Here is a 42,414-nt window from a genome sequence, read left to right on the forward strand (position 1 = left end):
GGCTGCGGCGGGACGGCCGGCGGCTGCGGCAGCGCCGCCCAGGCGGGCTGCTGCGGCCCGCCCTGCGGCGGCACGTACGGGACCGCGGCCGGGTGCTGCGGCGGCACGTACGGCTGGGGCTGCGGCTGGTAGGGCTGCTGCCCGAACGGCTGCTGCCCGTACTGCTGCTGCCCGCCGTACGGCTGCTGTCCCCCGTACTGCTGCTGCACCGGCTGTCCGCCGCCGGTCCCGCGGTCGCGGGTGAGCCGGTAACCGGCGAGCGCGCCGAGGCCCGCGACCCAGCCGTAGAGCAGGCCGAAGGCGGCGCCCTCGGTGACGTACCCTCCGATCATGTGGTACCTGGCGACATCGGTCACCAGTTCCACGAGCACGCCGGTGACGAGGCCGCCGACACCTGCGGCGACGACGCAGGCCCACCAGCCGGTGACGACCGCGCCCAGGGCTCCGCGGTTCGGGTCGAGGGCGCGCACTCCCGCCGCGGCGAGGCCCGCGAGCAGCGCCAGGGTGAGGATCAGGCCGAAGTCCAGGACGATGAGCTCGACCCAGTCCGTCCCGTTGTCCGAGTAGATGAACCATGCGAGCGTCTGCAGCCGGTAGATCAGCTGCCAGACGCCCTCGAAGCCCGGACCGGCCTCCTCCCTGATCGCCTCGGCCACCCACTGGTTGCCGAAGATCAGGGAGAGCACCGCGACCGGCAGCACCGCGCCCCCGGCCGTCATCACCATCCGCCGCATCGTCATGCCGGGCAGGTTAGTGGCGCCCGGCCCGCCGCGGGTAGGCCCTAGCGGACGAGCGCACCCGGGAAACGGAACGCGGGGTCGACCTGGGCCTCCAGGTCCTCGCCGACAGCCCGGCTCGCCCAGCTCCGCGCGTTCTTCACGTGGAACTCCACGGCCTGCCGCTGGAACTTCTCCCAGTCCTTGACGCGGGAGTCGATCTCGGAGCGCATCCGCGACAGCGCGGCCTCGTTGCCCTCCTCCAGCGCGACGCCGGCCCGGCCCTGCTCCAGCGCGCGGACGGACGCGGACTGGCCGAGCCACGTCAGCAGGTCGTCGCCGACGTGCTCGCGCAGGTAGGCGACGTCGTCGTCGGTCTGCACCTTGTTGCCGACGACGCGGATCGCGACGTCGTAGTCGCGGGCGTACTCGGTGTACTGCCGGTAGACGCCGACGCCCTTGCGGGTGGGTTCGGCGACGAGGAACATCAGGTCGAAGCGGGTGAACAGCCCGGACGCGAACGTGTCGGCCCCGGCCGTCATGTCCACGACGACGTACTCGCCGGGCCCGTCGACGAGGTGGTTGAGGTACAGCTCGACGGCGCCGGTCTTGGAGTGGTAGCAGGCCACGCCGAGGTCGTCGTCGTTGAACGGGCCCGTGGCCAGGAGCGTCACGCCGTCGACGTCCTCGGCCAGCCGGTGGATCGGGTCGTCGCCGCGGAAGGCGAGCAGCCGCGAGCCCTCGCCGGGCGGCGTCGTCTTGACCATGGCGGACGCGGACGAGACGCGCGGGTTCGTCCCGCGCAGGTGCTCCTTGATCTCGGTGAGGTGGTCGCCCATCGCGGGGATCTTGGCGGCGCGGTCCTCGTCGAGGCCGAGCGCCACGCCGAGGTGCTGGTTGATGTCGGCGTCGATGGCGACCACCGGCAGCCCGCGGCCCGCCAGGTGCCGGACGAACAGGGACGACAGCGTGGTCTTGCCGCTGCCGCCCTTGCCCACGAACGCTACTTTCACGGCGAAATGCCCCCGTTTCGGATATGAAAATCATTGCCATTGTCGAGAGCAACGAGTCTGGCGGAGGCGGGCACGCGAAGCAAGCGGAACGCCCCGAACGGCGTCGGCGACGGTCGGTACGTGCGGCGGTCAGCGCATCGCGGCGGCGGGGTCGAAGCCGAACGGCAGTTCGAGCCGGTGCTCGCGGAGCAGGTCGGCGTCGGTGAGCAGGTCCCGGGTGGGGGCGTCGGCGGCGATGACCCCGCCGGACAGGATCACCGAGCGCGGGCACAGCTCGGCCGCGTACGGGAGGTCGTGGGTGACCATCAGGACGGTCACGTCGAGGCTCAGCAGGACCTCGGCCAGCTCCCGGCGGCTCGCCGGGTCGAGGTTGGACGACGGCTCGTCCAGCACCAGGATCTCCGGCTCCATCGCCAGGACGGTCGCGACCGCGACGCGGCGGCGCTGCCCGAACGACAGGTGCTGCGGCGGACGGTCCGCGACGTGCGCCATCCCGACGCGGTCGAGCGCGGACCGGACGCGGGCGTCCAGTTCGGCGCCGCGCAGCCCGAGGTTCGCGGGGCCGAACGCGACGTCCTCGCGGACGGTCGGCATGAACAGCTGGTCGTCGGGGTCCTGGAACACGATGCCGACCCGGCGGCGCACCTCCCGCAGCGCCGCGCGGTCGCCCGGGTCGACGGCGAGCCCGCCGACCCGCACCTCCCCCAGGCCGCCCCGCAGGATGCCGTTGAGGTGCAGGACGAGCGTCGTCTTGCCCGCGCCGTTCGGCCCGAGCAGCGCGACGCGCTCGCCGCGCCCGATCGTCAGGTCGACGCCGAACAGCGCCTGCGTCCCGTCCGGGTAGGCGTAGGCGAGGCCTCGGACGTCCAGTGAAGGGGTCATGCGCCCATCCAAGCGGCCAGCGTCACCAGGGACGCGGCCAGCGGCAGGGCGGCGGCTGCCGACCACTGGACGCGCGTCGCGCCGATGTCGTGCAGCACCGGCATGCGGCCGTCGTACCCGCGGCTCACCATCGCCAGGTGCACCCGCTCGCCGCGTTCGTACGAGCGCAGGAACAGCGCGCCGAGCGACTTGGCGAGGACGCCGGTGGCGCGGACGTCGCGCGCCTCGAACCCGCGGGACGCGCGCGCCACCCGCATCCGGCCGAGTTCGGCGGCGACGACGTCGCCGTACCGCAGCATGAACGAGGCGATCTGCACGATGAGGCGGGGCAGCCGGAGGCGTTCGAGGCCGAGCAGGAGCAGGCGCGGCTCGGTCGTGGCGGCCAGCAGGACGGACGCGAGCACGCCGAGGGTGCCCTTCGCGAGGATGTTCCACGCGCCCCACAGCCCGTTCTCGCTCAGCCGCAGCCCGAGGACCGTGACCTTCTCCCCGTTCGCGACGAACGGCATGAGGAACGCGAACGCGACGAACGGCACCTCGATGGCGACGCGCCGCGCGAGCGTCCCGAACGGGACGCGCGCGGCGGCGGCGACCGCCGCGAGCAGCAGCGCGTAGCCGCCGAACGCCCACATCCGCTCGCGCGGCGTCGCGACGACGAGCAGCGTGAACGCCAGCACCGCGACGAGCTTGCAGTGCGGCGGCAGCCGGTGCACCGGCGAGTTCCCCGGCAGGTAGAGCCGGTGCGCGTGCCCCGCGCCCACTAGTCCGTCCGGGATTCGGCGCGAGGTTCGACCCGGTTCTCGGAGCCGCCGCGCCGCCGGATCGTCCAGAACAGGCCGCCGCCGACCACGAGCACGAGCCCGACGCCGAGCACCCCGGCGAGCCCGCCGGACAGCCGCTCGTCGCCGACGCCCTCGACGCCGTAGTCGCCGAACGGGGAGCCGGAGAGCGCGTGCTCCTTCTCCTCGGCGGCCATGCCCTTGTCGGACGCGACCTTCTCCAGGCCGTCGGGGCTCGAACTCGCGTAGTAGCTGACGATCCCGGCCAGGATCAGCGACACGACCAGGAATCCGGCGAAGAAACGCTTGGTCTGCACGGTTCTCTCCCTCACGCCTGCGACGGCTCGGCCCGGTCGGCGCCGGACGGGCCGGTTCCCCGCGTGCGCAGTTCCGGCGGCCTGCGCAGCTCGCGGGCGCCGTGCACGAGGTCGGGCCGGACGGCGAGGACGCTCGACACCGTCGCGGCCGTGATCAGCGCCTCGCCGATCCCGATCAGGACGTGCACGCCGACCATCGCGCCCGCGACCGTCCCGATCGAGACGTCGGTCGTGCCGCCCAGCGCGTACAGCACGGTGAACGCGACGGCCGAGGCCGGCACCGACAGCAGCGCCGCGGCGAACGACGCCCCGGCGGCGGCCGCGCGGGTCTTCGGCAGGATCCGGACGAGCGCGCGGAACAGCGGGTACGCGACGGCGACCGTGACCAGCGACATCGTGATGACGTTGACGCCGAGCGCGGTGAGGCCGCCGTCGGCGAACAGCAGCGCCTGCAGCAGCAGCACGACCGCCACGCACAGGACGCCCGTCCAGGGGCCCACGAGGATCGCGGCGAGCGCCCCGCCGAGCAGATGCCCGCTGGTCCCGGACGCGACCGGGAAGTTCAGCATCTGCGCGGCGAAGACGAACGCCGCGGTGAGCCCCGCGAGCGGGGCCGTCCGGTCGTCCAGTTCGCGGGTGGCGCCGCGCAGCGCCAGCCCGACCCCGGCGACCGCGACGGCGCCCGCCGCGATCGAGACGGGCGCGTCGATGAATCCGTCCGGCGCGTGCATGCCTCACCGCCCTGAGTCGAGTTGCACCAGGGACAGTGTGCGGCGCGCTCATTGCAGTTGCAATAGCCTCGCAACTACAAAGCCGAGCCGTTACTCGAAGGACGGGTCCTCGGTGCGGGTGCGCTTGAGCTCGAAGAAGCCGGGGGTGCTCGCCACCGCGAGCACGCCGTCGAACAGCTTCACCGCGTCCTCGCCGCGCGGGATCGGGGTCACCACCGGGCCGAAGAACGCGGTGCCCTCGACCTCGATGACCGGGGTGCCGACCTCCTGGCCGACGCGGTCGATGCCGTCCTTGTGGGACGCGCGCAGCGCCTCGTCGTAGGCGGTCGAGTCGGCGGCGTCGGCGAGCGACGGGTCGAGCCCGGCGGCGGTCAGGGCGTCCTTCAGGAACTCGGGGCCGAACTCCCGCTTGTCGTGGTGACGGCGCGTGCCCAGCTCGGTGTAGAGGCGGCCGAGGACCTCGCTCCCGTACTTCTGCTCGGCGGCGATGCAGACGCGCACCGGCCCCCAGGCCGCGCCGAGCATCTTGCGGTATTCCTCGGGGATGTCCTTGTCCTCGTTCAGGACGGCGAGGCTCATCACGTGCCAGCGCACGTCGATCGGGCGCAGCTTCTCGACCTCCAGGATCCAGCGGGAGGTGATCCACGCCCAGGGGCACAGCGGGTCGAACCAGAAGTCAACCGGGGTACGGGCGTCCTGCGTCTGCGTCATCGTGCGTCTCCTTCAGGGACCGGTCTACGCATGCGACAACTCATCCCCCGCCGTCCGCATTTCCACCGGGATGGAATGGGCCGAAATCACGGTGGGCGACCGGTCGGCCGACGGTACGGGCGCCCTGTTGGTAGACATGAGGGATCAAGCCATAAGCCGACCGAGGAGTTCATGTGGCAGGCAACCTCACGCGCGACGAGGCGCGGGAACGGGCACGGCTGCTCACCGTCGAGTCCTACGCGGTCGAACTGGACCTCACGACCGGTGAGGAGCGGTTCGGTTCCACGACCGTGATCAGGTTCGGGAGCGCCGAACCGGGGGCGTCCACGTTCGTCGACCTGCACGGCGCCGTCGTGCGGGAGGCGACGCTGAACGGCGCCGCGCTCGACCCCGCGTCCTACGACGCGGAGAAGGGGCGCCTCCCGCTGCCCGGCCTGGCCGCCGAGAACGAGCTCCGGGTCGTCGCCGACTGCGCCTACTCGCGGTCGGGCGAGGGCCTGCACCGGTTCGTGGACCCCGTGGACGGCGGCGTCTACCTGTACTCGCAGTTCGAGACGGCCGACGCGCACCGCATGTACACGTGCTTCGACCAGCCCGACCTGAAGGCGACGTTCGAGTTCCGGGTGCACGCGCCGGAGGACTGGGAGGTCGTCACGAACGAGGCCGCCGAGAAGCGCGAGGGCGGCGACTGGCACTTCATGCCGACGCCGCAGATCTCCACCTACATCACCGCGCTGATCGCCGGCCCGTACCACGTGGTCCGCGACGAGCACCGCCGCGACGACGGCACCGTCATCCCGCTCGGCGTGTACTGCCGGGCGTCGCTGGCCGAGCACCTGGACGCGCCCGCGATCGTCGACGTCACCCGGCAGGGCTTCGCGTACTTCGAGCGGGTCTTCGGGCGTCCGTACCCGTTCGCGAAGTACGACCAGCTGTTCGTGCCCGAGTTCAACGCGGGCGCGATGGAGAACGCGGGCGCCGTCACCTTCCTGGAGGACTACGTCTTCCGGTCTCGGGTCACCGACGCGGCGTACGAGCGGCGCGCCGAGACGATCCTGCACGAGATGGCGCACATGTGGTTCGGCGACCTCGTCACCATGCGCTGGTGGGACGACCTGTGGCTGAACGAGTCGTTCGCGACGTACATGTCCGTGCTGTGCCAGTCGGAGGCCACGAAGTGGACGTCGTCGTGGACGACGTTCGCGAACCTGATGAAGGCGTGGGCGTACCGGCAGGACCAGTTGCCGTCCACGCACCCGATCTCGGCCGACATCCCGGACATCCGGGCCGTCGAGGTGAACTTCGACGGCATCACGTACGCGAAGGGCGCGTCCGTCCTGAAGCAGCTCGTGGCCTATGTCGGCCGCGACAACTTCCTGGAGGGCGTCCGCCGGTACTTCGACCGGCACGCGTGGGGCAACACCGTCCTCACCGACCTGCTGGAGCCGCTGGCGGAGACGTCCGGCCGGGAGGACCTCGCGGACTGGTCGAAGGAGTGGCTGGAGACCGCCGGGGTCAACACGCTGCGCCCGCACTACGAGGTCGACCAGGACGGGAATTTCGCGTCGTTCGCCGTCCTGCAGGAGGCGAAGGCCGACTACCCGACGCTGCGCTCGCACCGCGTCGCGATCGGCCTGTACGACCGGACGCCCGAGGGCATCGTCCGGCGCGAGCGCGTCGAACTCGACGTCCGGGGCGCGCGGACCGAGGTGCCGCAGTTCGTCGGGCAGAAGCGCCCCGACCTCGTCCTGGTCAACGACGACGACCTCACCTACGCGAAGGTGCGGCTCGACGACCACTCGCTGAGCACGCTCGTCGAGGGGATCGGCGACATCAAGGAGGGGCTGCCGCGCGCGCTGTGCTGGTCGGCGGCGTGGGACATGACGCGGGACGCCGAGATGGCGACGCGCGACTACGTCCGGCTCGTCGCGAAGGGCGTCCGCGGCGTCACCGACATCTCGGTCACGCAGACGCTGCTGCGGCAGGCGCGCCTCGCCGTCCAGCAGTACGCCGACCCGGCGTGGCGCGACGAGGGCCTCGCCCTGCTGGCCGACACGCTCGGCGAGCTGGCCCGCGAAGCCGAGCCCGGCTCGGACTTCCAGCTCGCGTACGTCCAGGCGTTCGCGGGCTCCGCAATCACCGACGCGCACCTCTCGCTCGTCCGGGGGCTGCTGGACGGGTCGCAGAAGCTCGACGGCCTCACCGTCGACACCGACCTGCGGTGGACGCTGCTGCGCCGCCTCGTCGTCACCGGCAAGGCGGGCGAGTCCGAGATCGACGCCGAGCACGAGCGGGACCGGACGGCGGCGGGCGAGCGGCACGCCGCCGCCTGCACGGCCGCGATCCCGAGCGCGGACGCCAAGGCCGCCGCGTGGGAGCGGATCGTGTCCGGCGACCTGCCGAACGCGGTCTACCGCGCGACGCTCGGCGGGTTCGTCGAGCCCGACCAGGCCGGCCTGCTCGTCCCGTACGTCGAGAAGTACTTCGCCGAGGTCGGCCGCATCTGGAAGGAGTGGAGCAGCGACATGTCGCAGACGTTCGCCGAGACCGCCTACCCCTTCCTGGTGATCGAGCAGTCCACGATCGACCGCACCGAGGCGTACATCGCGGAGAACACGCCCCCGGCGGCGCTCGTCCGGCTCCTGTCGGAAGGACGCGACGGGGTCGCGCGGGCGCTCCGAGCGCGCGCGCAGGACGCGTCCGCTTCCTGACCCCCGTCCGGCCGCGGCCGTGCGGACCCCGAGAGGAACACCGCACGGCCACGGCCGTCCCCCGACAAGCCCCCCGACAAGAGAGGAAACTCCCGGGTGGAGACCGCACGGGACGTCCTGACGGCGCTGGCGCGGCGGCACGCGTTCGGCGACCTGGAGGCGCTGCTCGGCGAGGGCACGCTCGCCGCCGACGGCCGCACCCGCGAGATCGCCGCGCTGTGCGCGTTCGGGCAGCGCGTCCTGGACCTGGACGCCGAGGACTTCGGGATGCCCGAGGCCGCCGGGGACGTCCCCCCGGACCTGCTCGACCGCGCGCGCCAGCCGCATGCCGCAGGCGCCCCGGGAAGCGGCGGCGCGGCGCGCTGGCGAGCCTGCGGCCCGCGTACGCGCTGCTGCTGGAGGTCATCGCGGTCCGCTGGCACCGCCGCGAGATGGCCGCGCTCGTCGCGGCCGTGCACATCGCGGGCGAGTATCTGGCGATGCTGGCGTGGGAGCCGGTGCTCGGCCACGCGGGCGACCCGGCCCTGCTCGCCGCCGCCGTCGGCGGCGAGGGCAGCCGGTGGGGCGTGCCGGTCGAACCGGACGCGCCACGCGAATGCGACCACACCCGTCCGGAACGGTCCGCGTGCGAGCGCGCGCTGCGGGTCGCGACGATGCCGCCGCCGGGCTGGCGCGCCTACCTCGACCGGCAGCACAGCCAGGTCGCGTCCGCGCTCGGCGACTGCGCCGCCCGCTGCCGCACGCCCTGCACGGTGATGACCCGGCTGGACGACCGCGTCCGCGCCGACCTCGCCGAACGCTGCGCGCTCGCCACCGACTTCGCCGACGGCGCCCTGGTGAAACTGCGGCACGCCGCACCCGTCGGGCACGGCTTCGGGGTGCCGTCGCCGGAGGAGGTGCAGTCGGCCTGGGAGCGGGCCCGCCGGTCGCTGTGCCGCCGCCCGCTCGGCGCCGCCGCGATGGACACCGCCGGGACCGACCCCTACCCGCTGCCCGGCCTGCCCGCGCTGTTCTCCGCGATCGCCGCGACGGAGATCGTCCCCGACAACCTCCTGCACGACGTGACGACGCGCATCACCGCGACTCTCGGCTGACCCCGCCGAGCGCCGCCCGCACCGGCTCGACCGTCGGCAGCGGACGGGACGGCAGGTCGTCGAGCAGCACGGGACGCCCCTCGGCGTCGGCCAGCGGGACGCGCCAGTTCGGGTACTCGTCGACCGTGCCCGGCTGGTTCTGGGTGCGGTGCTCGCCCACGGCGTCGGCGAGCGCGACGCCGACGAGACGGGCGGGCGTGCGGGCGAGGAACGCGTGCAGGGCCGCGACGACCGCCTCGTCGTACTCGCCGGTGCCGTCGGCCAGCGACCGCAGGACCGTCTCGGGCGGCGCGGACAGCAGCCCCTCGGCGTGCAGGAGGCCGAGCCAGCCCGACAGCCGCCGCCGGTGGTCGTCCTCCTCGTCCGCGCGGGGACGGGTGAGGAGGCCGAGCCGGTCGCGCAGGCCGATGTGGTCGCCGTGCACGAACCCGGTCGTCGGCGGCATGTCGTGCGTCCCGACCGTGGCCAGCGACGACTCCCGCCAGCGGCGCGCGCCCTTCGGCCGGCCGAGGTCGTCCTGCTCGAACCACAGCAGCGACGTCCCGAGGACGCCGTGCGCGGCGAGCGCGTCGCGGACCTCCGGCTCGACGGTGCCGAGGTCCTCGCCGACGACGACCGCGCCCGCGCGGTCGGCCTCCCACGCGAGGCAGCCGAGCAGCGCGTCCCGGTCGTAGCGGACGTACGTGCCGTCGGCCGGCGAACCGCCCTCGGGCACCCACCACAGCCGCGACACCTGCATCGCGTGGTCGAGGCGCAGCCCGCCGCCGTGCCGGAACGCCGCCGCCAGCATGTCGCGGAACGGCGCGTACGCGGCCTCGGCGAGGCGGCGCGGGTGCCACGGCGGCTGCCCCCAGTCCTGGCCGCGCTGGTTGAACTCGTCGGGCGGCGCGCCGACGCTCATGCCGGGCGCGAACAGGTCCCGGTACATCCAGGAGTCGGCGCTGCCGTGCGCGACGCCGACCGCCAGGTCGTGCACGATGCCGATCGGCATCCCCGCGTCGCGCGCCGCCCGCTGCGCCGCCGCGAGCTGCCCGTCCAGCCGCCACTGCAGCCATGCGTGGAAGTCGACGCGGTCGGCAAGCCTGGCCGCCTCGGCGGCGACGGCCGGGCTCGCGGGGTCGCGCAGCCCGGCGGGCCAGCGCCGCCAGTCGGGCCCGTGCTCCTCGCCGAGCGCCGACCAGGTCGCGAACATGGTGAGCGCGCCGCCCTCGCGGGCCCGGAACTCCGCGAACCCCCGCCGCTCGGCGTCCCCGCGCGGGAGCCGGTGCAGCGCTTCGAGGGCCCGCAGCTTGGCCGTCCAGGCGGCGCTCCGGTCGATCGGCCGGCCGGCGTCGCGCCGGGCGCAGCGGCGCGCCGCGCGCGCTCAGCCGTTCCCGGTCGGCGGCGGGCAGCGCGGCGAACTCGGGCAGGTCCTCGACGCGCAGGTACAGCGGCGCGGCGAAGCGGCGGCTCATCGGCGAGTACGGCGACGGGCCGATCGGCGGGACCGTCTCGGTCGCGTGCAGCGGGTTGATGAGCGTGAACCCGGCGCCGAGGTCGCGGGCGCTCCAGGCGGCGAGGTCGGCGAGGTCGTGCAGGTCGCCGATCCCCCACGACGCGCTCGACGGCACCGAGTAGAGCTGGACGGTGAAGCCCCACGCGCGTCCGGGACGGGCGAGCGCGCGCGGGGCGATCAGGAGGGGGACGCTCTCGTGCCGGTCCCCCAGCCGCGCGTGCAGGCGGTACCAGCCGAGGGGCGAGTCCGGCGGGACGGTCGCGCCGTCGCCGAACGGGCGCTCGGTGCCGTCGGCGAGCTCGACCATCAGCTCGGGACGGCCCGGCGGGCGGGGCGGGGCCTCACCGCGCCGGGCGACCACGACCGGCGGCAGCAGCCGCGTCCGTTCCCGCTCCCGCTCGCGTTCCAGCTCCTCCAGGACTGCCGCCGGGGACGACACGTCCACGCCGAGCGCCGCGAGGACGGACCGCAGGGTGCCGGGCGCGACCCCGATCTCCCGCCCCCGCCAGTCGATGTAGCGGGTGGCGACGCCGTACCGCCGCGCCAGCGCGGCGAGTTCCTCTTCGACCACGCCGTACACCTGCCCCGTCCGCGCGGGCTCATCCGTCGCGGACCGCCGGTCTTACTCCGTCCAGACGGGCGGCTTCCGGGCGGCCCAGGGGCGGGCCTCCTCCAGTTGCGCGGACAGGGAGATGAGCGTGCCCTCGCCGCCGATCCGTCCCGCGAGCATGACGCCGATGGGCAGCCCCTCGCCCGTCCAGTGCAGCGGCACGTTCACCGCGGGCTGCCCGGAGATGTTGTACATCGCGCAGAAGGGCGTGAAGCGGGTCTGCCGGGCGAAGTTCTCCTCGGGGTCCTGATCGTGGAAGTAGCCCACGGGAACCGGAGGCTGAGCCAGGGTCGGGTGGAGGATCGCGTCGTACTCGTCCATGACCTCCAAGACGAGACGGAACGCGCCCTGCAACGTCGCCTGCGCGTTGAGCAGCTGCGCAGCGGTCGTCGCCTCGCCGCGCGCCCGCAGGTGACGGGTCAGCGGCTGGAGCAGGTGCTCGCTCTCCGGCGGGACGGGCGTCGTCGTCGCCATCGCGGCCCACAGCGTCTCGAAGTGCGGCAGCAGCCCGGACGCGTCGACCCGCGGCAGGTCCACGACCTCGTGCCCCAGCTCCTCCAGCAGCGCCGACGCCTCCTCGAACGCCGCGACGCAGTCGGGATGGACGGTCGCGTCCGGGACCGCGGGCTCCATGCTGCGCGCGATCCGCAGCCGCCCCGGCGGCCGGTCGGCGAACGACAGGAACGTCCCGTCGGCCGCGGGCGCCCGGTACATGTCCCCGTACATCGGCGCGGACATGACGTCCAGCAGCAGCGCGGCGTCCCGGACGCTGCGCGCGATCGGCCCGTTCGTCGACAGGCCGAACAGGTCCGCGTTCGTCGGGCCCTGCGAGATCCGGCCGCGCGTCGGCTTGATCCCGAACAGGCCGCACGCGCTGGAGGGGATCCGGATCGAGCCGCCGCCGTCGCTGCCCTGCGCCGCGGGCGCCAGCCCGGCCGCGACGGCCGCGGCCGCGCCGCCGCTCGACCCGCCCGCCGACCGCGTCAGGTCCCAGGGGGTGCGGGCGGGCGGGGCCACCGGGCCCTCGCTGTAGCACGGCAGGCCGAACTCGGGCGTCGTCGTCTTGCCGGTCAGCACCGTGCCCGCGTCGCGCAGCAGCCGCACGACCGAGTCGTCGGAGAAGCCGGTGAAGTCGGCGAACACGGCCGAGCCGAACGTCGTCCGGACGCCCTCGACGAGGTTCAGGTCCTTGATCGGGATCGGGACGCCGAGCAGCGGCGGCAGTTCGGCCGGGTCCGCGGCGTCCAGCACCGCTTTCTCGGCCGCGCGCGCCTGCTCGCGCGCGAGGTCCGCGGTCACCGTCACGAACGCCCCGACGCGCGGGTTCAGCCGTTCGATGCGGTCGAGGTAGTGGTCGGCGAGTTCGACGGGGGACAGCTCCCGCGCCCGGACGGCCGCGGCCGCCTCGCTGACGCCGAGGTCGTGGGGATGGGTCACGGAAAGGAACCGTAGACGTCCCGGGAGCGGGCATCAATGGGAGAGACCCTCCGGGAAGCGACGCGACCGACGAAGCCACCAAAGCGGGAGGAAGGTGAATTACCACCCTACCCAGCGTCCGCGTAAGTGAATCACTCACGGGCGGGGACAAAACTATTAACCCCAGATGACTAGTTCCACCGCCGCACGACTGATTACTCTGCGCACGGAGGATCATGCCCCCGATGGGAGAGGAATACGGAGCGTCACTCATGGCGATCACGGAACGGGGCAACGGACAGGAGGCCCGGGCACGTCCCGAGCCCGGACCCGAAGAGAGGCGTGACCAGCGTGAACCTCCCGTGAGCGACCGGATGGACGACCATCCGGGCGACCACCCGGACGACTTCGCGAGCGAACACGCGGACGACCGCGACGACGACCGTGCGGGCGACCGCGCCGACGGGATGCAAGCGCTGCTGGGCGATCCCCGCGCCCGCCGCTGGCTGATCCGCGCCGGCGCCGCCGTCGTCGCCCTCGTCGTCGGCCTGGTTCTGATCGACCTGCGCGCCGGCTTCACCCTCGCCGTCCTGGTGGTCATCGCCGACGTCGTCCGGGTGACCCGCAAGAGCTCCAGCGTCCCCGCCTGGCAGAAGTCCTCGGCCGCCGAACGCCGCACCGAGAAGCAGCTGAAGGCCCTGGAACGCCGCGGCTACCTCGTGCTGCACGCGCGCTCGGTGCCGCGCGACGACGACGGCGTCAGCGACGGCCGGATCGACCACCTGGTCATCGGCCCGAGCGGCGTCTACGCGATCGACTCCGAGAAGTGGGACAAGCGCCTCCCCGTGCGCACCCTGTCCCATCTCAAGCTGTTCCACGGCCCGATCAACAAGAAGGACCGGCTCGACGAGGCGCGCTGGGAGGCCGAACAGGCCAGCAAGATCCTCGCGGGCCGGGTCGGCTTCGAAGTCCCCGTCCAGCCCTCGGTGGCGATCTACGGTCCGTCCATCCCGTGGAAGGTCATGCGGGTCCGGGACGTGGACGTCTACGCGGGCAACCGGGCGCGCGCGTACCTGCGCCGCCGGCCGAAGATCCTCACCGACATCGACGTCCAGCGGATCTTCCAGGCCGCCGACAAGGCCCTGCCGCCCAAATATCCCGTCTGACCCGCACCGCCGGGAACGCACGCGAAGCGCGGCACCTCGACCGCCCGGGGTGCCGCCCCCTCTCCGCAGCTCACCGGGCCGGCCGCGCCGTCCCGGGAATTCGCGCGCCCGCCGCGCGTTGGTACCATCGGGAACCTGGAAAGGCCGGCCCGCGCGCGACCTCCGCTGAGCCGGCGGCAGCGCCGCGATCCGCCGCTGCGAGCGTCCCGGCACACACCGCGACACCCGGGCGAAGATCGCCCGCCCCGCCGACCCCGGCGCGGCGCGCACCCGGGCTTCGCGCACGTCACAGGTTGGAGAGGTCACGATGCCCCCGCTCAGGTCACGCACGGTCACCCACGGCAGGAACATGGCGGGCGCCCGCGCGCTCATGCGGGCCAGCGGCGTCGAGCGCGAGGACTTCGGCAAGCCGATCGTCGCGGTCGCCAACAGCTTCACGCAGTTCGTGCCCGGCCACGTCCACCTCGACGAGGTCGGCAAGGTCGTCGCCGGCGCCGTCAAGGAGGCGGGCGGCGTCCCCCGCGAGTTCAACACCATCGCCGTGGACGACGGCATCGCCATGGGCCACGGCGGCATGCTGTACTCGCTGCCGTCCCGCGAGCTGATCGCCGACGCCGTCGAGTACATGGTCAACGCGCACTGCGCCGACGCCCTCGTCTGCGTCTCCAACTGCGACAAGATCACCCCGGGGATGCTGCTGGCCGCGATGCGGCTCAACATCCCGACGGTGTTCGTCTCCGGCGGCCCGATGGAGGCCGGCAAGCCCGTCGAGGGCGTCATGGACGGCAACAAGCTCGACCTGATCGACCCGATGATCGCCTCCGCCGACGAGTCCGTCGCCGACGACAAGCTCGCCGAGATGGAGGAGAGCGCCTGCCCGACCTGCGGGTCCTGCTCCGGCATGTTCACCGCCAACTCGATGAACTGCCTCACCGAGGCGATCGGCCTCGCGCTGCCCGGCAACGGCACCGTCCTCGCCACCCACACCGCCCGCCGCGACCTCTACGAGCGGGCCGGACGCACCGTCGTCGAGATCGCGAACCGCTACTACGAGGGCGACGACGAGTCCGTCCTGCCGCTGAACATCGCGACGTGGGACGCGTTCGAGAACGCGATGGTGCTGGACGTCGCCATGGGCGGCTCCACCAACACGATCCTGCACCTGCTCGCCGCCGCCACCGAGGCCGGCGTCGACTTCGACCTCGACGCGATCGACGCCGTGTCCCGCCGCGTCCCGTGCATCTGCAAGCTGGCCCCGACGCTGGCCACCTACCACGTCGAGGACTGCCACCGCGCGGGCGGCATCCCCGCCCTGCTCGGCGAGCTGCACCGCGGCGGGCTGCTGAACTCCGGCGCGCACACGATCCACAGCGCGTCCATCGCCGAGTTCGTCGCCGAGTGGGACGTCCGCTCCCCCGACGTCCGGCCGGAAGCCGTCGAACTGTTCCACGCGGCGCCCGGCGGGGTCCGCAGCACGTCCGCGTTCAGCCAGAGCAACCGCTGGAAGGAGCTCGACCTCGACCGCGCCGGGGGCTGCATCCGCGACGTGGAGCACGCCTACACGGCCGACGGCGGCCTCGCCGTCCTGCGCGGCAACATCGCCCCCGACGGCGCGATCGTCAAGACCGCGGGCGTCGAAGAGGAGCTCTGGACCTTCACCGGCCCGGCCGTCGTGTTCGAGAGCCAGGACCAGGCCGCCGAAGGCATCCTCGGCGGCAAGGTGAAGGCCGGCGACGTCGTCGTGATCCGCTACGAGGGCCCCAGGGGCGGCCCCGGCATGCAGGAGATGCTGTACCCGACGAGCTTCCTCAAGGGCCGCGGGCTCGGCAAGGCGTGCGCGCTGATCACCGACGGACGGTTCTCCGGCGGAACGTCCGGCCTGTCCATCGGGCACGCGTCCCCCGAGGCCGCGGGCGGCGGGATCATCGCCCTCGTCGAGGACGGCGACCGCGTGGTCATCGACATCCCCAACCGCGTCCTCGAACTCGACGTCCCCGAGGACGAGCTGGAGATCCGCCGCGAGAAGCTGCTGGCCGACCTCGGCGGCTACAAGCCCCGCGACCGGGACCGTCCCGTCACCGCCGCGCTGCGCGCCTACGCCGCCATGGCCACCTCGGCCTCCACCGGCGCCGCCCGCGACGTGAGCCAGCTCGAACGCTGATCTTGACCTGAGAGGTAATCGACCCGCTTACCCCGCCCGGGGCAGAGTGGATCTCGCCAGGCCGGGCGCCCGAACCGCGGCCCCTGCACCGCCTCTCAGGGAGATCGCCGTGACCGCCTACGCCCTCGCACACCTGCTTCCGCAGCCGCCCCTGCACGATGACGTCTTCGTCTACATCGAGCGCATCCAGGACACGATGGACCCGTTCGGCGGCCGCTTCCTCGTGCACGCCACGGACGCCGAGGTGATCGAGGGGCCGTTCGAGGGCGGATACGTCCTCATCGAGTTCCCCGACATGGAACGCGCCCACGCCTGGTACGAGTCGGACGCCTACCAGGCGATCCTGCCGATGCGCACCGACAACATGCGGGGCACGGCCGTCTTCCTGCAGGGCGTCCCGCCGGACTACGACGCCGCCGCGACCGGCCGCGCCATGCGCGCCGCACAGGCCGCCGCGCAGGCCGGCTGACCGGCCGTCAGGAGCAGCAGCCTCCGCCGCAGCAGCCGCCCCCGGCGGCGGGCGGGGGCTGCGGAGCGCCGCCGCGGGACGAGCCGGTCACGGCGACCGTCGACAGCAGCTTCACCGTGTCGTCGTGCCCGTCCGGGCACGGCGCCGGGTCGGACGAGTTGATCATGGGCCGGGAGACCTCGAAGGTCGACCCGCAGGCGCGGCAGCGATAGTCATAGCGTGGCACGCCGCCAGGATACGCCAGCCCGCCCGTCCGGTCAGGGCCCGCTCAAACGGAACCGCCCGGGACACCGGGCCCAGGCGAGTCGTCGTGGGTGCCCCACACCCCCGCTCACGCGAGGGCCGCCGGTGAATCGTCGTGGGTCCCCACACCCCGACACGAGCGGGGCCAGCTGACCACCGGCGCGGCGAATCGGCGCGGCACCCCTCGGCGCTTACACGGGGCCGCCGGTGAGACCGCCGGTCAGGCGAAACATCGCGGGCACCCCGCACCCCCGGCTCACGCGAGGCCGCCGGTGCGGCGAATCGTCGTGGGGGCGCTCCCATCCCCTGGGCTCTCGCGGGGCCGCGGGTCAGGCTGCGGGTTCGGTCACGTACGGCGCCCATTGGGGGTCGCCGTCGTGGACGATGCCGATCAGCCGCCAGTGCGCGCCGCGCGGGACGCCCGGCGTGACCGGGAGCGTCCAGCCCAGTTCGTCCAGGAGGCGGTCGGCTTTGCGGTGGTTGCACGTCGTGCAGGACGCGACGCAGTTCTCCCACGAGTGGGGGCCGCCGCGGCTGCGGGGCTGGACGTGGTCGATCGTCTCGGCGCGGCGTCCGCAGTAGACGCAGCGGAAGTTGTCCCGCCGCATCAGCGCGGCGCGGGTCAGCGGGACGCGGGTGCGGAACGGGATCCGCACGTAGCGGCGGAGACGGATCACGGACGGCACCTCGACGGCCATCGTGGCCGAGTGCAGCACCGCGCCGGTCGCGTCGTGGTGGACGATTTCGGCCTTCTCCCGGAGAACGAGACAGACCGCCCGCCGAAGCGGAAGCGTCGTGAGCGGTTCGTACGTCGCGTTCAGGAGGAGGACCTGCCGCATCAGACGGCCTCCGTCGCGTTCGGTATCGCCTCGGCGGGCGCGGCTGCACGCACGTCCCACCGAGGCCGGAATATCTTCTCCGGCACCTGTGAACCCGCCATGAGGACCTCCTCGGGGCGAAACCGACATCATCAGTGTGGCCTGTGAGGGGCCCGTTCGCTACCCCAATAATTCCCATCTGTGGGTCAGATCGAACGCAAAAGCCCACTTCGTCCGTTCGGAGTGGCGTGGGCGGGCACTCCCCGGCGGCCAATACAGTCGTTCCATGACGCCGTACCCGTCCGCACAGCGCCAGGACATCGTCGAGGAGATTCACGGGCACCGGGTCGCCGACCCGTACCGGTGGCTGGAGGACGCCGACTCGGGCGACACGCGCGAGTGGCTCGCCGCCCAGGACGAGCTGTTCCACAAGGTCGTCGACGATCTCCCCGGACGGGACGGGCTGCGGCGGCGCCTGCGCGAGCTGCTCGGCGCGGGAAGCGTCGGTTCCCCGATCTGGCGCGGCGACCGGCGGTTCTTCACCCGGCGCACCGCCGACCAGGAGCATCCGGTCCTGTATACGGCGGGGCCGGACGGCGCGGAGCGCGTCCTCATCGACCCGATGGAGATCGACCCGAGCGGCACCACCACGCTCGACGGCTGGCAGCCCGACAAGGAGGGCCGCCGCCTCGCGTACAAGATCTCCCAGGGCGGGGACGAGGAGTCGCTGCTGTACGTGATGGACGTCGAGTCCGGCGAGCGGATCGAGGGGCCGATCGACCGCGCGCGCTACTCGTCCGTCGCGTGGCTGCCCGGCGGCGAGGCGTACTTCTACGCGCGGCGCCTGCACGCGCGGGACGTCCCGGAGGGCGAGGAGCAGTACCACCGGCGCGTCTACCTGCACCGGGTCGGCACCGAGCCCGACACGGGCGACGTCCTGATCTTCGGTGAGGGCCGCGACAAGACGAACTACTACGGCGTCGGGGTCAGCCGCGACGGCCGCTGGCTGACGATCTCGTCCTCGCAGGGCACCGCGCCCCGCAACGACCTGTGGATCGCCGATCTGGCCGCGTCCGCGCCCGAACGGCCCGAACTGCGCGTCGTCCAGGAGGGCGTGGACGCCGAGACGGGCCTGCACGTCGGGCGGGACGGGCGCGCGTACGTCTTCACCGACCGGGACGCGCCGCGCGGGCGGCTCTGCGTCGCCGACCCGGCGGACCCGTCGCCCGGCACGTGGACGGACCTGATCCCGGAGGATCCCGAGGCCGTCCTGAGCGACTTCGCGATCCTGGACGGGATGGAACGTCCCACGCTGCTCGTCGGCTGGACGCGGCACGCGATCAGCGAGATCACCGTCCACGACCTGGCGACCGGCGAACGGCTCGGCGACGTGCCCACGCCCGGGCTCGGCTCGATCGGCGGGATCGTCGAGCGGCCGGAGGGCGGCCACGAGGCGTGGTTCGGCTACACCGACAACGTGACCCCGTCCGCCGTCCTGCGCTACGACGCCCGCACCGGCGAGACGACGACGTGGGCGAGCGCGCCCGGCAGCGTCGAGGTGCCGGAGATCGAGACCCGCCAGGTCGTCTACACGTCGCGGGACGGCACGGACGTGCGGATGCTCGTCATGTCGGGGCCCGCCTCCCGTCCGGACGCGTCGGGGCCGCGTCCCGCGATCCTGTACGGGTACGGCGGGTTCAACATCTCGCTCACCCCCGCGTACTCGGCGTCCATCCTCGCCTGGGTCGAGGCGGGGGGTGTGTACGCGATCGCGAACCTGCGCGGCGGTTCCGAGGAGGGCGAGGAGTGGCACCGCGCGGGGATGCGGGAGCGCAAGCAGAACGTCTTCGACGACTTCCACGCCGCCGCCGAGAAACTCGTCGCCGACGGCCTGACCACGCCGTCGCGGCTGGCGATCTCCGGCGGGTCGAACGGCGGGCTGCTCGTCGGGGCCGCGCTCACGCAGCGTCCGGACCTCTACCGGGCCGTCGTGTGCTCGGCGCCGCTGCTCGACATGGTCCGGTACGAGCGGTTCGGCCTCGGCGAGACATGGAACGACGAGTACGGGACGGCGGACGACCCCGAGGAGTTCGGCTGGCTGCTCGGCTACTCCCCCTACCATCACGTCCACCCCGGGACGGGCTACCCGGCGACGCTGTTCACGACGTTCGGCAGCGACACGCGCGTCGACCCGCTGCACGCCCGCAAGCTGTGCGCTGCGCTGCAGCACGCGACCGCGTCGGACGCGCCGATCCTGCTGCGCAACGAGTCGGAGGTCGGGCATTCGGCCCGGTCGGTGTCCCGCTCGATCGACCTGACGACCGACACGCTCTCCTTCATCGCGGCCCAGACGGGACTCGTTCTCGACGCCTGATCCGGCGATCGCGGGCGCGTTCCGGGGTAACCGTCCCGGTATGGAGCCCTTGCTGACGTTCGGGCACGGGACGGCGGGCCGCGACGAGATCGTCCGGCTGCTGGACGGTGCCGGGGTGCGGTCCGTCGTGGACGTGCGGACCGCGCCGGGCAGCCGCCGCAACCCGGACGTGCTGCGCGACGCCCTGCGGGAGTGGCTCCCGGCCGCGGGCGTCGGCTACCGCTGGGAGAAGCGGCTCGGCGGCTTCCGCCGGGCCGCCGCCGACTCGCCCGACACGTTCTGGCGCAACGACTCCTTCCGCGGCTACGCCGGGCACACCCGCGACCCGGACTTCCTCGCCGCCATGGACGAACTCCTGCGGGACGCCGAGGGGGTCCGGACGGCCGTCATGTGCAGCGAGACCGTGTGGTGGCGGTGCCACCGCAGGCTCATCGCCGACTTCGCCGTGCTGGCGCGCGGCCGTCCGGTCCTGCATCTCGCGCACGACGGGCGGGTGACCGAGCACCCGCCGACGTCCGGCGCGCGACTGCGCGAGGACGGCCTGCTCGTCTACGACGGCGAGTGACCGGTCCGGGTCAGCGCAACGGTTTCTCGATGTAGATGTTGACGATGCCGCCGATCGTCTCGCGGCGCGTCTCCGTCCAGCCGAAACGGCGGTAGAGGGCGAGCGCGGGCTCCTGCAGCTCGGTGGTGTCGGCGCGCAGGATCCGGTAGCCGAGTTCGGCGGCGCGCCGTTCGAGGGCGGTGACCATGGCGGCGCCGTAGCCGCGGCGCTGCAGCGGCGGCAGGACCCGCAGCCGCACCATCTCGACGGCGTCGAGCCGGCCGGTGCCGAGCGAGAACCCGCCGAACGCGCGGGCGTGGCCGCCGGGGACGAGGTCGGCGCGGCGCAGGCCGCCCATGGCGACGAGGCTGCCCTCGATCTCGCCGACGAGGAACTCGCCGTCGTTGCGGAGGTAGATGTCCTCCATCCGGAAGAAATCGTGGTCGTAGTAGACCCCGTCGCCGGGGCGCAGGCCCACCTGGGCGAGGCCCTCGCGGTGCAGCGCGAGAACGACGCCGTGGTCGGTGGGGCGGTAGCGGCGCAGGCGCAGTTCGCCGAACCGCCATTCGGGGGGCTCGTCCGTGACGCGGACGAGGGTGCGAGCGCCCTGCCAGGGGGCGTCTTCGGAGGTCGTCATGCCGTGTTCAGACCTGTCCGGCCGGGGGGACGGACGGCTTGTCCTGCGCGGGGCTCGTCACCCACGGGCCCGCGAGGGCCTCGTAGAAGTCCTGCAACCCGGGGGCGTCGCCGCCGTGCCGGGCGGCGACGGCCGCGCCGATCTGCCGGGCGCGGTGGACGAGGATGTCGGAGCGGTGGTCGGCGGGCAGGTCCAGGATGGCCTCCTGCCCGGCGGCGAGGGCCGCCTCCGGTTCACCGGCGTGCAGCCTGCAGGTGGCGCGGTCGAGCCGGACGAGCGTCCGGTCGACGCGGTCGGTGGGTTCGTAGAGGGTGAGGGCGTGGCTGAGCACCTCGTCGCCCTGCCGGTGGTCGCCGAGGCTGGTGAAGGTGTCGCCCTCGTAGAACGCCATCTGCCGGTCGGTGAAGCCGAACACCAGGTCGCCGGTGTCGGTCTTGGACAGCTGGTCGAACACCGAGCGTCCGCGCACCAGGGCGCGGCGAGGCGCTCGGCGCGGCGTCCCCGCGGCCGCGCATCGCCAGCATGCCGAGCGCGCGCGCCTCCACGGCGGGCGCCATCGCGGCGGCCACCCCGGGGGTGCGGCCGGCCAGGTCCTGGGCCTTGCGGGCCAGGTGCAGGGCCTCGCGCGGGTCGCCGTAGTACATCGGGACGAGCGATTCGCGGACGGTCACCCAGGCGCGCAGCTGCCGGTCGCCGGTCTCGTCGGCGGCGGTACGGGCCGTCCGGAAGAACGAGCGGGCCAGCCGGTGGTCGCCCAGGTTGATCATGATGAGCCCGGACAGCCCGGACAGCTGCGCCGCGATCCGGCACAGCCGCTCCTGGAGCTCGACGGGCTGCCGCTGGTCGCACATGCGGCGCACTTCGCTGAAGTCCAGCAGCACGTCGCACAGCATCCGCAGGGACGGCGTCGCCTGGTACTGGCGGCCGTAGCCGTAGGTGGTCTCCTCCCACTGGTCGAGCATGGTCGGCGATACCGTCGCGCCGACGAGGGTGTCGTCCATCTTGCGGCGCAGGCTGTCGACCGTTCCGAGGATCTGGCCGTCGAGCGGCACGCCCGCTCCGGCCAGCAGTTGCAGAAGGGTTCTGCGGAGCACGATGTCCTCCTCTCCCACATCAATGTTGAGGGGGCCGTCGGCGCGGTCGGGGCCCCGGAGGTCGTTGACGGCGGGCCAGGGGCTCTCCCCGGCTCTGGGCACGATCGCCCCGACGAGCGGACGCGGATCGGGTTCCCGGACCGTCGCGGGCCGTTCGGGCGCGCGCGGCGGGGGGGCCGCGGCGGACGCGCCCGGACGGGCGGCGTGAACACGGCCGCAGATGCAGGGACCCTGGTAGTCCAGCTCTTGGGGTTCGACCCGGTAGACGGAACACAGGTAGTGGAGGTACTCGGGGCCGGGTCGTTTGTAGCCGCTCTCGTAAGCCGACAGCAGCGTCTCCCCCAGCCGGGGCAGCGGCTTGCCGTCGATCTCGTACAGCGCCTTGACCTGGGCGACGATGTCGGACAGCGCGACCCCGTGGGCGAGCCGGTGCGCCTTGATGCGGCTCGTGCCGAACAGCGGGGCGCACTGCTCGTGGATCTCGCGCGCGATCTGCGCGGCGCCGCGCCCGCGGGCGAGGCCGTGTGCGCGGATGCGGCGCGCGACGTCCGTTTCTTTCCGGGGGGGTTCCGACATCGCCTCCGGCCTCCTCACCGTCGTGCCGACACGTTCGTCACCCCGGGGAGAGGCGATCGTCCCTGCCACAGCGACCGGTTACCAAATGGCCACGAGAGATAATCTCTCGCGCACGCAGCGTAACTCCAGGGGCAGGGGCGGCCAAGCTTTTCCCGGCAAGAGGGGCAGCCTCGGGGTGATCCTCGCCACCCAGGGTAGAGATTCTTCCTCCGACGGATGAGAACCTTCTCCCAGCGGGCGAAACCTCTGTACTTCGGCGTGCGCGAGCGCCCTTGACCCGACAGTGTGAGAATTGCAATTCTCGCCGGGAGTAACGAACCGGATCCGCTGAGTCGATCTTCGACGGACGCGGGCGGGGCGCGGCGCGGGACCCTCCGCCGCAGCGCGATCGAGGGAAGGGGTGCGAACGGTGGTCAGCGACGAACGCGTCGGCTACCTGCAGGAGCTGGAGCGCGAGCTCGGCACGCGCGGGCTCGTCGCCCGCGTCGTCCGGACGCGCTCCGGGCCGGCGTTCCTGCGGGTGGTGAACCCGGAGGCGGCGAGCCTGGCCGAGGACGTCACGTGCGCGCCGGTCCCCGACGGCCGCGACCACTACTACTGGTGGTCCTGGGGCGAGCGGATGGTCCGGGTGGGCGACCCGGACGCCGCCGCGCGCAAGCTCGCGCACGTCCTGCAACCGCTGTCGCCCGCCCTCGAAGCGGCCCGCGAGGCCGCCCGCGGGCCGGTCCCGGAACCGGTCCGCGATGACCTGGACGTCCGCGAGCACGGGAACCGGCGGCGTGCGACCGCCGCGCGCCGGTGCCCGCGGGAGAGCCGGCCGCCGCGCCGCTGCTGAGACCGGGCGCGTCCCGTGGGCCCGCGGCCGGTACGGCGCGGTGGCCGCGGGCCCGCGGGGCGCGTTCGCCCGGCAGATCCGGCGATCTCTCGCATAGGGTGGGGATCGCTATGACGGAAAAGGTGACCTTCTACGAGGCCGTCGGCGGCGAGGAGACCTTCCGCCGGCTGGTGCACCGCTTCTACCAGGGTGTGGCCGAGGACCCAGAACTGCGTGCCCTCTACCCCGAGGAGGATCTCGGCCCCGCGGAGGAGCGGCTGCGCCTGTTTCTCGTCCAGTACTGGGGCGGGCCGAACACCTACAGCGAACGGCGCGGGCATCCGCGGCTGCGGATGCGGCACGTCCCGTTCGTCATCGGCCAGAAGGAGCGGGACGCGTGGCTGCGCCACATGCGCGTCGCCGTCGACGAGCTGGAGCTCCCCGCGGAGCTGGAGCAGATGCTCTGGAACTACTTCACGATGGCCGCGAACTCCCTGGTGAACGCCCCGACGTAGCGGGTAGATCGCACGGCATGAGGCGATCCCCGTGGTGGCGTCACGCCGTGGTGTACGAGATCTACGTCCGCAGCTTCGCCGACTCGAACGGGGACGGCGAGGGCGATCTGCGGGGCGTCCGGTCGCGGCTCGGCCACCTGCGCGCGCTCGGCGTGGACGCGCTCTGGCTCACCCCCTTCTACCCGTCCCCGCTGGCCGACGGCGGCTACGACGTCGCCGACTACCGCGACGTCGACCCCCGCTTCGGGACGCTCGCCGACTTCGACGCGCTCGTCGCCGACGCGCACGCGAACGGGCTCCGCGTGATCGTCGACATCGTCCCGAACCACTCGTCCGACCGGCACCCGTGGTTCCGCGAGGCGGTCGCGGCACCGCCCGGATCACCGGCGCGGGAACGCTACGTCTTCCGCCCCGGCAAACCGGGTACCGCACCCGGTTCGGAGGAACCGCCGAACGACTGGACGTCCGCGTTCGGCGGTCCGGCGTGGACGCGCCTGCCCGACGGCGAGTGGTACCTGCACCTGTACTCGCCGGAACAGCCGGACTTCAACTGGCGCGACCCGGAAGTGCGGCACGAATTCGAGAGCGTCCTGCGGTTCTGGCTGGACCGCGGCGTCGACGGATTCCGCATCGACGTGGCCGCGGGCCTGTTCAAGGACCCGGCGCTCGCCGACCTCGGCGCGGACCCCCGCCGGACCGGCCGCACCAAGTACAGCCGCGACGAGGTCCACGGCGTCTACCGCGAGTGGCGCCGCATCCTCGACTCCTACGACGGCGACCGGATGGCGATCGGCGAGGTGTGGACCGACAGCGCCGACGAACTCGCGCGCTTCCTGCGTCCGGACGAACTCCACCAGGTCTTCCAGTTCGACCTGGAGCTCGCGCCGTGGTCGGCGTCGGCGTTCCGCGACGTGATCGACACCGCGCTGGCGTCCGTCGAACCGATCGACGCCGCGCCGACCTGGGTGCTGTCCAGCCACGACTCCGTCCGGCACGCCACCCGGTACGAGGAACCGAAGGATGGGCCGGGCATCGGGCGCGCGCCCGGGCCGTCCTGCCGCTGCTGCTCGGGCTGCCCGGCTCGGCGTACCTGTACCAGGGCGGTGAACTGGGACTGCCCGAGGTGACCGACCTGCCGGACGCTGCCCGGCAGGATCCGATCTTCCGCCGCAGCCGCGGAGAGAAGCGGGGCCGCGACGGCTGCCGCGTGCCGCTGCCCTGGTCGGGGCAGGCCCCGCCGTACGGCTTCACCACCGCGCGTCCGTGGCTGCCGATGCCGGACGACTGGGCGCCGCTCACCGTCGAGGCCCAGTCGTCCGACCCGTCCTCCATGCTGGCGTTCTACCGCGAGGCCCTCGCGCTGCGGCGGCGGCTGCAACCGGACCTCCCCGAGGACATCGGCTGGCTCGATGCCCCGGGCGACGTCCTCGCCTTCCGGCGCGGGCCGCTGACCTGCGCGGTGAACTTCGGCGAGCACCCGGCCCGGCTCCCACCGGGCCGGGTGCTGCTGACGAGCACGCCGCTGTACGGGGACCTCCTCCCCGGCAACACCGGCGCCTGGCTCCAGTCCTAGAGGCGCGGCCGCTGGAGCTGCAGCGGGTCGTCGGCGGCCGGGCCGGACCGCAGCGTGCGCGGCTCGTCCTGGACGCCCGCCCAGCGCCGCACGTCCGACCGCGCGTCGGCCTTCTGCTCCGCCGGAAGCTCGGCGATCAGCCGGGAGCTGTGGTTCTGGCCGGGGGCGACGTACACGTCGGAGTCGCGGGCGCCGCGGTCCAGCCGGAACGGCTCGGCGCCCCACGGGTCGTTCTCGCCGTACACGAACAGCATGTGTTCGGCGTTCCGCCGCACCCACTTGTCGATGTCGCGCATCGCGCGGCCGTGGTCGAACCGCATCGGGATGTCACGCGGGACGTACGTGCGCGGCTGGTAGCTCGACTCGTACCGCAGCATCGGCCGCAGGTTCCGGAACTCCGGCTTCGGCCAGCCCAGCTGCGTCCCCGCCTGGTAGTAGTACGGGACGTACGGCTCCAGCCCCTGGTCGGTGTAGAACGACAGCCCCGACACGGTGTCGAGCGCCTCGTAGAGTTCGTCGTCCGACGCGGTCGCCGCGGGCAGGTCCTTGCAGTCGGACTCCAGGCTGTACTGCCAGAACGCCCACTCGAAGTCCATCACCGAGTTCTCGAACGCGCGGTCGGGCGTCCGCAGGGTCTCGAACGTCCAGCCGTTCGCCCGCGCGGCGGCCCCGAACCGTTCGAGCATCGCCGGACGCCGTTCGAGGAACTCCCGCGCGAGCGCCTTCACGTGCGCGTTGCACTCCGGGCTCCCGACCGTCTCGAAGAACCGGTCGTAGGCCCGGTCGTCCCGGTTGCGCACGTCGTTCGGCGCCACGTACACGACGCTGCCGTCCACGTCGTCCGGGTAGAACCGCTTGTGGTAGACGGCCGTCATGCCGCCCTTGCTGGCCCCCGTCGTGAGCCACTTGCCGGTGTAGATCCCGTCGAGCGCCTCGATGATGCGGTGCTGGTCCGTCGCGGCCTGCCAGATCGTGTCCTTGCGCCACTCCGCCGGCTCCGGCCGCGACGGGGTGAAGTACCGGTACTCCATCGAGACCTGGTTGCCGTTCACCAGCGCGGTCGGCTCGGCGGTGAACATGACCTCCGGCGTGTGGTAGCCGCTGGTGTAGAAGACCGTCGGCCGATCCGCCGAGACGTGCTGGAGCATGATCCGCTGCTCGAACCACCGCCCGTCCGGCGCGCGGTGGTCGACCGGCTGCCGGTAGGTCAGCCAGAACCACCGCTGCCCGGGGATCGTCGAGGGCTTCTCCGTCACCTCCATGCCCGGGATCGCGTCGAGCCGGGCGCCGATGTCGCCCTCCTGCGTCGTGGTCGCCGCCTGTGCCGCGGTGAGGCCGGATCCGGCCAGACCCGCGGTGAGCAACAGCGCCACCGCCCCTTGTGAGACGCGCCGCATTGTGTCCCTTTCCACGTGGGTTCGCCACATTTGCGTCGCGACACTAGAGCGAAAACCCGGGCAAAAACGGATTCCTGCGTCGCTCGTTACTTATCCGTGATCACCCGGTGTCATGCGAGCGGCAACCGAACTTTCCCGATGAACGGCCGAAAAGACACGAAGACCGCCGCAGAACCGGCCCCCGAAGACCATCGACGGCCCCCGGAGAACGCGACCACCTGATCAGGAGCAAACCCCCATAAACCGCACCCTCGCCCAAATCCCGGAACTCGGAGCCAGCGCCAGGCCTCCGGCCCCCAGACCTCGAAGGCCGGAGCAGCTCCCGGAGCCGGAGACCCGAGACCGGGCCGGGGCGGAGCCGGAGGCGCAAGAGCCGAGGCCGGAGCCGGAGACCCGAAACCGGGCCGGGACAGAGCCGGAGGCGCAAGAGCCGGGGGCTCGGCGGCGGGGGCCTCGGACCGGGATGGGTACTGAAGCCGGGCGCAGACGGGTCAGGAACGGGGGGCCAGGTAGCGGGTGATGAAGTCGCGCTCGTGGGGGGTGAAACGGCGCAGGCGGTTGGCGTCGACGTCGAACGCGACGAGCGTCGAGGTGGCCTCGGCGTAGACGTTGTCGTCGTCGCGTACCTCGTAGGCGAGCTTGAACGACGCCGCGCGGGCCTCGGTCACCCACGTCTCGACCCGGATCGGGTAGACGGTCGGGAGCAGCGGCAGCCGGTAGTCGATCTCGTGCCGGGAGATCACCATGCCGCGGACGGGCTCCTCGCCCTTGCGCACCGGGTCGCCGTGGAGCATCTCCAGGCGCGCGTCCTCCAGGTATCCGAGGAACTTGACGTTGTTCACGTGCCCCTGGGAGTCGATGTCCCCGAAGCGGATGTGGAACTCGTAGACGTGCCGGTACTCGGCCGGAGGCAGGTCGGTTGCCGTCATGTCCTCGCCTGGGTCGATGGGGGTCGCTCGAACGGCCCGATGCTACCCGCGGCCCGTCGCGGCCCCGTACTGCGGGAGGTGACAAAAAACGGCCGCCGCCACGCGCACGCGCGGCAGCGGCCGTTCGGAAACCGCTAGTCGCGCGTCAGCTTGCGGTGCGTGACACGGTGCGGGCGGGCGGCGTCGGCGCCGAGCCGCTCGATCTTGTTCTTCTCGTAGTCGGCGAAGTTGCCCTCGAACCAGAACCAGTTCGAACCGCCCTCCCACGCGAGGATGTGCGTGGCGATGCGGTCCAGGAACCACCGGTCGTGCGAGGTGATCACGGCGCAGCCGGGGAACTCCAGCAGCGCGTTCTCCAGGCTCGACAGGGTCTCGGTGTCGAGGTCGTTGGTCGGCTCGTCCAGCAGCAGGACGTTGCCGCCCTGCTTGAGGGTGAGCGCGAGGTTCAGCCGGTTGCGCTCGCCGCCCGACAGGACGCCCGAGGGCTTCTGCTGGTCGGGGCCCTTGAAGCCGAACGCCGCGACGTACGCGCGGGACGGCATCTCGACCTGGCCGACGTTGATGTGGTCGAGCCCGTCGGACACGACCTCCCACACGGTCTTCTTCGGGTCGATGCCGCCGCGGCCCTGGTCGACGTAGGAGACCTTGACCGTGTCGCCGAGCCGCATGTCGCCGCCGTCCGGCTGCTCCTCGCCGACGATCATCCGGAACAGCGTGGTCTTGCCGACGCCGTTCGGGCCGATGATGCCGACGATGCCGTTCGGCGGGAGGTTGAACGACAGCTCGTCCATCAGGATCCGGTCGCCGAAGCCCTTGGTCAGCTTGTCGGAGACGATCACCGTGTTGCCCAGGCGCGGACCCGGCGGGATCTGGATCTCCTCGAAGTCCAGCTTGCGGGTCTTGGCGGCCTCCGCGGCCATCTCCTCGTACCGCTCCAGACGCGCCTTGCTCTTCGTCTGCCGCGCCTTCGGGTTCGAGCGGACCCACTCCAGCTCGTCCTGGAGGCGCTTCTTGCGCTTGGCGTCCTTGTTGCCCTCGACCTTGAGGCGCTCCGCCTTCTTCTCCAGGTAGACGGAGTAGTTGCCCTCGTAGGGGTAGCAGCGGCCCCGGTCGAGCTCCAGGATCCAGGTCGCGACGTTGTCGAGGAAGTACCGGTCGTGGGTGACGGCGAGGACGGTTCCCTCGTACTTGGCGAGGAACTGCTCGAGCCACTGCACGCTCTCGGCGTCCAGGTGGTTGGTGGGCTCGTCCAGCAGCAGCAGGTCGGGGGCCTCCAGCAGGAGCTTGCACAGCGCCACGCGGCGCCGCTCGCCACCCGACAGCTTGGACACCTCGGCGTCCGGCGCGGGGCACCGCAGCGCGTCCATCGCCTGTTCGAGCTGGCTGTCGAGGTCCCAGGCGTTGCGGTGGTCGAGCTGCTCCTGCAGCTTGCCCATCTCCGCCATGAGCTCGTCGGTGTAGTCCGTCGCCATCTGCTCGGCGATCTGGTTGAACCGGTCGAGCATCGCCTTGGTCTCGGCGACGCCCTCCTCGACGTTCTCCAGAACGGTCTTTTCCTCGTTGAGCGGCGGTTCCTGCTGCAACATCCCGACCGTGAAGCCCGGCATGAGACGCGCGTCGCCGTTCGACGGCTGTTCCAGACCGGCCATCATCCGCAGCAGCGTCGACTTACCGGTGCCGTTCGGCCCCAGGACGCCGATCTTGGCGCCGGGCAGGAAATGCAGGGTGACGTCGTCCAGGACGACCTTGTCGCCATGTGCCTTGCGCACACGCTGCATCGTGTAGATGTACTCGGCCATAATTCTCAAGCCTAGAGGGTCCGCGGCACCGCTTGGTCGCACTCGCCCGGACATCGGCCCCGGGGGAACGGCGGTACAGCGGTCATCGGACGAGGATGATCATGGTCCGGGCGCGCAGTCGCCGGGAGGGCGTCGACACTGCTCCCGTACTCGCGGCGACCCCTGCGCCGGGCAGGCGGTGCGCCGCGCGCGGCGGCGGCCTCAGGCCGATCGCAGGCAGAAGGGGTGTCCGGCGGGGCTGGCGTAGACGCGGCCGCCCGTGCGGGTTTCCGGGTCGACGTCGCCGGTGGGCCGCAGCCGGGCGGCGCCGGCCTCGGTGGCCGTGCGGTCGGCGGCCGCGAGGTCGTCGACGCCGAAGTCGAGGTGCATCTGCTGGGACGCGCCGTCCGGCCAGTTCGGGGAGACGTGTCCGGGGGCCGACTGGACGACGAGAACCGGGAGACCTGGGGCCTGGACGAAGTGGTGGGCCGGCGTACGGGTGATCGATCCGCCGAGCAGCCGGTGCCAGAAGGCGCTCTCCGCCTCGACGTCGGCGGCGTCGACGATCATGGATTTCAGAGTGATGGGCACGGAAGTCTCCTGTTCTTCGTACCGGGCGGCGCCGATCGGCATGGGCGCCTCCGCCGTAACATGAACCCGACTCCGGAAACCATATACGCAAACGGAACCGGACTCACCTTATGGAGGTCCTCTTGCCGGCATCACGTCCGCTGCGCGCCGACGCGCGTCGCAACCGCGAGGCGCTGCTGTCCGCGGCCCGCCGGGCGTTCCTCGGCGGCGACACCGACGCCCACGTGGAGGACATCGCCCGCAGCGCCGGCGTCGCCGTCGGAACGCTCTACCGCCACTTCGAGACCCGCGAGGCGCTGATCGAGGAGGTCTACCGCAAGGAGGTCGACGACCTGTGCGCCGCGCCCGCCGACCTGCTGGACCGGCACCCCCCGGACGAGGCCCTGCGGCGCTTCCTGCTGCTGCTCGTGGACCACGCGGCCGTGGGGAAGGGGATGTCCATCGCGTTGGAGAGCATCATGGCGACGGACTCACCGGTCTTCGATGACGCGCGCACCCGCATGGAGCACGCCCTCACCCGGCTGCTCGACGCGGGCGGCGCGGCCGGCACGGTGCGCGACGACGTCACCGGTTCCACCCTGCTGCGCGCCCTGGGCGGCATCTGCCGAATGCGCGCCACCGAGGGCTGGCTCGATGAAGCCCGGCAGATCACCGCCCTCCTCCTCGACGGCCTGTCACACCGCGCCCCGGAACGACCTGAACCGCAGGACGTCCGGCGCGGACCCGGTTCGTGAGCGCCCGGCCGACACGATCACCCCGGATGGCGGTCTCGGGGCCGATGTAGCAGCCCATTGCCCGGTCGAACAGCGCCACCGGCCCCTCGGGTCAGGCCCCGGCGGCCCCGGCGGCTCCGGGGGCTTCGAGCGCCGGCAGGCACACCCGGTCGCGTCCGGACGACTTCGCCCGGTAGAGCGCGAGGTCGGCCGCCGCGAGCAGTTCGATCAGATCCTCCCCGTGGGTATGGAAGAGCGCGACGCCGATCGACACCGTGACCGACACCGTTCCCTCCTCGGCGGGCACCGCCAGCCGCTTCATCCGACCTCGCAGCCGCTCGGCCACCCGGCACGCCTCGACCGTGTCGGCGCCCGGCAGCAGCACCACGAACTCCTCGCCGCCGAACCGCCCGACCACGTCGTAGTCGCGCAGCTGGTGGCACAGCGTGCTCGCGACGCCGACCAGGACCTGGTCGCCGACCAGATGGCCGTGGGTGTCGTTGACCCGCTTGAAGTGATCGATGTCGATCAGCAGCAGCGCGAGCCCCGCGTGCGTCCGCTGGGCGCGCGACAGCTCGGTGTCGGCCTCCCGCTGCCAGGCCGCGGCGTTCAGCAGACCCGTCTTGGCGTCCGTCCGGGCGGCCGCCTGGAGCTGCTGGTGCATCAGGCTGCGCTGCAGCAGCATCACCGGGGGCAGCGCCACCACCAGCAGCCACGGCGTCAGCGCGGCGGTCACCGTCACCAGGATGCCGACGCACAGCTCCACCACGTCCAGGAGCAGGCTCTCGCGGTTCCACAGGACGTCGCGCCAGCGGCCCTGCGGGTTGGCCGCGTGCGCCGCGACCCCGACCAGCGCCGAGTTCACCACGGTGAACAGCGCCGCGCATCCCACCGCCGCCGCCACCGCGGGGCACGCCTCCAGCACCCACTGCGCCCCCGCGAGCGGTTCCGGCACGACGCGGTGGAACACCACCGCCGCGCAGGCGCCCGCCACACCGAGCGCCGACGCCACCAGCACCCGCCGGTACACCAGCGTGCGCTTCACCCGGAACTGCAGCAGCACCTGCAACGGAATGGGCATCAGCAGCGCGTACACCGGCGGCAGCAGCAGCGCCACCGGCAGCCACCAGGCGGACAGCAGGTCCCGCCCGACTCCCGCCGGGATCCCCAATCTGCGCGTCGCCTCGATGCACACCGCCCCGCAGGCCACGAGCGCCCCGAACGTCACCAGGTCGTCCGCGCGCCAGGAGGCGGTGACCAGCCCCGCGGCGAGGAGCGCCACGTGGACGGCGACGACCGCGGGCACGTACACCACGAGCAGGGACGGACGCCCCGGGATCGCCCTGCGCCTGGGCCTGCGGGCGAGTTCCCCACCACGGTCCTCGGCGGACGACTGCACTGCCGTCATCCTTCCCCCTTACACGCATCACGTTGTGTAATACGATAGTTGCAAGGTGTGCGGAAGGGGTGGGAAACAGGCACGTTCGGTAGGGAACATGAAACTGACCGTCGCGGAACCCGCCTCCGAACCCGCCGGACACGTAGCCGAGTACACCCCGCCGCGCACTTCCCGGGGAAGAAATCACCGCCGTGATGCGGCAACCGCCGCCGAAATCGGGTTCCAACACCTGCGCACGCCACCGCCGTAGAAGCGTGCGCCCCAGTATCGGGCACCCCGGTATGGAGACCCATCGCCTGAACGCCGGGCGGAAAATCAGTCGGTCAGGATCCTTTCGGCCAGGTCGCGGGCGGCGGAAGCGGGAGCGGGGGCGGAAGCGGTGGCCCCCGCGGCGAGGGTGCCGTCGATGAGGAGCTGGAACTGGTCGGCGGCGCGGGCGGGGCGGGGGTGGCCCAGCGCGCGCAGTTCGTGTTCGAGAAGGTCGTGCACGCGGCGGCGGTAGTCGCGGGTGACGGCGTGCGCCGGGTGTTCGCGGTCGGCCAACCCCAGGTCGACGGCCAGGTAGCGGCAGCCGCGGAAGCCCGGTTCGGCGACGACCTCGCCCAGCCTGCCGAAGATCGCGAGTAGCCGATCGCGCGGATCGTCCCCGGCGGCGTCCATGGTGCGCCGGTAGTCGGCCTCGTCCTCGGCGGCGCTGCGGCGCAGCACCTCGACGATCAGGCCGGCCTTGCCGCCGAAGTGCTCGTACAACGAGCGGCGGGCCACGCCCGCGGCCTTGAGGAGGGCGTCCACACCGACGTTCACGCCTTCGCTGTAGAGCAGCCGCCCGGCCGCCTCCAGCAGACGGTCCCGGGGCCCCGGCTCGGCACCTGCGCTCATGAAGTTCACCCTCCCACGGGTTGACGAGTAGAACAACTGGTCGATATACATCAAGTAGACCGATCATTCTATCTATCTGGAGTCTTCATGTCGTTCCCTTCCACCACCGAGGTCATCGACCGCTTCAACCGGGCCTTCGTCGAGCGCGATCCCGACCTGCTCGACGAACTGGTCGCGGAGAACTGCGTGATGGAGTCCGTCCAGCCGGCCCCCACCGGGGAACGCGTCGAGGGCCGCCGGGCCTGCGTCGCCTGGTGGCGGACACTCGTCGAGGACCGGGCCGGCCGGTTCGAACCGCAGGAGACCGTGATCGCCGGAGAGCGGGCCACGATCCGCTGGCACTACACCTATGGCACCGGTCCCACCGACTGGGTCAGCGGCGTGAACCTCATGCACGTGCGCGAGGGCCGGATCGTCGAGGCGCTCGGCTACAGCAAGACCGCAGGCGACGTCCCCCTGGCCACAGACTCCCGGCCCAACGGCTGAGATCAGCCGGAAAGAACACCATGCGCCGCTACCACGTCGACGGCGGAGCCGTCATCGCCGACCTGTCGATGAGAAATCACCCCTCTCCCGAGCCCGGCCCCGGACAGGCGCTGGTCGCGGTCCGACGACCGGCGACCGGACCCCATGACGGGTTCATGGGGACGGGGCGGTGCCCGTTCACGGCGGTCAGGCGGCTCTGGGTTCCTGGCCGGTGAGGGACGCTCTTCGGGTGTGGGTGAACTCGGCGGTGCCTCTGGTCAGGTCGTGGCCCACAGTGGCCGCCTCTATGTCGACGGCGGTGCGCCACTGGCCGTCGCGTTCGTACTGGCGGACGCGGAGGCGGCCGGTGACGATGACGGGGGTGCCGCGGCCGATCTGGGACGCCTGGACGTTGTCGGCGAGGGACCGGCGGCAGACGGCGTTCATGAACTGGGTCTCTTGATCGATCCACTCGCCGGTCTCCCGGTCGTAGCGGCGGGGCGTGCAGCCGACCCGCAGGGAGAGGAACGGGACGCCGTTCGCCGTGACCACGTACGTGGGGTCGGCGGCGGCCCAGCCGACGACGGTGACGTTCGCTTCGTTCATGGTTGCCTCCGTGGTTCGTGCGTTGATTCCACGGTGGCGCGGCGCGGGCGAGGTCGGAAGAGAAAACCCGGCCTGTGGATAACTTCGGTCGGTCGCCGCACCCGTGCGGATCGCCGGGGCGGCGGCCGTCCGGTCTACTTGCCGAGCGCGACGTCGACGTCGCGGCGGAACCCGGCGTAGGCGCGCAGGTCCGCCTCGATCGGTTCGACGACCTTCTCTCGTGCGACCCGCTCGATGCCCTCGCGCATGTGGTCCTCCATCTTGTCGCCGTGCTTGGCGGACGAGAGGGCCACGAGGTTCCGGCAGGCCGACGTGGTGAGCCGGCCCATGCCGAGGGTGCACAGGACGAGGACGGCGACGTAGGGGATCAGGCCCGCGTCGCCGAGGGGGCCCGGGGCGGTGGCGTCCATGACGCCGTAGCCGATGAGGACGGCGATCCACACCGCGCTGAGGGCCGCGACCAGGGCGAGGAAGTACTGCCAGGTCTTGACCAGCCACCACCAGCGCGGCACCTGGTTGAACGTCGGGAGGGCCGCGCGGAGGGATTCGCCGAGGGCCTCGGGGATCTCGGCGGCGCGGGACCGGGCCGCCGTCCGGACGGAACGCGCCCAGTGCACGGGCAGTTCGGCGGCCACGCCCTCCGCGACGCCCTGGAGTGCGACGTCCACGTCGCCCTGCTGGGCTCCGACGGGACCGGTGAAGGCGCCGCGGAGTTCCTCGCGGAGCTCGGTGAGGCGCATCCGGCGGAGCGGGTCGGAGCGCAGCCGGGTGATGAGGGTGCTGACCGGCCAGTCGATGAAGTCGGCGGCGCGCAGCTCGTAGGCGCTCTCCATGGCCTCGGCGACCGCGGGGGCGCCCGCGGCGTCGCCGAACGCCTGGACGAGCTCGGCGCGGCGGTCGTCGTCGATCGTGGTCGGCGGCTCGGCGGCCAGGCGGTGCTCGATGAAGCGTTCGGCGACCCGGTCGATGTCGGTGGACAGCCGCTCGGTGCGGGCACGGCGGGCCGCGACGGTGTCGACGAGGACCTCGCGGAAGCCCGTCACGCCGTCCTCGGCGACGGCGGACGACGTCACGATGCGGGGATCGGCGAGGCCCTCGGCTTCGAGGAGGCGCCGCAGGTCGGCGACGCAGTCGTCGATCTCGGCGGGACCGAGCCGGTCGACCTGGTTGAGCACGATCAGGGTGACGCCGGTGTGCCGGGCGAACGGGACGATGTAGTTGCGGTGCAGGGACGCGTCGGCGTACTTCTGCGGGTCGACGACCCAGACGAGGAGGTCGGCGACGGTGACGAACCGGTCGACCTCGGCGCGGTGCATCGCCTGGATCGAGTCGTGGTCGGGGAGGTCGAGCAGGACGAGTCCCTGCAGGGAACCGTCGGAGCGCTCCTTCGCGCCCGCACGGGCGAAGCGGTGCTTCTTGTCGACGTCGAGCCAGTCGAGGAGCGGCCCGGCGCCGTCCAGGCCCCAGACGCAGGCGTGCGCCTTGGACGTCATCGGGCGGCGCATCCCCGGCGGGGACAGTTCGAGCCCGCAGATGGCGTTGAACAGGGACGACTTGCCGCTGCCGGTGCCGCCCGCGAGGGTCACGACGGTGTGCTCGCCGGACAGCTTGAGCCGCTGCCCGGCACGGTCGAGCAGGGCCCCGGCGTCCTCGATGAGGGGCCGGTCGAGCCGTCCGGCACCGGCCTGGACGAGCCGGTCGAGGCCGTCGAGGCGTTCGGTGAGCGCGGCGCCCGCGGGTTCGGCGGGCGGCGCGACGGCGTCGGACGGGACGGGGATCGGGCCGGTGCTGGCCGGGGAGCCCGCCGGTGAGTTCGCGGGGACGGCCGATGTCGTCATCGGGCAACCTCGAGGTTGTAGGTGGCCTGGTACAGCTGGACGGGGACGGTCTCGTCGGGGATGCCGGCGGCGTCGAGGACCTGCCCGAACCGGATCGCCTCCTCGTCGAACAGCATCCCGATGCGGCTGCGCAGGTCGGCGCGGGCCTTGGCGCCCATCCCGCGGAGGGATTCGGCGCCGAACAGGGCCTTGAGCAGGCGTTGCGGGACGGCGCCGCCCTCCTCGGACGCGCCGTGGCCGAGCAGCCCGACGGTCAGGACGAGGGAGACCGCCTCGGTGTCGAACGAGACCAGTTTCGCGACCGAGCGCTTGGTCACCCCTTCGGTGCGGATCAGTTCCTGGACGTGGTCCTGCCAGGCGCTGACGGCGCGGGTGGCGCGGCGCGCGAGTTCCGGGGACACGGTGCCGATCTCGGCGGCGGGACCGGACACGACGGGGCCGCCCGCCGGGTGTTCGCGCCACGCGGCGAGGACCTGTTCGGCGCCCCGCTCGGCGGACGCGATGATCAGCGATTCGAGGCTGCTGCGCAGCGCGGCCTTGAGCGCGCGCACACGGGTGGGGCTGCGGCGCCGCCGGTTCGAGCCGCGTCCCTTGCGCGCGCGCTGAACGTGCAGGGAACGGAGCAGGTCGCCCGTCCCGGCGAAGTCCTGCCAGCGGGCGAGCACCTCACCGCGCAGGAGGGACCCGTTGCGGGTGGCCTCCTCCAGTTCGGCGTGGGCGTTGCCGTACCCGGTCTCGACGGCCCGGGCCAGTTCGGCGCGCTGCCCGGCCTGCGCCTCGACGTGCTCGCCGATCTCGGAGACGCGGTCGCGGATGCTGTCCAGGACGGCGGCGAGGGTGTCGCCGACGACGATCTCGCGGCCCGAGATGTCGGCGGCGACGCCGGTCAGCCATTCGCGGACGTCGGCGACGGCCTCCTCCGGGAGGCGGCTCTCCTCGATGCGGGTCTCGGGGACGGTGAACCGCCGGGCGTCGCCGAGCCCGTGCTCGTCCAGCATCTCGCCGAAGTGCTCGACGACCTCGGCGGCGCCCGCGCCCGCGGACCCCTGCGGGACGCGCGACAGCACGACGCGACCGTGGCGCCGTTCTCCTTCGCGCGCTCGATCATCTGCCACACCATCGCGTCCGCGTACCGGGCGGCGGTGGTGACGCACAGCCACAGGTCGCGGCCGCCATCAGCTTGGTGGCGAACTCGTAGTGGTCCTCGAAGACGGAGTCGAAGTCGGGGCTGTCGAGCAGGGCGAGGCCGGGCGGCAGCGCGTCGCTGGCGATGACGACGAGCTGATCGCCGGCGATCGCGTCCGGCGCGGGCCCGCGGACCCGTCCCATGCCGGGCAGCAGCGCGCCCTCCAGGAACCAGTCCGCGTGGTCGGGGTGGCAGACCAGGATCGGGCTGCTGGTGGTGGGGCGGAGCACGCCGGTGGCGCTGACGCGGGACCCGACGAGCGTGTTGACCAGCGTCGACTTGCCCGCGCCGGTCGATCCGCCGAGGACCACCAGCAGCGGGGTGCCCGCCGCCTGGATGCGCGGGAGGACGTAGTCCTCGATCTGGGCGCGCAGCTCGTCGCGCGCCTCCTTGCCGTCTCCGGCGCCGGGCAGGTCGAGGACGAACTCGAACGCGCCGAGCCGCTCGCGGAGCACGGTCAGGGCCTGGATCAGCTCGCCCTGCCGGACGGTCCCGGCCCCGTCCCGCGGATCACGCCGCGCCGCACGGGCGTCCTGCCCTTCGGAGGCGTTCTCCGGCTCGGCCGGATCGGTGCCCGCCGCCGCGTCCTCGGGCTCGTCCCCGCCCTTGCGCGCGTGTTTGCCCTTGGCCCGGGCCTTGCCCTTCTTCTCCCCTTCGTCCTTCTCGGTCGTGTCGCTCTCGGAGGCGGTTTCGGACGCGGCGTCCGGTTCGTCCCGGACGGCGGGCGCGGTGCGGCCCGCGGCCGCCGGCCGCCGCTCGGGCGCCTCGGGGTCCCGTTCGCGGGGTCCCTGACCGGTGCCCGCCTCCTCGTCGTGAACCGCGCTCTGCTCTGCGGGGGGTGTCACGGATCCCGTCCCATGTCGGCTGGAATGTCGGCTCGTTCGTCGGCTCGGATCAGGTCGATCTCGCGTCCCACGGCCACCACGTCGCCCACCACGACGATCGCCGGGGGCCGGACGCCCGCGGCCGCCATCTCGTCCGCGACCGTGGCGAGGGTGGCCGCGACGGTCCGCTGGGCGGGCCGGGTGCCGTCCTGGATCACGGCGACCGGCGTGTCGGACGATCGACCATAGCGCACGAGGGTCTCGGCGATGAGGGGCATCCGCTCGACCGCCATGAGCAGGACGAGCGTGCCGTGGGCGCGGCCGAGCGCCGCCCAGTCGACCGTGGAGTCGGGGTGGTCCGGCGCGACGTGCGCGGACACCACGTGGAACTCCTGCGCGACGCCCCGGTGGGTGACCGGGATGCCCGCGGCGGACGGCACGGCGACGGCGCTGGTGATGCCCGGGACGACCGTCACCGGGATGCCGTGCCGGGCGCAGTGCAGCGCCTCCTCGCCGCCGCGCCCGAACACGAACGGGTCGCCGCCCTTGAGCCGGACGACGAACCGGCCGCGTTTCGCCTGCTCGACGAGGTGGTCGTTGATGCGTTCCTGCGTGACGGTCCGCCCGTAGGGGATCTTCGCGGCGTCGATGACCTCGACGTCGTCGGACAGCTCGTCCAGCAGTTCGGCGGGGGCGAGCCGGTCGGTGACGACGACGTCGGCCATCGCGAGCAGCTGCCGTCCGCGGACGGTGATCAGCCCGGGGTCGCCGGGGCCGCCGCCGACGAGCGCCACGCCCGCCGGTTTGCGCCGCGACTCCCGCGATTCGAGGGCGCCGTCGCGCAGCCCGTCCACGACGGCGTCGCGGATTCCGGCGGCGCGCCGCGGGTCGCCGCCGAGCAGCACCCCGACGGTCGCGTCGCCGGCCCGGCCGCTCGCGGGCGTCCAGGCGGGGGACGCCTCGGCGTCGTCGGCCCGCACGGACCAGATCCGCGCGGCCTCGGCCTCGTCGACGACCGCGCCGTTGACCTTGTGGTCGTCGGTGACGGCCTGGACGAGCCAGGCGTCGGCGCAGTCGCCGTGGGCGTAGGGGCGGCGGTGCCAGACGACCCGGCCGTCGTCGATCAGCGCCTCCAGGGACGCGGTCACCTCGGGGGAGACCAGCACGACCTCGGCGCCGGCCGCCAGCAGCGCGGGCACGCGGCGCTGGGCGACCCGGCCGCCGCCGACGACGACGACGCGTCGCCCGGCGAGTCGCAGGCCAAGCAGGTACGGGGGCACGTCGGGATATCTCTCGCTCGTACGGTCGGGGTACTTGCGGGCGCCGGTGACCGACAAGTTTCTTTCTTTCGACAACGTTACTCGGCTTGGCGAGTCCATGGAGAGGGGCTCCGGCGAGTCGATAGCCGAGCGTGACTCAGTCCGTGATCATGTCGTTACGGTGCCGCTTCCTTGCCGCTGACCCCGGCCGAGTCGAACGTGGCGACCTCGTGCAGGACCCGGACGGCGCCCTGGACCAGCGGCAACGCCAGCAGGGCGCCCGTTCCCTCGCCGAGCCGCAGCTCCAGGTCGACCAGCGGGCGCAGCCCGAGGTGCTCGATGGCGGCGGCGTGCCCGGCCTCGGCGGAGCGGTGCCCGGCGACGCAGGCGTGCAGGACGTCCGGGCACAGCGCGGCGGCGGCGAGCGCGGCCGCCCCGGCGATCACGCCGTCCAGCAGGACGGGGACGCGCAGGGCCGCGGCGCCGAGGACGAATCCGGCGAGCGCGGCGTGTTCGAGGCCGCCCACGGCGGCCAGGACGTCCAGCGGGTCCCGGTCGCGGCCGCCGTCGGCGAGGCCGTGCCGGACGAGCGCCGCGCGGACGATCTCGACCTTGCGGGCGTGCGTGGCGTCGTCCACGCCCGTCCCCCGGCCGGTGACGCGCTCGGGCGGCAGGCCGGTGAACGCGGCGATCAGCGCGGCGGACGCGGTGGTGTTGGCGATGCCCATGTCGCCGGTGATCAGGCAGCGGGCGCCCGCCGACACCAGTTCGCGGGCCACCTCGATGCCGGTCTCGACGGCGCGCCGCACCTGCTCGCCGGTCATCGCGGGGCCCGCCGTCATGTCGGCGGTCCCGTTCGCGATCTTGCGGCGGAGCAGGCCGGGGGCGGCGTCGAGTTCGGCGGCGACGCCGACGTCCACGACGCTGACCTCGGCGCCGACCTGCCCGGCGAACGCGTTGACGACCGCGCCGCCCGCCAGGAAGTTCGCCACCATCTGCGCGGTGACCTCCTGCGGCCAGTGGGTCACGCCCCGCGCGTGGACGCCGTGGTCGGCGGCGAACACCGCGACGGCGGCCGGTGCGGGCAGCGGCGGCGGGCACGTCCCGGCGAGCCCGGCCAGCCGGACCGACACCTCCTCCAGCACGCCGAGGGACCCCGGCGGTTTGGTGAGGCGGGCCTGGTGCTCGCGGGCGTCGCGGAGCGCGGCCTCGTCCGGCGGCGCGATCGCGGCGACCGTCTGCTCGATCATGTCCACGGCGTCCTTCCCGGGCAGCGCGCGCCGCCCGTACTCCTCCTCGTGCACGGCCCACGCGAGGGGCCGTCGGCGCGCCCAGCCGGTGAGGTCGAGCACGGGTGCGGGCGGGAACCCGGTCACGTGCCCGACGCACAGGTAGGCGACGATCTCGACGTCGGCGGGCAGGCCCAGTTCGGCGGCCAGCTCGCGCTCGTCGAAGAAGCTGACCCAGCCGGCGGCGAGCCCTTCGGCGCGGGCGGCCAGCCACAGGTTCTCGACCGCGCACGCCACCGAGTACTGGGCGGTGCGCGGCTGGACGTGCCGGCCGAGCGGGTTCCGGCCGCCGCGCGTGGCGTCGCAGGTGACGACGATGTTCACCGGGGCTTCGCGGATGGCCTCCACCTTGAGGCCGTCGAAGCGGGCGGCGCGCGCGGGCGGCAGCGTGGCCGCGTACCCGTCGCGTTGGCGTTCGGCCAGGGCGCGGATGCGTTCGCGCTTGGCTGCGTCCCGGACGATGAGGAAGTCCCACGGCTGGGTCAGGCCGACGGACGGTGCGCGGTGCGCGGCCTCCAGAACGCGGGTGAGGACCTCGTCGTCGATGGGGTCGGGCAGGAAGCCGTCCCGGACATCGCGTCGTTCCGCGATGGCGCGGTAGACGGCTTGACGTTCGTCCCACGCGAACGCGTGCGCGGGGTCACCGGCCTCGTCGTCCCGTTCGGGGCGGTCAGATACCGAGCTCACCCATGACCTCCAGGAGCGTGTCGTTGGACGAGCGGTCGCGCACGGCGATACGAAGCCAGTCGGGGCCGAGCCCGGGGAACGTGTCGCCGCGCCTGACCGCGTAACCCCGCTGCCGTAGCAGCGCCCTGATGCCGAGGGCGTCCGGGATGCGGACGCAAAGGAACGACGCGCGCGCGCCGGGAACGACGTACAGGCCACGTCCGGTCAGTTCGGCGGCCAGACGATCCCGTTCCGTCCCCAGCTCGACGGCCCATTTCTCGGCTTCCGCGACGGCCTCGGGCCCGGAGCATTCCTCGATCGCGACGAGCGCGGGCGTCGACACCGCCCACAGGGGCTGCGCCTCCGCCAGCCGCGCGACCAGGCCCGGCGCGGCCAGCACGTATCCGGCGCGGAGCCCGGCCAGGCCCCACGTCTTGGTCAGCGACCGGATCACGACGACCCCGGCGGGCAGCCGCGCGCCGAGCGTCTCCGGCTCCCCGGGCACGCAGTCCATGAACGCCTCGTCCACCACGACCGTCCGGCCGGGACGGGCGAGCGCCGCGACCGCCGCGGCCGGGTGCAGCACCGACGTCGGGTTCGTCGGGTTACCGATCACGACGAGGTCGGCGCCCGCGGGCACCGCCGCCGGGTCGAGGACGAAGTCCTCGCCGAGCACGACCCGCTCGACGTCGTGACCGGCCGCCCGCAGCGCGGCCTCCGGCTCGGTGAACTGCGGATGCACCACCACGCGCGCTCCGGCTCCAGCACCCGCGCGAGCAGCACGAACGCCTCCGCCGCGCCCGCCGTGAGCAGCACCTCCTCGGCCGACCGGCCGTGCCGCCGCGCCACCGCGCGCCGCGCCGCCCGCTGGTCGGGGTAGGCGGCCAGGTCGGCGACCGACGCCCGGATCCGGTCGGCAAGCCACGCGGGCGGCATGCCCGTCCGCACGTTCACGGCGAAATCGGCGAGGCCGTCCCCGACCTCCGCGTCCCCGTGGTGCCGCAGGTCGATCTCGCGGCCTCCCGTGCCCGAGGTCATCGGCCCTCCTCGTGGTACAGGAGGGCGTTGACGGCCGCCGCGGCGACCGCGGACCCGCCCTTCTCGGACACGTTGCTGAGCTGCGGCAGCCCGGCGGC

The 42,414-nt window shown here is 72.9% G+C and carries 37 protein-coding genes and 4 pseudogenes; 12 read left to right on the forward strand and 29 right to left on the reverse strand.

The window, feature by feature from the left end; genetic code table 11:
- The 7 genes and pseudogenes from BJF79_RS41405 to BJF79_RS41435 form a co-directional block, all read right to left on the reverse strand.
- Nucleotides 1-740 (reverse strand): annotated as a pseudogene (locus tag BJF79_RS41405) (hypothetical protein); the annotation flags it as partial.
- Nucleotides 741-781: 41 nt separating this feature from the next.
- Nucleotides 782-1,729, reverse strand: a complete 948-nt coding sequence (locus tag BJF79_RS41410) for an ATP-binding protein (protein ID WP_075905653.1) — start codon at nt 1,727-1,729, stop codon at nt 782-784.
- A 129-nt stretch (nt 1,730-1,858) separates the two neighbouring features.
- The gene (locus tag BJF79_RS41415) at nt 1,859-2,611 is read right to left on the reverse strand and encodes an energy-coupling factor ABC transporter ATP-binding protein (protein ID WP_075905655.1); all 753 of its coding nucleotides are present in this window, start codon (nt 2,609-2,611) and stop codon (nt 1,859-1,861) included.
- Nucleotides 2,608-3,372 carry a cobalt ECF transporter T component CbiQ gene (gene cbiQ / locus BJF79_RS41420; RefSeq protein ID WP_075905657.1) on the reverse strand — a complete coding sequence of 255 codons (765 nt, stop codon included), beginning with the start codon at nt 3,370-3,372 and terminating at the stop codon, nt 2,608-2,610. Before cbiQ ends, BJF79_RS41415 begins: the two co-directional genes overlap by 4 nt.
- Entirely contained in the window at nt 3,372-3,707 is a 336-nt protein-coding gene (locus BJF79_RS64145; RefSeq protein ID WP_075905659.1) for a PDGLE domain-containing protein, read from the reverse strand. The genes cbiQ and BJF79_RS64145 overlap by 1 nt, the downstream gene beginning before the upstream one ends.
- 11 nt (nt 3,708-3,718) lie before the next feature.
- On the reverse strand, nt 3,719-4,438 hold the full coding sequence (locus tag BJF79_RS41430) for an energy-coupling factor ABC transporter permease (RefSeq protein ID WP_075905661.1): 720 nt from the start codon (nt 4,436-4,438) through the stop codon (nt 3,719-3,721).
- Between the two features lie 90 nt (nt 4,439-4,528).
- Nucleotides 4,529-5,149: a DsbA family protein gene (locus tag BJF79_RS41435; protein WP_075905663.1), complete on the reverse strand. Its 621-nt coding sequence runs from the start codon at nt 5,147-5,149 to the stop codon at nt 4,529-4,531.
- A 173-nt stretch (nt 5,150-5,322) separates the two neighbouring features.
- Here BJF79_RS41435 and pepN point away from each other — a divergent pair, with 173 nt between their 5' ends.
- Together pepN and BJF79_RS41445 are read left to right on the forward strand one after the other, a co-directional pair.
- Complete coding sequence (gene pepN, locus BJF79_RS41440; RefSeq protein WP_075905665.1) at nt 5,323-7,860, forward strand: aminopeptidase N; 2,538 nt, start codon at nt 5,323-5,325, stop codon at nt 7,858-7,860.
- Between the two features lie 218 nt (nt 7,861-8,078).
- A complete protein-coding gene (locus BJF79_RS41445) occupies nt 8,079-8,954 on the forward strand; it encodes a hypothetical protein (protein ID WP_262403359.1) in 876 nt (291 codons plus the stop codon).
- On the opposite strand, the gene malQ is transcribed toward BJF79_RS41445, so the two are convergent.
- The 3 genes and pseudogenes from malQ to BJF79_RS41455 all read right to left on the reverse strand — a co-directional run bounded on the left by malQ (nt 8,935) and on the right by BJF79_RS41455 (nt 12,496).
- Entirely contained in the window at nt 8,935-10,272 is a 1,338-nt protein-coding gene (gene malQ / locus BJF79_RS64150) for a 4-alpha-glucanotransferase (RefSeq protein WP_316043548.1), read from the reverse strand. The genes BJF79_RS41445 and malQ overlap by 20 nt on opposite strands.
- Before the next feature lie 130 nt (nt 10,273-10,402).
- Nucleotides 10,403-10,756, reverse strand: a pseudogene (locus BJF79_RS64155) (4-alpha-glucanotransferase); the annotation flags it as partial.
- A gap of 315 nt (nt 10,757-11,071) precedes the next feature.
- Nucleotides 11,072-12,496 (reverse strand): amidase, encoded by a 1,425-nt coding sequence (locus tag BJF79_RS41455; RefSeq protein WP_075905666.1) that lies wholly within the window; start codon nt 12,494-12,496, stop codon nt 11,072-11,074.
- Between the two features lie 341 nt (nt 12,497-12,837).
- Here BJF79_RS41455 and BJF79_RS41460 point away from each other — a divergent pair, with 341 nt between their 5' ends.
- The 3 genes from BJF79_RS41460 to BJF79_RS41470 all read left to right on the forward strand — a co-directional run bounded on the left by BJF79_RS41460 (nt 12,838) and on the right by BJF79_RS41470 (nt 16,271).
- Nucleotides 12,838-13,641 (forward strand): nuclease-related domain-containing protein, encoded by an 804-nt coding sequence (locus BJF79_RS41460; protein ID WP_262403360.1) that lies wholly within the window; start codon nt 12,838-12,840, stop codon nt 13,639-13,641.
- 307 nt (nt 13,642-13,948) lie between these two features.
- Entirely contained in the window at nt 13,949-15,802 is a 1,854-nt protein-coding gene (gene ilvD / locus BJF79_RS41465) for a dihydroxy-acid dehydratase (protein ID WP_075905670.1), read from the forward strand.
- Between the two features lie 109 nt (nt 15,803-15,911).
- The gene (locus tag BJF79_RS41470) at nt 15,912-16,271 is read left to right on the forward strand and encodes a DUF1330 domain-containing protein (protein ID WP_075905672.1); all 360 of its coding nucleotides are present in this window, start codon (nt 15,912-15,914) and stop codon (nt 16,269-16,271) included.
- 7 nt (nt 16,272-16,278) lie between these two features.
- Here the strand turns inward: BJF79_RS41470 and BJF79_RS41475 are convergent, their stop codons facing one another.
- Both BJF79_RS41475 and BJF79_RS41480 read right to left on the reverse strand, forming a co-directional pair.
- Entirely contained in the window at nt 16,279-16,497 is a 219-nt protein-coding gene (locus BJF79_RS41475; protein WP_075905674.1) for an FmdB family zinc ribbon protein, read from the reverse strand.
- Nucleotides 16,498-16,843: 346 nt separating this feature from the next.
- Nucleotides 16,844-17,353 (reverse strand): HNH endonuclease, encoded by a 510-nt coding sequence (locus tag BJF79_RS41480; protein WP_075905676.1) that lies wholly within the window; start codon nt 17,351-17,353, stop codon nt 16,844-16,846.
- A 265-nt stretch (nt 17,354-17,618) separates the two neighbouring features.
- Between BJF79_RS41480 and BJF79_RS41485 the strand changes: the two genes are divergently transcribed.
- Both BJF79_RS41485 and BJF79_RS41490 read left to right on the forward strand, forming a co-directional pair.
- Nucleotides 17,619-19,706 carry a prolyl oligopeptidase family serine peptidase gene (locus tag BJF79_RS41485; protein WP_075905678.1) on the forward strand — a complete coding sequence of 696 codons (2,088 nt, stop codon included), beginning with the start codon at nt 17,619-17,621 and terminating at the stop codon, nt 19,704-19,706.
- Nucleotides 19,707-19,746: 40 nt separating this feature from the next.
- Entirely contained in the window at nt 19,747-20,271 is a 525-nt protein-coding gene (locus BJF79_RS41490; RefSeq protein ID WP_075905680.1) for a DUF488 family protein, read from the forward strand.
- Between the two features lie 10 nt (nt 20,272-20,281).
- Here the strand turns inward: BJF79_RS41490 and BJF79_RS41495 are convergent, their stop codons facing one another.
- From BJF79_RS41495 to BJF79_RS41500, 3 genes are read right to left on the reverse strand one after another with little or no spacing between them, the layout of a single operon-like run.
- Nucleotides 20,282-20,887 carry a GNAT family N-acetyltransferase gene (locus tag BJF79_RS41495; RefSeq protein WP_075905682.1) on the reverse strand — a complete coding sequence of 202 codons (606 nt, stop codon included), beginning with the start codon at nt 20,885-20,887 and terminating at the stop codon, nt 20,282-20,284.
- A gap of 7 nt (nt 20,888-20,894) precedes the next feature.
- The gene (locus BJF79_RS64160; protein ID WP_262403361.1) at nt 20,895-21,218 is read right to left on the reverse strand and encodes a hypothetical protein; all 324 of its coding nucleotides are present in this window, start codon (nt 21,216-21,218) and stop codon (nt 20,895-20,897) included.
- Nucleotides 21,121-22,557 carry an XRE family transcriptional regulator gene (locus tag BJF79_RS41500; RefSeq protein ID WP_262403362.1) on the reverse strand — a complete coding sequence of 479 codons (1,437 nt, stop codon included), beginning with the start codon at nt 22,555-22,557 and terminating at the stop codon, nt 21,121-21,123. Before BJF79_RS41500 ends, BJF79_RS64160 begins: the two co-directional genes overlap by 98 nt.
- A gap of 409 nt (nt 22,558-22,966) precedes the next feature.
- Between BJF79_RS41500 and BJF79_RS64165 the strand changes: the two genes are divergently transcribed.
- The 3 genes and pseudogenes from BJF79_RS64165 (at nt 22,967) to BJF79_RS41515 (ending at nt 25,459) form a co-directional block, all read left to right on the forward strand.
- A complete protein-coding gene (locus BJF79_RS64165) occupies nt 22,967-23,392 on the forward strand; it encodes a hypothetical protein (protein WP_262403363.1) in 426 nt (141 codons plus the stop codon).
- A gap of 110 nt (nt 23,393-23,502) precedes the next feature.
- A complete protein-coding gene (locus BJF79_RS41510; protein ID WP_075905684.1) occupies nt 23,503-23,886 on the forward strand; it encodes a globin in 384 nt (127 codons plus the stop codon).
- 17 nt (nt 23,887-23,903) lie between these two features.
- Nucleotides 23,904-25,459 (forward strand): annotated as a pseudogene (locus BJF79_RS41515) (glycoside hydrolase family 13 protein).
- Here the strand turns inward: BJF79_RS41515 and BJF79_RS41520 are convergent.
- From BJF79_RS41520 to BJF79_RS41535, 4 genes are all read right to left on the reverse strand, one after another.
- Nucleotides 25,456-26,832: a S28 family serine protease gene (locus tag BJF79_RS41520; RefSeq protein ID WP_262403364.1), complete on the reverse strand. Its 1,377-nt coding sequence runs from the start codon at nt 26,830-26,832 to the stop codon at nt 25,456-25,458. The pseudogene BJF79_RS41515 and the gene BJF79_RS41520 sit on opposite strands and share 4 nt — an antisense overlap.
- A 515-nt stretch (nt 26,833-27,347) precedes the next feature.
- On the reverse strand, nt 27,348-27,785 hold the full coding sequence (locus BJF79_RS41525) for an acyl-CoA thioesterase (protein WP_075905688.1): 438 nt from the start codon (nt 27,783-27,785) through the stop codon (nt 27,348-27,350).
- A gap of 134 nt (nt 27,786-27,919) precedes the next feature.
- Complete coding sequence (gene ettA, locus BJF79_RS41530; RefSeq protein WP_075905690.1) at nt 27,920-29,584, reverse strand: energy-dependent translational throttle protein EttA; 1,665 nt, start codon at nt 29,582-29,584, stop codon at nt 27,920-27,922.
- A gap of 201 nt (nt 29,585-29,785) precedes the next feature.
- Entirely contained in the window at nt 29,786-30,154 is a 369-nt protein-coding gene (locus BJF79_RS41535; RefSeq protein ID WP_075905696.1) for a VOC family protein, read from the reverse strand.
- A 122-nt stretch (nt 30,155-30,276) separates the two neighbouring features.
- Here BJF79_RS41535 and BJF79_RS41540 point away from each other — a divergent pair, with 122 nt between their 5' ends.
- Entirely contained in the window at nt 30,277-30,888 is a 612-nt protein-coding gene (locus BJF79_RS41540) for a TetR/AcrR family transcriptional regulator (protein ID WP_075905698.1), read from the forward strand.
- 91 nt (nt 30,889-30,979) lie between these two features.
- Here the strand turns inward: BJF79_RS41540 and BJF79_RS41545 are convergent, their stop codons facing one another.
- Together BJF79_RS41545 and BJF79_RS41550 are read right to left on the reverse strand one after the other, a co-directional pair.
- Entirely contained in the window at nt 30,980-32,275 is a 1,296-nt protein-coding gene (locus tag BJF79_RS41545) for a GGDEF domain-containing protein (protein ID WP_083734633.1), read from the reverse strand.
- Nucleotides 32,276-32,581: 306 nt separating this feature from the next.
- Nucleotides 32,582-33,145, reverse strand: a complete 564-nt coding sequence (locus BJF79_RS41550) for a TetR/AcrR family transcriptional regulator (RefSeq protein ID WP_075905702.1) — start codon at nt 33,143-33,145, stop codon at nt 32,582-32,584.
- Nucleotides 33,146-33,232: 87 nt separating this feature from the next.
- On the opposite strand from BJF79_RS41550, the gene BJF79_RS41555 reads away from it, so the two are divergent.
- The gene (locus tag BJF79_RS41555) at nt 33,233-33,631 is read left to right on the forward strand and encodes a nuclear transport factor 2 family protein (protein ID WP_075905692.1); all 399 of its coding nucleotides are present in this window, start codon (nt 33,233-33,235) and stop codon (nt 33,629-33,631) included.
- Nucleotides 33,632-33,817: 186 nt separating this feature from the next.
- Here the strand turns inward: BJF79_RS41555 and BJF79_RS41560 are convergent, their stop codons facing one another.
- The 8 genes and pseudogenes from BJF79_RS41560 to BJF79_RS54650 all read right to left on the reverse strand — a co-directional run.
- Nucleotides 33,818-34,216 carry a single-stranded DNA-binding protein gene (locus BJF79_RS41560; protein ID WP_075905694.1) on the reverse strand — a complete coding sequence of 133 codons (399 nt, stop codon included), beginning with the start codon at nt 34,214-34,216 and terminating at the stop codon, nt 33,818-33,820.
- Nucleotides 34,217-34,350: 134 nt separating this feature from the next.
- Nucleotides 34,351-36,054 carry an ABC transporter gene (locus BJF79_RS41565; RefSeq protein WP_143220849.1) on the reverse strand — a complete coding sequence of 568 codons (1,704 nt, stop codon included), beginning with the start codon at nt 36,052-36,054 and terminating at the stop codon, nt 34,351-34,353.
- Complete coding sequence (locus tag BJF79_RS64170) at nt 36,051-37,121, reverse strand: hypothetical protein (RefSeq protein WP_262403365.1); 1,071 nt, start codon at nt 37,119-37,121, stop codon at nt 36,051-36,053. Before BJF79_RS64170 ends, BJF79_RS41565 begins: the two co-directional genes overlap by 4 nt.
- Nucleotides 37,122-37,158: 37 nt before the next feature.
- On the reverse strand, nt 37,159-38,085 hold the full coding sequence (locus BJF79_RS64175; protein WP_262403366.1) for a hypothetical protein: 927 nt from the start codon (nt 38,083-38,085) through the stop codon (nt 37,159-37,161).
- Nucleotides 38,082-39,344: a uroporphyrinogen-III C-methyltransferase gene (cobA, locus tag BJF79_RS41575; RefSeq protein ID WP_075905706.1), complete on the reverse strand. Its 1,263-nt coding sequence runs from the start codon at nt 39,342-39,344 to the stop codon at nt 38,082-38,084. The genes BJF79_RS64175 and cobA overlap by 4 nt, the downstream gene beginning before the upstream one ends.
- A 155-nt stretch (nt 39,345-39,499) precedes the next feature.
- Nucleotides 39,500-41,299, reverse strand: a complete 1,800-nt coding sequence (gene cobT / locus BJF79_RS41580) for a nicotinate-nucleotide--dimethylbenzimidazole phosphoribosyltransferase (RefSeq protein ID WP_410050212.1) — start codon at nt 41,297-41,299, stop codon at nt 39,500-39,502.
- Nucleotides 41,283-42,316, reverse strand: a pseudogene (cobC, locus tag BJF79_RS64180) (Rv2231c family pyridoxal phosphate-dependent protein CobC). Before cobC ends, cobT begins: the two are co-directional and overlap by 17 nt.
- Nucleotides 42,313-42,414: precorrin-8X methylmutase (locus BJF79_RS54650; RefSeq protein ID WP_187357136.1), on the reverse strand; the 102-nt coding region annotated here is incomplete at its 5' end. The pseudogene cobC and the gene BJF79_RS54650, both read right to left, overlap by 4 nt.

Source organism: Actinomadura sp. CNU-125 (genome assembly GCF_001942465.1).
Lineage (GTDB): Bacteria > Actinomycetota > Actinomycetes > Streptosporangiales > Streptosporangiaceae > Spirillospora.

What these genes read in the sequence shown, in the direction of transcription:
- BJF79_RS41415 (WP_075905655.1), bottom strand. Translation starts at nt 2,611, where the DNA reads ATGACCCCTTCACTGGACGTCCGAGGCCTCGCCTACGCCTACCCGGAC.
- BJF79_RS41430 (WP_075905661.1), bottom strand. Translation starts at nt 4,438, where the DNA reads ATGCACGCGCCGGACGGATTCATCGACGCGCCCGTCTCGATCGCGGCG.
- BJF79_RS41435 (WP_075905663.1), bottom strand. Translation starts at nt 5,149, where the DNA reads ATGACGCAGACGCAGGACGCCCGTACCCCGGTTGACTTCTGGTTCGAC.
- ilvD (WP_075905670.1), top strand. Translation starts at nt 13,949, where the DNA reads ATGCCCCCGCTCAGGTCACGCACGGTCACCCACGGCAGGAACATGGCG.
- BJF79_RS41480 (WP_075905676.1), bottom strand. Translation starts at nt 17,353, where the DNA reads ATGCGGCAGGTCCTCCTCCTGAACGCGACGTACGAACCGCTCACGACG.
- BJF79_RS41485 (WP_075905678.1), top strand. Translation starts at nt 17,619, where the DNA reads ATGACGCCGTACCCGTCCGCACAGCGCCAGGACATCGTCGAGGAGATT.
- BJF79_RS41490 (WP_075905680.1), top strand. Translation starts at nt 19,747, where the DNA reads ATGGAGCCCTTGCTGACGTTCGGGCACGGGACGGCGGGCCGCGACGAG.
- BJF79_RS41495 (WP_075905682.1), bottom strand. Translation starts at nt 20,887, where the DNA reads ATGACGACCTCCGAAGACGCCCCCTGGCAGGGCGCTCGCACCCTCGTC.
- BJF79_RS41500 (WP_262403362.1), bottom strand. Translation starts at nt 22,557, where the DNA reads ATGTCGGAACCCCCCCGGAAAGAAACGGACGTCGCGCGCCGCATCCGC.
- BJF79_RS41510 (WP_075905684.1), top strand. Translation starts at nt 23,503, where the DNA reads ATGACGGAAAAGGTGACCTTCTACGAGGCCGTCGGCGGCGAGGAGACC.
- BJF79_RS41525 (WP_075905688.1), bottom strand. Translation starts at nt 27,785, where the DNA reads ATGACGGCAACCGACCTGCCTCCGGCCGAGTACCGGCACGTCTACGAG.
- ettA (WP_075905690.1), bottom strand. Translation starts at nt 29,584, where the DNA reads ATGGCCGAGTACATCTACACGATGCAGCGTGTGCGCAAGGCACATGGC.
- BJF79_RS41545 (WP_083734633.1), bottom strand. Translation starts at nt 32,275, where the DNA reads ATGACGGCAGTGCAGTCGTCCGCCGAGGACCGTGGTGGGGAACTCGCC.
- BJF79_RS41550 (WP_075905702.1), bottom strand. Translation starts at nt 33,145, where the DNA reads ATGAGCGCAGGTGCCGAGCCGGGGCCCCGGGACCGTCTGCTGGAGGCG.
- BJF79_RS41555 (WP_075905692.1), top strand. Translation starts at nt 33,233, where the DNA reads ATGTCGTTCCCTTCCACCACCGAGGTCATCGACCGCTTCAACCGGGCC.
- BJF79_RS41560 (WP_075905694.1), bottom strand. Translation starts at nt 34,216, where the DNA reads ATGAACGAAGCGAACGTCACCGTCGTCGGCTGGGCCGCCGCCGACCCC.
- BJF79_RS41565 (WP_143220849.1), bottom strand. Translation starts at nt 36,054, where the DNA reads ATGACGACATCGGCCGTCCCCGCGAACTCACCGGCGGGCTCCCCGGCC.